This window comes from Peribacillus sp. YIM B13477, from assembly GCF_042787955.1.
In the GTDB taxonomy this organism is placed as follows: Bacteria; Bacillota; Bacilli; order Bacillales; family DSM-1321; genus Peribacillus; species Peribacillus frigoritolerans.
Genome location: NZ_JBHZPD010000010.1, coordinates 57,672 through 115,342 on the forward strand (window position 1 = coordinate 57,672; position 57,671 = coordinate 115,342).

Annotated in this window: 44 protein-coding genes (1 of these 44 only partly in view); 37 read left to right on the forward strand and 7 right to left on the reverse strand. The window is 40.4% G+C overall.

The window, feature by feature from the left end:
* Positions 1-93 precede the first annotated feature (93 nt).
* The 4 genes from ACFX4H_RS22900 to ACFX4H_RS22915 all read left to right on the forward strand — a co-directional run bounded on the left by ACFX4H_RS22900 (position 94) and on the right by ACFX4H_RS22915 (position 4,504).
* Positions 94-945, forward strand: coding sequence for an SDR family NAD(P)-dependent oxidoreductase (locus tag ACFX4H_RS22900; RefSeq protein WP_034306232.1), 852 nt, complete (start codon positions 94-96; stop codon positions 943-945).
* 511 nt (positions 946-1,456) lie between these two features.
* A complete protein-coding gene (locus ACFX4H_RS22905; RefSeq protein WP_377436319.1) occupies positions 1,457-2,371 on the forward strand; it encodes a DoxX-like family protein in 915 nt (304 codons plus the stop codon).
* Complete coding sequence (locus ACFX4H_RS22910; protein ID WP_377436320.1) at positions 2,371-2,982, forward strand: DUF4166 domain-containing protein; 612 nt, start codon at positions 2,371-2,373, stop codon at positions 2,980-2,982. Before ACFX4H_RS22905 ends, ACFX4H_RS22910 begins: the two co-directional genes overlap by 1 nt.
* Positions 2,951-4,504: a YndJ family protein gene (locus ACFX4H_RS22915; protein ID WP_377436321.1), complete on the forward strand. Its 1,554-nt coding sequence runs from the start codon at positions 2,951-2,953 to the stop codon at positions 4,502-4,504. The genes ACFX4H_RS22910 and ACFX4H_RS22915 overlap by 32 nt, the downstream gene beginning before the upstream one ends.
* Positions 4,505-4,842: 338 nt before the next feature.
* Here the strand turns inward: ACFX4H_RS22915 and ACFX4H_RS22920 are convergent, their stop codons facing one another.
* Positions 4,843-5,817: a LacI family DNA-binding transcriptional regulator gene (locus ACFX4H_RS22920; protein ID WP_063592326.1), complete on the reverse strand. Its 975-nt coding sequence runs from the start codon at positions 5,815-5,817 to the stop codon at positions 4,843-4,845.
* 429 nt (positions 5,818-6,246) lie between these two features.
* On the opposite strand from ACFX4H_RS22920, the gene ACFX4H_RS22925 reads away from it, so the two are divergent.
* The 8 genes from ACFX4H_RS22925 to ACFX4H_RS22960 all read left to right on the forward strand — a co-directional run bounded on the left by ACFX4H_RS22925 (position 6,247) and on the right by ACFX4H_RS22960 (position 15,237).
* The gene (locus ACFX4H_RS22925) at positions 6,247-7,545 is read left to right on the forward strand and encodes an ABC transporter substrate-binding protein (RefSeq protein WP_377436322.1); all 1,299 of its coding nucleotides are present in this window, start codon (positions 6,247-6,249) and stop codon (positions 7,543-7,545) included.
* Between the two features lie 11 nt (positions 7,546-7,556).
* Positions 7,557-8,501: a carbohydrate ABC transporter permease gene (locus tag ACFX4H_RS22930; protein ID WP_377436323.1), complete on the forward strand. Its 945-nt coding sequence runs from the start codon at positions 7,557-7,559 to the stop codon at positions 8,499-8,501.
* Positions 8,501-9,349 (forward strand): carbohydrate ABC transporter permease, encoded by an 849-nt coding sequence (locus ACFX4H_RS22935; protein WP_095392564.1) that lies wholly within the window; start codon positions 8,501-8,503, stop codon positions 9,347-9,349. Before ACFX4H_RS22930 ends, ACFX4H_RS22935 begins: the two co-directional genes overlap by 1 nt.
* 120 nt (positions 9,350-9,469) lie before the next feature.
* Positions 9,470-10,711 carry an MFS transporter gene (locus ACFX4H_RS22940; RefSeq protein ID WP_034306214.1) on the forward strand — a complete coding sequence of 414 codons (1,242 nt, stop codon included), beginning with the start codon at positions 9,470-9,472 and terminating at the stop codon, positions 10,709-10,711.
* Positions 10,712-10,732: 21 nt separating this feature from the next.
* A complete protein-coding gene (locus ACFX4H_RS22945) occupies positions 10,733-12,196 on the forward strand; it encodes a glycoside hydrolase family 32 protein (protein ID WP_377436339.1) in 1,464 nt (487 codons plus the stop codon).
* Between the two features lie 53 nt (positions 12,197-12,249).
* Complete coding sequence (locus ACFX4H_RS22950) at positions 12,250-13,260, forward strand: carbohydrate kinase family protein (RefSeq protein ID WP_377436324.1); 1,011 nt, start codon at positions 12,250-12,252, stop codon at positions 13,258-13,260.
* Positions 13,261-13,663: 403 nt separating this feature from the next.
* The gene (locus tag ACFX4H_RS22955; protein WP_377436325.1) at positions 13,664-14,896 is read left to right on the forward strand and encodes an MFS transporter; all 1,233 of its coding nucleotides are present in this window, start codon (positions 13,664-13,666) and stop codon (positions 14,894-14,896) included.
* Positions 14,897-15,066: 170 nt separating this feature from the next.
* Positions 15,067-15,237, forward strand: coding sequence for a DUF2834 domain-containing protein (locus tag ACFX4H_RS22960; protein WP_225989204.1), 171 nt, complete (start codon positions 15,067-15,069; stop codon positions 15,235-15,237).
* 283 nt (positions 15,238-15,520) lie between these two features.
* Here the strand turns inward: ACFX4H_RS22960 and ACFX4H_RS22965 are convergent, their stop codons facing one another.
* Positions 15,521-16,447, reverse strand: a complete 927-nt coding sequence (locus ACFX4H_RS22965; protein ID WP_377436326.1) for a cation diffusion facilitator family transporter — start codon at positions 16,445-16,447, stop codon at positions 15,521-15,523.
* 1,226 nt (positions 16,448-17,673) lie between these two features.
* On the opposite strand from ACFX4H_RS22965, the gene ACFX4H_RS22970 reads away from it, so the two are divergent.
* The 8 genes from ACFX4H_RS22970 to ACFX4H_RS23005 all read left to right on the forward strand — a co-directional run bounded on the left by ACFX4H_RS22970 (position 17,674) and on the right by ACFX4H_RS23005 (position 28,507).
* Positions 17,674-17,877: a hypothetical protein gene (locus tag ACFX4H_RS22970; protein ID WP_063574427.1), complete on the forward strand. Its 204-nt coding sequence runs from the start codon at positions 17,674-17,676 to the stop codon at positions 17,875-17,877.
* Positions 17,844-18,575 (forward strand): GntR family transcriptional regulator, encoded by a 732-nt coding sequence (locus ACFX4H_RS22975; protein ID WP_048687535.1) that lies wholly within the window; start codon positions 17,844-17,846, stop codon positions 18,573-18,575. The genes ACFX4H_RS22970 and ACFX4H_RS22975 overlap by 34 nt, the downstream gene beginning before the upstream one ends.
* Entirely contained in the window at positions 18,568-20,112 is a 1,545-nt protein-coding gene (gene gntK, locus ACFX4H_RS22980) for a gluconokinase (protein WP_377436327.1), read from the forward strand. The genes ACFX4H_RS22975 and gntK overlap by 8 nt, the downstream gene beginning before the upstream one ends.
* A gap of 18 nt (positions 20,113-20,130) precedes the next feature.
* A complete protein-coding gene (locus tag ACFX4H_RS22985) occupies positions 20,131-21,477 on the forward strand; it encodes a GntP family permease (RefSeq protein ID WP_063592314.1) in 1,347 nt (448 codons plus the stop codon).
* Between the two features lie 77 nt (positions 21,478-21,554).
* Entirely contained in the window at positions 21,555-22,958 is a 1,404-nt protein-coding gene (gnd, locus tag ACFX4H_RS22990) for a decarboxylating NADP(+)-dependent phosphogluconate dehydrogenase (RefSeq protein ID WP_377436328.1), read from the forward strand.
* 6 nt (positions 22,959-22,964) lie between these two features.
* Positions 22,965-23,087, forward strand: a complete 123-nt coding sequence (locus ACFX4H_RS22995) for a hypothetical protein (RefSeq protein ID WP_262871041.1) — start codon at positions 22,965-22,967, stop codon at positions 23,085-23,087.
* Between the two features lie 1,504 nt (positions 23,088-24,591).
* Complete coding sequence (locus tag ACFX4H_RS23000) at positions 24,592-25,284, forward strand: hypothetical protein (protein ID WP_241637658.1); 693 nt, start codon at positions 24,592-24,594, stop codon at positions 25,282-25,284.
* A gap of 37 nt (positions 25,285-25,321) precedes the next feature.
* Positions 25,322-28,507 (forward strand): biotin/lipoyl-containing protein, encoded by a 3,186-nt coding sequence (locus tag ACFX4H_RS23005; protein ID WP_377436329.1) that lies wholly within the window; start codon positions 25,322-25,324, stop codon positions 28,505-28,507.
* A 173-nt stretch (positions 28,508-28,680) separates the two neighbouring features.
* Here the strand turns inward: ACFX4H_RS23005 and ACFX4H_RS23010 are convergent, their stop codons facing one another.
* The 3 genes from ACFX4H_RS23010 to ACFX4H_RS23020 are packed head-to-tail and all read right to left on the reverse strand — an operon-like array spanning position 28,681 to position 32,583.
* Complete coding sequence (locus tag ACFX4H_RS23010; protein WP_328137424.1) at positions 28,681-29,895, reverse strand: Ger(x)C family spore germination protein; 1,215 nt, start codon at positions 29,893-29,895, stop codon at positions 28,681-28,683.
* The gene (locus ACFX4H_RS23015; RefSeq protein ID WP_241637655.1) at positions 29,879-30,985 is read right to left on the reverse strand and encodes a spore germination protein; all 1,107 of its coding nucleotides are present in this window, start codon (positions 30,983-30,985) and stop codon (positions 29,879-29,881) included. Before ACFX4H_RS23015 ends, ACFX4H_RS23010 begins: the two co-directional genes overlap by 17 nt.
* Before the next feature lie 26 nt (positions 30,986-31,011).
* Positions 31,012-32,583 carry a spore germination protein gene (locus ACFX4H_RS23020; RefSeq protein ID WP_283866983.1) on the reverse strand — a complete coding sequence of 524 codons (1,572 nt, stop codon included), beginning with the start codon at positions 32,581-32,583 and terminating at the stop codon, positions 31,012-31,014.
* Between the two features lie 672 nt (positions 32,584-33,255).
* Between ACFX4H_RS23020 and pbp4b the strand changes: the two genes are divergently transcribed.
* On the forward strand, positions 33,256-34,629 hold the full coding sequence (gene pbp4b, locus ACFX4H_RS23025; protein WP_377436340.1) for a penicillin binding protein PBP4B: 1,374 nt from the start codon (positions 33,256-33,258) through the stop codon (positions 34,627-34,629).
* 32 nt (positions 34,630-34,661) lie between these two features.
* Here the strand turns inward: pbp4b and ACFX4H_RS23030 are convergent, their stop codons facing one another.
* The gene (locus ACFX4H_RS23030) at positions 34,662-34,844 is read right to left on the reverse strand and encodes a hypothetical protein (RefSeq protein WP_377436330.1); all 183 of its coding nucleotides are present in this window, start codon (positions 34,842-34,844) and stop codon (positions 34,662-34,664) included.
* 24 nt (positions 34,845-34,868) lie between these two features.
* On the opposite strand from ACFX4H_RS23030, the gene ACFX4H_RS23035 reads away from it, so the two are divergent.
* From ACFX4H_RS23035 to ACFX4H_RS23065, 7 genes are all read left to right on the forward strand, one after another.
* Entirely contained in the window at positions 34,869-35,129 is a 261-nt protein-coding gene (locus ACFX4H_RS23035; protein WP_283866985.1) for an iron chelate uptake ABC transporter family permease subunit, read from the forward strand.
* Positions 35,130-35,236: 107 nt separating this feature from the next.
* Positions 35,237-35,314, forward strand: a complete 78-nt coding sequence (locus ACFX4H_RS23040; protein ID WP_283867875.1) for a hypothetical protein — start codon at positions 35,237-35,239, stop codon at positions 35,312-35,314.
* Positions 35,315-35,541: 227 nt separating this feature from the next.
* On the forward strand, positions 35,542-35,991 hold the full coding sequence (gene hutP / locus ACFX4H_RS23045) for a histidine utilization transcription antiterminator HutP (RefSeq protein WP_054398152.1): 450 nt from the start codon (positions 35,542-35,544) through the stop codon (positions 35,989-35,991).
* A gap of 114 nt (positions 35,992-36,105) precedes the next feature.
* A complete protein-coding gene (gene hutH, locus ACFX4H_RS23050) occupies positions 36,106-37,623 on the forward strand; it encodes a histidine ammonia-lyase (protein ID WP_377436331.1) in 1,518 nt (505 codons plus the stop codon).
* 325 nt (positions 37,624-37,948) lie between these two features.
* On the forward strand, positions 37,949-39,346 hold the full coding sequence (locus ACFX4H_RS23055) for an amino acid permease (protein ID WP_328137438.1): 1,398 nt from the start codon (positions 37,949-37,951) through the stop codon (positions 39,344-39,346).
* A gap of 992 nt (positions 39,347-40,338) precedes the next feature.
* A complete protein-coding gene (locus tag ACFX4H_RS23060; RefSeq protein WP_034306177.1) occupies positions 40,339-41,544 on the forward strand; it encodes a quaternary amine ABC transporter ATP-binding protein in 1,206 nt (401 codons plus the stop codon).
* Positions 41,545-41,548: 4 nt separating this feature from the next.
* The gene (locus ACFX4H_RS23065) at positions 41,549-43,279 is read left to right on the forward strand and encodes a glycine betaine ABC transporter substrate-binding protein (protein WP_034306175.1); all 1,731 of its coding nucleotides are present in this window, start codon (positions 41,549-41,551) and stop codon (positions 43,277-43,279) included.
* A gap of 79 nt (positions 43,280-43,358) precedes the next feature.
* On the opposite strand, the gene ACFX4H_RS23070 is transcribed toward ACFX4H_RS23065, so the two are convergent.
* Positions 43,359-43,541 carry a hypothetical protein gene (locus tag ACFX4H_RS23070; RefSeq protein ID WP_377436332.1) on the reverse strand — a complete coding sequence of 61 codons (183 nt, stop codon included), beginning with the start codon at positions 43,539-43,541 and terminating at the stop codon, positions 43,359-43,361.
* Positions 43,542-43,852: 311 nt separating this feature from the next.
* Between ACFX4H_RS23070 and ACFX4H_RS23075 the strand changes: the two genes are divergently transcribed.
* The 9 genes from ACFX4H_RS23075 to ACFX4H_RS23115 form a co-directional block, all read left to right on the forward strand.
* A complete protein-coding gene (locus ACFX4H_RS23075; RefSeq protein ID WP_377436341.1) occupies positions 43,853-44,767 on the forward strand; it encodes a nucleoside hydrolase in 915 nt (304 codons plus the stop codon).
* Between the two features lie 541 nt (positions 44,768-45,308).
* Positions 45,309-45,599, forward strand: coding sequence for a WXG100 family type VII secretion target (locus ACFX4H_RS23080; protein WP_034306171.1), 291 nt, complete (start codon positions 45,309-45,311; stop codon positions 45,597-45,599).
* Between the two features lie 95 nt (positions 45,600-45,694).
* Positions 45,695-45,934, forward strand: a complete 240-nt coding sequence (yukD, locus tag ACFX4H_RS23085; protein ID WP_053537134.1) for an ESX secretion system protein YukD — start codon at positions 45,695-45,697, stop codon at positions 45,932-45,934.
* A gap of 70 nt (positions 45,935-46,004) precedes the next feature.
* Positions 46,005-47,348: a type VII secretion protein EssB gene (gene essB / locus ACFX4H_RS23090; RefSeq protein WP_328137428.1), complete on the forward strand. Its 1,344-nt coding sequence runs from the start codon at positions 46,005-46,007 to the stop codon at positions 47,346-47,348.
* 30 nt (positions 47,349-47,378) lie between these two features.
* On the forward strand, positions 47,379-51,860 hold the full coding sequence (essC, locus tag ACFX4H_RS23095) for a type VII secretion protein EssC (protein WP_377436333.1): 4,482 nt from the start codon (positions 47,379-47,381) through the stop codon (positions 51,858-51,860).
* A complete protein-coding gene (gene esaA / locus ACFX4H_RS23100; RefSeq protein ID WP_034306166.1) occupies positions 51,853-54,780 on the forward strand; it encodes a type VII secretion protein EsaA in 2,928 nt (975 codons plus the stop codon). The genes essC and esaA overlap by 8 nt, the downstream gene beginning before the upstream one ends.
* A complete protein-coding gene (gene essA, locus ACFX4H_RS23105) occupies positions 54,767-55,249 on the forward strand; it encodes a type VII secretion protein EssA (protein WP_052137216.1) in 483 nt (160 codons plus the stop codon). The genes esaA and essA overlap by 14 nt, the downstream gene beginning before the upstream one ends.
* 817 nt (positions 55,250-56,066) lie before the next feature.
* Positions 56,067-57,023: an AAA family ATPase gene (locus ACFX4H_RS23110; protein WP_377436334.1), complete on the forward strand. Its 957-nt coding sequence runs from the start codon at positions 56,067-56,069 to the stop codon at positions 57,021-57,023.
* Between the two features lie 32 nt (positions 57,024-57,055).
* Positions 57,056-57,671 carry the 5' portion of a DUF58 domain-containing protein gene (locus ACFX4H_RS23115; protein ID WP_377436335.1) on the forward strand. It continues 545 nt past the right edge of the window, so only the first 616 of its 1,161 coding nucleotides appear in the window; it begins with the start codon at positions 57,056-57,058; the stop codon falls past the right edge of the window.

The window sequence follows — 57,671 nt, forward strand, 5'->3', positions numbered from 1 at the left end:
TAATTCTTGACTCTTATGAGAGTCAGGAATTATTTTTAAGGAAAAAGTAACACTGTTTCCTAATTATAAAAAAGTGGATAGGAGTGTTTCACAATGAACATAAAAGGAAATTGGGCGCTTGTCACGGGAGCTTCATCCGGCATCGGAGAGCAATTCGCCCGACAATTGGCCAAAGAGGGTGGGGACCTTGTACTCGTAGCCCGATCGAAAAACAAGCTGGAGAACCTGGCATCGGAGCTTAGAAAGAAATACGGCGTCAAGGTCGAGGTGATTCCTACCGATCTTGGCAAAGAGGGCGCGCCAGGCGAGTTATATCGGCAATGTCAACTTCTGAATTTAGAGATCGAATTGCTGGTCAACAACGCAGGTTTTGCCACGCACGGTTTGTTTGAACAAGTGTCAGGCGTGCGCCAGCATGAGGAAGTCATGCTCAATGTTGCCGCTGTTGTAGATATGACGCACTTGTTCTTGCCGGATATGTTGTGTAGAAACTCCGGGGCCGTTATCAATGTCGCATCGACCGCCGGATTTCAGCCCCTTCCCTTTATGGCCGTATACGGAGCAACGAAAGCCTTCGTCTTGTCGTTTACCCAAGCCTTGTGGTGGGAAAACCGCAACAGTGGAGTCCAATTTTTCACGCTTTGTCCCGGAGCGACGGACACCGGCTTCTTTAACGTCGTAGGCAAGGAAGAAGCCGCCGTCGGTAAGAAAGACACACCGGAGCGGGTAGTGGAAGTTGCGCTTCGGGCATTGAAGGACGGGAAGCTGTATGTCGTTCCGGGTACACAGAATTATATAGGTACGCAGATCGGACGGTTCATGACGAGGAAACAGGGACTTCGTCTCGTTGGCGGCATGCTTCGTCCACGTGACGGCTCCGCCAACAATAAGAAGTCGGCCGGTCCGTCCGATCTTGCAGGATGGATGATCGAGGAGGTGCACTGATGGCTAAATCGGCAAATATTTCAGCTAATGCTTCTGTCCATCAACCCATCCGGGAAAGCTGGCACATTCAATTCGAGAAGGCAGAATAAACTTTAGATACACTGAAATTGATTAAAATATTTTATAAAAATTGAACTGGAATATTCTGAATAGTAATCTATTTTGATCAATCTTTTTTCAAAATAGATTCTTTTTATTTATCGTAAAATGTGGGTTTGCGAGATATTTTTGATTAAACTTCATTTAAAAGCTACACCTCGAAAGAGGGTGGAGCTTGATTGAATTAATAGTAGGATAAAGAGGTGGAAGTACATCGAGTAACCAATTGTACGAACAGGGCAGGATAGTTAGAGAGTGCTGTTTAACCTCTGTTCAGCAATTGGGCCAGATAATTGAGCAATAAAATAAGTTCTTAGAGTGTCTTTCAAACTCTATCACTCTTACAGCGATTTCATAAATTCTAACATTGTGTATTGAAACTTATGTTACTTTATTAATGGAGGTGACATTTATGAAAAACAAACCGATCTATGTGGAAATTCCAATTCAGGCAACTATAGAAGAAGTATGGCGTATGACTCAAAAGCCTGAACTACATGAACAATGGGATTTGCGTTTTTCTTCTATTACCTATTTACCGAAAAAATCAGAAGATGATCCGCAATCCTTTTTATATGAAACGAAATTGGGATGTTGGGTAAAAGTCGCTGGCTGGGGTAAAAGTATCGGTACGCATAATAAGAAGGATGGTTCAAAGACATCTTCTCTTCACTTTGGTACCGATCAAAAAATTTCGCCAATTTGTGAAGGTAAAGGATATTGGCAGTATATTCCGGCAGATAACGGAACCACATTTCTCACCCAATATGACTATGATGTACGTTATGGTTTATTTGGACGGCTTTTAGACATCTTTTTTCGGCCAATCATGGGGTGGGCAACAGCTCTAAGCTTTGATGTGCTAAAACGCTGGATTGAAAAGGGGGAATCGCCACGATCACAGTATGTACGTTTCATTATTAACACTATAGTAACAATGCTCTTTTTCTTTGTTTGGCTTTATCATGGGCTAATACCGAAGATGATTGCCAAACATCCTGAGGAAGTATCGATGCTATCTAGTTTAACTTCCTTGGAGGGGACTGCTGCTGTAAAGGGTGTAGGGATAATAGGCTTTCTCGAGATTTTATTTGCAGTGGTATGGCTACTTTATCGTAAGAAAAGACATTTACTTGTTCTGCAGATGATTGCTTTTCCAGTATTGACCATTAGCGCCTTGATCGCTAGTCCTTCATTCTCATTACACCCGTTTAACCCTATTACATTTAATGCTAGTCTGTGGGTTCTTTCCATTATTAGCTTCTTACTCGCAACTGATTTGCCATCGGCAACAAGTTGCAAGCGTACGAGAAAGGGTGAATCATAATGACAATCTACCAGGACCTCTTAGGTGAGGATTTTCAAAGACTTCATCCTAAGCTACAAGAGCGTTATGCCCTACCAATTGATAAACCGTTTAATGGGGTCGGAATGATGTCAAAGATTGAAACGGGAGCTTTCTGGCTAAAACCCTTTTTTAAATTAGCAACACGCTGGAAATTTCTTTTTCCCGAAAACGGGAAGGATGTGCCGTTTTCAATCAAAAATACCTGTAGATCATTGCCGACTGGTGAGGCAGAAATATATTGGGAGCGTACTTTTTATTTTGAAGAGATTACTCGGCATTTTAATGCATATATGACGGTTGATACGAAGCGTGGTATTGTGAAGGATTATTTAGGGGAGCCGAGCTTATTTTATTCGGATTTAAAGTTTACGGTGACACCTGAAGGGCGCATAAACATTCGCTCTGGGCCTCAACGTATCGTTATAGGTAACCTAGAGTTTCCAATTCTTCGGTTATTAGAAGGAGTTGTGACCGTTGAGGAAGGGTATGATGATGCCCGAGAAGTATTTACGATTCAAGTCGATATACGAAACCGAATCGTAGGAAGGCTGATGGCTTATGAAGGCGAATTTAAGGAGCAGACTGTTTAGTTCAATCACCATTGCAGGTGTGTTCTTTTTCATAGCAAGCAGTATTTTGACATCTGAACCCTATTTGTTAATGCTGACAGCTGCACAGTTGATTTTCGTGCCACTTATGCTCCAGCTACTATTAGAAACAAAGAGGAAACATATTATTTTAAATTGGATTGCTATGCTCTCCATCTTTTTATTGCAAGTTATCCCAGCAAGTACAGGACAGATGGTACTCGCTTTCATTTATATGATTTTAACCTTTTTTGTGGCGTGTTATGGGCTAAAACGGTTTTTTCAGCGTGGTTTTACAAACTGGGCAGAAATATCGATTGATATCGGGATGATGTATTTATTTGTAGGCGGACTATGGTTCTTTGCTTATATTGCGGGAATTGATACAGGTTTTAGTCCACTAATCACTTGGTTAACAGCTATTCATTTTCATTACTCTGCCTTCTTATTGCCCATATCTCTTGGGTTTTTTGGACGCTTACACGATTCAACATGGTATCGATTAATTGTGCCAATTATTTTATCGGGTCCCATACTCGTCGCCATTGGCATTTCATTTTCGCCGTTACTGGAATTCATCTCTGTGTTGCTATACATATTTGCCATTTACACCTTAATCTTACTTGCATACCGAACACGCTTCCTTTCACACTTGCAGACGATATTGATACGGCTATCATTCAGTGCACTTGGCATCACAATCTTATTTTCATTGCTTTATGCAACAAATAATTCGTTTGGACTTTGGTTTGTTAGTATTGATTTCATGCTGAAATTTCATGGCTTATTTAACTGTTTGATTTTTGGCATGTTAGGCGTACTCGGTTGGGTGCTTGTGCCTCCTAAAACGAAGCAGGATGTCTGGAATTTCCCAGTGAGCCAAATTCGAGGTGCGTTAAAAGGAGCAGGCAAGCAACACCCAGGACTAGTTGATGAGCTAAGTGATTTTGTTGATATCAAAACTTTACCAAAAACAATCGTCCATTTTTATGAGAATACAGATCAGTATCGGTTATTTGCTTCTGTAAAATGGGCAACTTGGTTTAAACCGTTTGCGGTGTGCTATAAATTGATAAGTGCAAAACAACAGCAATTGAACCTGCCCATCTCAAGTAAACGTACTGAAATGACATATATAATACGTGCTGTTGATCAAACGCTAGATGGGAGGGAAAATCCACGCGCATGGATTCGCCAGGTGAAGGAGAATACCGTATTTGTGGCCATTTATTCTCAGCATAAAACGGAGGGCAGGACGTATATGAATATAGCACTTCCTCTTCCTTATTCGTCAATGATTGGTATTTTACAGCTTGACGCTATCGATGGCTCTCTTATTCTTTCGAGCGAGGGAGAAAGTGACTCTGGTATTTATTTAGCAGCTGGCAAAGCGCTTTTCAAGCTTCCATTATCCGAGCACTTTTTAATTAATGAAACAATTGCTGGAATACTCACAGCCCATCACAAAATGCGAATCTTTGGCATGCCTTTCTTACATATTGATTACACCATAAATCAAAAATGATGGTATTTAATGCTTATTTGGGGTGATTTAAAGACGTGAAATTCAATAATTGGAGGATAGTAGTTTTTCTAATTATTTATACAATCATTGATACGACTTATTCAATTATAGGGAGCGATTCTTTAATAGGGATCGCCCCTTGAGACCTAAGGGGTTTTACATATATTTTTTAAAAGTACACATTATCAGACAAAGTACGTGAACTGACTCCCCAATTAAAACAGTTTATTTTATATACCCATCTATTTAGAGCGAATCTACAATAATTTTCTATTCGTCTTTGCATTGGCAACAAAATCGGTTTTGACACCTCAAAACTATCATATAAATACAATAAATTAAGTCGTTCCACCTTCTAAAAGTTTAACAGGCAGATATGTCTCTAACGGAAAATTGTTAAATTCACCTTCAATTTGTTTTAATAAAATATCAATTGCTGACTTGGCAATTAAATCAATTGGTTGTTGTATGGTTGTCAATTCTGGCAGTAAAACTTGAACTGCTTCTGTTCCATCATAACCGACAACTTTTAATTGCGTTGGTATCTCTTTTCCTCGTTTTTTAGATTCAGCTATAACAGATGCCGCGATTAAATCATCACTTGCAAAGATCCCATCTACTTCTGGATGTTCATCAAAAAGCTTAGAGATAACTTCTTTATGAATTTGAAGGGGTGAAACTTCATATGTAATTGGAAGTCTACCCTGTTCCTTCATAACATCCTCATACGCTTTTCTTCTTAAGTTTGCTGGTGTTTGCAGCTCAATTGGTCCATTTATATGAACGATATACTGACAGCCTTTCATTATTAATAATTCTGTAGCTTTTTTCCCTCCGCTATAATTGTCAGAGCCAACAACAGGGATGTTTTTCGATAAGTAGTGGTCAATTGCCACGACAGAAAGATTCTGCTTCTCATAATTTAGTATACCTCGGTTATATGTCACAACGACTACTCCATCTACTTGATTACGTATGAGCATCTCTAAATATTTTTCTTCTTTATCTATGCGGTTTAAGCTGTTACAAAGTAACAATTTATAGCCTAATGAAGCACAGATACTTTCAATATGAAAGGTAAGTTCACCGTAAAATGGGTTACTTGAGTTTGGGATAATTAGTCCTATTAAATTAGTTCGTTTATTAAATAAAGAACGGGCTAAATCGTTTGGAAAATAATTAATCTCTTCCATCGCTTTATAAACTTTTTCTTTTGTTTTTTCACTTATGTAACCGCGGTTATTTAATACACGGGAAACTGTTGTTGATGAAACACCTGCTATTTTTGCCACATCGTGAATGTTAGGCTTCATTTCATGTCCTCCTACCTCATTAAGAAACATCCATTATTATTTAAAATGAAGTTTTCATGTTTTTGTCCATTGACTGGAAACTGAGACTTTTTGAGTTGGTTCACAGAGTTATTAAACATTGGCATCAATATTTTATAAAGAGCGAAGGTTATAAAAATGAAAATCCATAATTAACTGTTTAATAGCATATCATAAACTGTCACCTACTAGGAAAACCCTATAATAAAATAATTTCAGATTAGTCTGATCACGCACCTATTTTAGAGAAAAGCACTACTAGGTGCAAGAGTTAGAGACTTCCATGAATTTAATATCTGACTTTTCAAAAAAAAGACTGTCAACCGGTTGACATATGTAACCGGTTGACATAAACTACTGTTGAAAGCGCTTTTATAAGTTTTTAAAAGATATGAGGAGGGAGTGAAAGGTATGAAGAAATGGCTACTTGTAAGTATATCTTTATTACTGATGTTTGCTGCGGTGGGCTGCAGCAAAAGCGAAAGCGTAAATAGTGATGGTAAAAAGACGATTACGATGTGGGTGCACATATCTGATGAAAATGAAGAAGGAAAAGTGTATAAAAAACGGGTAGAAGCCTTCAATAAGAATTATGCTCCTGACAATATCAAAGCTAAAATTGAATTTATTCCACGTAGCGGAAATGGCGGTGGTTATGAAGACAAAGTAAACGCGGCCCTTACAACCAGCACGTTGCCGGATGTTATTACTTTGGACGGTCCCAATACAGCTGCTTACGCGAAATCTGGTGTCATTGCACCATTGGATGAGTATGTAAAAGATCAAGAGGATTTGCTGCCAAGTATTAAGCAACAAGGAACTTATAAAGACAAGCTGTATGCAATTGGTGTTAGTGAATCATCTGTTGGGATTTACTACAATAAAAGGATGTTACAAGAGGCGGGCGTCGATTTGAATACGCTGCCAACAGTTGATAATCCATGGACATGGGACCAATTCCTTGCTCTTTGTAAAACGTTGAAAGATAAATACGACAAACCAGCTATTGATATGCAATTACAGTCGAAAGACGAAATGTTGACGTATGCGCTAACTCCGTTTGTCTGGTCAGCTGATGGGGATATCATCTCGAAAGATGGAAAGAAGGCAGAAGGTGTCTTCAATAAAAAACCTACTGTTGAAGCGTTGACATTTATTCAAACTATGTTGAAAGAAGGTTATACGACACGAACACCAGTCAAACAAGCGTTTGAAACGGAAAAATATCCAATGAAGATTAGTGGAGTATGGACTGTAACTGATATGAAAACAAACTACCAAAATGTAGATTATGGCGTTATCCCATATCCTGTATCACCAAAAACAAAGAAACTAGTTTCTCCTTCAGGTAGTTGGCAATTTGCGATGACACAAACGTCCGAAAATAAAGAATGGGCTGCAAAATTAGTCGATTGGATGACAAACAAAGATTCGAATGTGGAACTGAGCCGTACGATTGCAGCACTGCCAGTCCGATACTCTTCTGAAAAAGTGATGGCAAAAGAGTTCTCAGATCAAATGAATGTCTTCTTGAAACAATTGAAAGAAACAGGACACGCAAGACCCGTTACACCGGCTTATCCGCAAGTAACGCGTGCTTTCCAACAAACAATCGATGACATCAGCTTCTATGATCAGAATAAAGATATCCAAAAAGTATTGGATACACATGCGAAAGAAATGCAATCAGCTATCGATAAGGCCAATTAGAAGGAGGAGCTATGAGTAAAATTGGATGGAAAGAAAATAGGAGTGTCTATACATTTCTGAGACCAGAGGAAAGAACCAAGAATAAAACTCGGTGGAAAGAAAATGTAGTAGCATATACGTTTTTGGGACCGGCGTTGTTACTTTTATCGATGTTCCTTGTTATTCCGTCTATTATGTCAGTCTATTATTCGTTTACGGATTACTATTTATTGACACCAGATATGCGTAAATTTGTCGGATTGGACAATTTCATCAATCTATTCCAAGACCCAATTTTTCTGAAAAGCTTGGTGAACACACTGGAATTTGTCGTTTGGGTGATTCCGTTACAGATAGGGGCAGCTCTTGGGCTTGCCCTCTTGTTAAATAAACAACGTAAAGCAAACACGTTTTTTAAAGTAGCTTACTTTAGTCCAGTTGTCATGTCACTTGTCGTTATCTCTGTTCTATGGTTGTATTTGTTGAATCCAAATGAAGGGATTATTAATAACCTACTCACATACTTCGGCATTTCAGCGCAACCGTTTTTGACAAGTCCCAAGCAGGCGATATTTACAATTGTCGTGGTTTCAGCTTGGCAAGGAGCTGGCTTTCAGATGCTGATTTTTCTAGCAGGACTGCAGAATATCCCCGGTGATGTTTATGAGGCGGCACAGTTAGACGGAATAAATAAATGGCAACGTTTCATGTACATTACGTTACCTTTGTTGAAACCAACTTCAATTTTTATATTTATTACCACATTAATTGGCGCATTCAAGCTGTTGGTTCAACCAATGGTTATGACGCAAGGCGGACCAGTGAATTCCACCATGACGGTTGTCTATTATATTTATCAAACTGGTTTTACGGACCGTATGGTTGGTTATGCCAGTTCAATTGCTCTCTTGTTTGGGACGATTATCGGATTGGTTACGATTACGCAGCGTAAACTGGTGAAGGAGGATGAAGATTGATGAGACGGAAATTCGGGCCTCTAACAATTTTAGAATACATATGCCTGGTTTTGCTCGCGGTGCTATTTATTTTTCCGCTGTTTTGGATGGTTGCATCCTCGATGAAACCAGAAGCGGAAATTTATAACGATATGAGTAACATTAAGGCTTTTCTGCCATCATTTCATCCATCAGACTGGTTTGTATCCTATAAGCAAGTTCTGTTACGGTTTCATTTACTAGGTTATATCGGCAACAGTTTGTTTTATGGTTTGTGTGTAGCAGTTGGTTCCATAATTATCAATGGGATGGCTGGCTATGCATTTGCTAAACTTAATTTTAGTGGAAAAAAAGTGCTGTTTGGACTTTTATTGGCTATTTTGATCGTGCCATTTGAAACCATCTTAATCTCTCAATTTACCATTATTCATAGCATTGGATTAGTGGATACACGTCTTGCGGTTATTTTGCCAGCGTTGGCAGGGGCATTCAATATCTATTTGTTCCGGAACTTTTTTATGGCTATTCCAAAAGAGATTATTGAATCGGCTAAATTGGATGGGGCAAATACATGGCAAGTGTTCTGGCGGATCATGCTGCCGATGTCCAAACCGGCCGTTGCCACTGTTGGGACATTGGCTTTTATCGGAAGTTGGAATGACTACATCTGGCCTCTGATGGTCTTGACAGACAAGTCGAAATTTCCGATCCAAGTAGCGATTACAGCAATTAATAGTACAGATCCGGTTTATACTAACCAAGTCATGGCTGTTCTGACGATATCCACCGTTCCATTGATTATTATCTATATTGTGGCTCAACGTTTTATTTTAGAGGGGATTGGTGGTTCAGGTACAGGCATTAAATAGAGAGTGTATCATCATTAACAACCATGTATGGACTTAAATTCACATTTCTGATTCTTCTTTTTCATATCGTTAACTAGTGATTCATTTCTTTTCACATGTCTAGTAAAAGGAGCAATTAAATTGGAAGTTTCAAAAATTCTGTATTGGAAGTTAAGTGCGTATTTTTTCTTTTTCTTTTTTACTTGGTCTTCAAGTTACTCTTTATTTTCCATTTGGTTAGGACAAGAAATAAATTTAAGTGGGGCAGCTACAGGTATTATCTTTTCTGTAAACGCTATCTTCGCCTTATGTATGCAGCCACTATATGGTTATATATCTGACAAAATAGGTTTAAAGAAAAAAATATTATCTTTCATTAGTTTGCTACTCGTATTTGTAGGACCATTTTATATTTTCATCTATGGACCATTATTAAAACACAATGTCTTTTGGGGCGCGATTGTTGGAGGAATCTATTTAGCCGTAGCTTTTCTAGCTGGTATTGGAGCGATTGAATCATATATTGAGAAGATTAGCCGTAAATATGATTTCGAATATGGAAAATCGAGAATGTGGGGATCTCTAGGGTGGGCGGCAGCTACATTTTTTGCAGGACAGCTGTTTAATATTAATCCAAATATCAATTTCTGGGTTGCATCTGTTTCAGCGATCATATTAGTGGCCATTATTATGTCTGTGAAAATAGAAATGACGGATCAAGAGATGAATAGAGCCGATTCTATTAAATTAAGAGACGTTGGACAACTTTTTTTATTAAAAGATTTCTGGTTTTTCATGATGTACATTATTGGGGTGACATGCGTCTACAGTGTTTATGATCAGCAATTCCCTCTTTATTACGCCTCATTATTTCCGACTGAATCGTTAGGCAATCAAGTATTCGGATATCTAAACTCGTTCCAAGTATTTTTAGAGGCCGGAATGATGTTTCTTGCTCCGTTTATCGTAAATAAGTTTGGTGTAAAGAATAGTTTAATTCTAGCAGGATTTTTAATGGCCTTCCGAATCATCGGTTCTGGCATTGTTGTTGGACCAATCGGAATTTCTTCGATGAAATTAATTCATGCCCTTGAATTGCCTATTATGCTTATTGCTATTTTTAAATATTTAGCAGCGAATTTCGATACCCGTCTATCTTCTGTGCTTTATCTAGTTGGTTTCCAATTTGCATCTCAGGTTGGTGCATCCATTCTTTCACCACTTGCAGGTGGATTATATGACAGTGTAGGATTTCGTAATACCTATCTCATCATGGGAATCATGGTGTTTTGTTTTACCATTATTTCAATTTTTACTTTAAAAGGTTCTAAAAAAAGAAAAGGCTTAAATGGCAATCTGGAAAGGTTACGAAAGATAATATAGGAGGATGTTAAGATGTTAACAATTAATAGAATTAAACAGGCTGAAGAGGCACTGAAGAATGCCAAGAAAAAAATAAATGATCGTTATCGATTAGGTTACCATATCATGGCTCCAGCTAACTGGATGAATGACCCGAACGGTTTCGTGCAGTATAAAGGGGAATATCATGCATTTTATCAATGCCATCCATATGATGCAAATTGGGGACCTATGCATTGGGGCCATGTAAAAAGTAAAGATCTCGTTCATTGGGAGCATTTGCCTGTTGCTTTAGCTCCCGGGGATGCTTGTGACACAGATGGATGTTTCTCAGGAAGTGCCGTTGATAATGATGGTGAACTAACCCTGATCTATACAGGACATCACTATACAGACAAGGAAAAAGATCTCTTCCATCAAAATCAAAATATTGCGGTCAGTACGGATGGAATATCATTTGAGAAAGTTGGAGAAAATCCTGTTATTGCTAAACCACCAGTAGATAGTGCACATCACTTCCGTGATCCAAAGGTGTGGAGGCACAATGATACCTGGTACATGGTTTTAGGAAATTCGACGAAGGAGAATGTCGGAAGAGTTATTTTATACCGTTCTTCTGATCTACTGAATTGGGAATACATTGGCGTTCTTGCACAAAATGATGGATCCCTTGGATATATGTGGGAATGCCCAGACTTCTTTGAACTAGGCGGAAAATATATTTTAATGATCTCTCCTCAAGGTATTAAATCAAATGGAGATTTATATAATAATCTATTCCAAACAGGTTATTTGGTTGGAGATTATAATTACGAAACAAACGAGTTTGTTCATGGATCATTTACTGAACTGGATAATGGACATGATTTTTATGCAGTTCAAACACTGTTAGATGATAAGGGTCGTCGAATTGCGATTGGTTGGATGGATATGTGGGAGTCAAACATGCCAACTAAAGCAGATGGATGGTGTGGAGCCTTAACATTACCACGCGAAATAACGCTAGGGTATCATAACAAGATTTTAATGAATCCTGTTGAGGAATTAATCTTATTACGAGATTCTGAACACATTGAGTGTACAAATCAATCCATTTCTGAAAGCTATTTGATAGAAACGAAAGAGGATTTACTTGAAGTGAAAGCAGTGTTTGACTTAACTAATTGTAGTGCTCAATCTGTAGGTCTAAAGATTCGTGGAGTTAACCAAGAAGAAACCGTATTAACGTATCACTTAGAAAAACAACAACTAACACTTGATTGCTCCAAGTCAGGAAAAGTGGAAGATGGTATTAGAAGCACAATGCTTGAGACAAATAAAGAGCTTTCCCTGCGTGTATTTATTGATCGATCTTCCATTGAAATCTTTGCGAACGATGGACAAACGACCATGACAAGTCGAATCTATCCGAATGAAGATAGACTAGGAATTGAGTTATTTGCTGAGAAGGGTGATGTACAAGTCAAGGAAATAACCTATTGGAACCTGCAAGATATCTGGAAATAAAATAACAAGGAACAAGTGTCTACACACTTGTTCCTTGTTTAGGGGTGAAGACATTGAAAAAGGTTTTTTGTATTGGTGAGACATTAATCGATTTTATTCCGATTCAAAAAGAAAAATCTTTAAAAGAGGTTACTGGTTTTGAACGTGTTGCCGGTGGAGCTCCTATGAACGTTGCGATTGCAATTGCAAAATACGGTGGGAATTCCGTCATGCTGACCAAGATAGCTAATGATAATTTTGGTGATTATTTAGAGGGCGTGCTTCGAGGAAATGATGTAGACACTTCCTATATTATTCGAAGTGATGAAGGTGAAACTGGATTAGCATTTGTATCTGTAGATATTTTCGGAGAAAGAAGTTTTAATTTTTACCGAAAGAATGCAGCTGATTTATTACTTTCACCAGATGAGGTGAAGTCAGAGTGGTTTAATCAAGGAGATCTTCTTCACTTTTGCTCAGTGGATTTAGTTGAAAGTCCAATGAAACAAACCCATATAAAAGTGATAGACAGATTTAATAAAATAGGTGGAATTGTAAGTTTTGACCCTAATGTCAGGCTTCCTTTATGGCCAGATGAAGAAAGCTGTCGGAGTACCATACTAAACTTCTTGCCTCTAGCGGATATTGTAAAAGTATCTGATGAAGAATTATATTTTATAACAAATATTCATACGGAAAAAGAAGCGATTGAATCCCTTTTTGTCGGTAACGTGAAAGTAGTCGTATATACAAAAGGAAGCGATGGCGCAAATATTTATTTGAAAAATGGAGAGGTATATGAAGACAAAGGATTTAAAGTAATTGTTTCGGATACAACAGGGGCAGGTGATGCATTTATCGGAGGTTTCTTATCCGAACTAGTGTCACTTGAAGTAACTAATGAAAATCTATGTGAAAGAGTGAGTGAAAATCATCAACGATTACTTACTTTTGCAAATGCAAGTGGAGCACTGACTGCTTCCGTAAAAGGGGCTATTCAGGAAGCACCCGGAAAACGCCATGTATTAAATTTTATTTCTACTCAACGGGAAACAACAAAGAGGGGGGAGAAAGAAATTTTGTAAAAAGTTTTAAAATCCCTTACTGTGTTCATTATTTATAAGGACAAGGTCTGGTTCGTCCTAGTATGATTATTAGAACTTTATGAAAGTTTCGGAAAATCGAGTGGACCTAAAAAGTAACTATCTGTGAGCATTATGAGATTGATGCATTAGCAAGTGTGGCCTCGTTTGTAGCTATCATTAACCCGCATTCCATCATTTTTTGTAACGATGAAGTTGATAAAGGAATATTAGACAAAATTGCTATAGGTAGCTCAAAATATCTCCCGTCAGAACATCTTCAATGTGTGGATTGTTTATATGGATTACAAAGTCTTGGACCTGATCTCATGATGAATGGAACAAGCAAGTAAAATAAATTGGAAAGTGCAATTGAGTACCAAATAATTAAAGGCGAGGTTTGAATATGACAACATTCCTTTTAGTCATCATTTATTTAGCTTTTATTAGCTTAGGCTTACCTGATTCATTGTTGGGGGTAGCGTGGCCTGTGATGCAGTTGGACTATGGAGCCCCGCTTGAGACTGCTGGATTACTTTTTATGACGATAGCTGGTGGTACAATTATTTCCAGTTTAGCTAGCGGAATGGTACTTAAACGGTTTGGAACTGGCAATGTCACATTTGTCAGTTGCTTACTGACTGCTGGTGCTTTGTTGGGATTTCATTTTGCTCCATCGCTTGTTTGGTTAATTGTATGTGCCATACCACTTGGATTAGGTGCAGGATCTGTTGATGCAGGATTAAACGATTATGTTGCTACACAGTATAAGGCACACCATATGAGTTGGTTACATTGTTTTTGGGGAGTCGGAGCTGCTTTTGGTCCTATCATTATGGCTCAGTTTATCTCAGAACAAAATTCTTGGAGAAATGGATATCTTGCAATCTCTGGAATTCAGTTCATGTTAACTGTAATCCTTCTCTTCACTTTGCCCTTATGGAATAGAGTGAAAAAGGAAAGCAATATAACAATAAATGAAGCGCAGGAAGATTCAAAAGGTGTATTTTATAATGAAGATGCTAAACATGTAAAACCTTTACAAATTAAAGGAGTTAAACTGGCTCTGATCTCCTTCTTGTTTTATTGTGGGGTTGAATCAACAGTGGGTCTTTGGGGAAGTAGCTTTCTGGTAAATGTCAAGGAGTTACCCGTATCGGTTGCTGCACAATGGGTTTCCTTATATTACGCAGGGATAACAATGGGGAGATTTATTACAGGCTTCATTACCTTTAAAATGAGTAACCGTACTCTCATTCGGATGGGGCAAATAATAGCATTAGCTGGTGCCACGCTTCTATTCCTACCATTGCCTTCCACTTTTTCGCTTGTAGGTTTTATTATGGTTGGACTAGGATTAGCACCGATATTTCCGTGTATGTTGCATGAAACTCCAACACGTTTCGGGAAGAAGCATTCCCAGACAATTATGGGCTATCAAATGGCTGTTGCTTATACAGGTAGTACTTTCATACCACCTCTTCTTGGCTTCATTGCATCACATTCAACAATAGGAATCTTTCCATTTTGTATTGCTGTTTTTGTTGTAGCAATGCTCCTAAGTTCAGAAAAATTAAATACCTTACTGACAAAGAATGATTTATTAACGAGGAAAGATAAAAGCTCAAAAGCATTTTAAGCATCCTCGAAATCAATCACCCTTACTTACATCGATTACCACCGAAGTAGTAGAAGCTGCACGAAATAGCTTAGTGCTTGGACGTATATAATAAAGAAACCCAGCTATTCTACTCATGTGAAGATAGCTGGGTTTTTAAAGAGGATAATGGACTTGATTTAGGTTTATAAATGGAATTATTATTCACTAACACGATATCGGCCTTTTTTGCAGTTGATTTTTTAATCTCATGTGCTGTTTTCTTGGTATTTATAAATATGGATTTGTCTTTTATCTCATATTACCGTTGGATTATCTTTAGCTCTACCTTTATCTTTGTTTTTTTGACATTCCTATATTAATAGAAAGATGGAGCATAAATTAGAAACTAAACATGTTACAGCTAAGATAAGTAAAATGTTTATTCAAGTATTTGGTGCGATTCTGTAATGCGTTAGCCGATGATTGAAGCAGTCTTTAAGGCAGCATTTTTTATGCAACTATCGGGGCAGTTAGTTGAAAAAAAGACGCGTTTTTGCTGGTGGTTACCCCTAATCCACATGAGGCCCGTGGCTCTTTAAACAAACATTCTGCCGCCGTACGAGCATATCGCCAGGCTCGCCTGCTCACTTCACTACCCTATTTTTAGTCCGCCCATTCAACATCGGTCGTGAACACAATTGTTAACCATCGATCAGTACTTTCCTCGCCGATGGCATTACCGATTTCATCACGGATTGCGTCCCACTCTTCAAGGCATTTAGCCGGCCACCCGCCAGGCACAATAAAGTATAGTTCAATTTGTTTTCCCCGGCCAACCTTTGCGACGTAAGCTCGGTAAGAAACGAAGTCGTAGCGCTTCACAAAGTCCTGTGCGACCTCGTCCACATGCTGCTTGAGTGATTGAGGGGTGATCAGCAGGACATCCGCCAAGGCCCGCTTTACCGTTGAAATCGGCAGCGGAATAATTACTAAACAGATCAGTACAAGTACTGCCGGATCAATATAGGGTGTAAGCCATTCCAAATTCGTTCCTTCAAAAGCGTATCCGATGCAAAACGCGATCAAGAGCGCAGCGGTTATGCCACCGGTCATCATCCAGGCCTTAGCGTCAAGGGCAACAAAATCCGAGCTAAGTGTCTTGTTTAAGCGTGTTTCTAAAATCGCCATGGAACAGCATGCAATCATCGTCACAACGGCATAGACGATGGCGAACCCGAACTCGAGATTGCGGCCGCCCGTCATAAGACTACCAATTGCATTAATCAATGCATAAACGGCCGCCCCCATGAGCATGACACCGTTGAGACCAAGGACGATTGGCTCCAAGTGCCAAAATCCCATTGTGAAGCGTTCACTCAATTTACCATTCTGCCTATTCGGTGCAGTGGACGAGGTAATCAACTTTGAGACAATGAGCGCCAAGACGCTCATGATTGCATCGGTCAGAGAATAGAACCCATCAAAGGTGATAGAGAACGAACCTGATAGCAGGCCGAAAATGATCCCAAAGCAAGCAACGAAGATAGTAACGCCAATGGAGGCGCGAAGTATTCTTTGTTCGGTATTCAATTTTTTTCCCCCTAGGATTGCAGCCAGAATAGCCGTAGTAGCGTTTCCTCTACTGGACGCCTACTTTAAGTGAAAACATCACCATTATCTGCTCTTTAATATAATCTCCCAACCTTTCAAGTATCATTTTTGTCTTAAGGTTCAGAGTTTATACACCCTAAAACTTTCGTGTTCTTGACTGGTTTTTGGTTTATAAAAATCGATTAGTCTAATTTGCCTCGAACAGAGATAACTTAAAACTACTTTAAATATGATAAACGATGTGCAACCATTGATTTAACAGTGATTGCCAATTTGTCATACACAAATTATTACATAAGTGGACATAGAGTGGAAGAGTTGGTTGACTAAAAGGTACATGGTATGCAAAAAGTGCCTTGGAGCATTGAATTAGCTGAGCCTATGAAATTAAAAGACGAATTAATAAAAGGAGTTAAGGTATCATGAAAGGAGTTTGATTTAACTCAAACTTCATTTAAGGATCGTCAAGATTGCAATCTTGAAGTTGGCAATGAAATTAAAATACATTTAACTAAAACTAAGTAGTCGCGTGTGTCCTTAATTCTTTAGTAAAAAGCTTCATATTACTAACTGTTCAAATTAGCGGTGCTCTACATTAATAACAGAGGTTGCATATGCAGCCTTTTTCTTTTCATATGGCAATAACGGGGCAGGTTCAAAAAAGAGATTGAATCATTGTGAATAACTATGTGGGAGTGGATGCAAAGAGTATATTCTGAGTATCAGGTTACATTTACCTGGGCAATTTTGACGATAATGCTGAAGCGATCGGGGTATTCTGCATTGTTATGAATGCTAAATTGGATTAATGCTGTGGTACAAGAGAGATTTTTCTTTTTATTTGCTATCGTTATCGGTTGGAAGGCTATGTTAATTTTTCTATTCTCCTATGTACAACGTACCTTTTAATCGGAATAAGAGGTGACAGGCATGGGGCCATCAGAAAGTAGAATGACCATATAGATAATTAATGGTGTTGTTCTGTATAATGCTGGCGGTACATCATGTAGGATATTTACCTGACGCCACCCTTAAATAAAAATAGAATTACTTTGTGTAAGTTTTTGAGAGGATAAAATAGAATGTACACCACCTTGTTAAGGAAAAGTGGTGTTTTTTTTTGTAATAGGGGGTTAATCTCTGTCTTGTTTAGTTCAGTTCAATAGTGGATTAAAAGTACACGTTTATGAACGGGGATTTTTATAATGAAAAAGGTTTTATTCCAACGTTCGCTAAAGTCAAATACTTCTAAAACGTTCGACTTTGATTATATTGGCGAAAATCCGGTTGAATTCAAAAAGCTTGCATTATTTATTATTATTATTATAAAATACTTGTATACAAGTGTACTTGAACTCTATAAGAAGGTGAATTTATGGCTGAATCAAAGGAATTTCTTTATCCTGTAAAATGGCTTTCAAAAGCTTCAGCTGGCGATCGCGTTACATCCGAGCTTAGAATGCGTATTATTTCGGGGATGATTGAAAGCGGTGCCATCCTTTCTGAAAATAAATTAGCTGCTGATTTCGGCGTAAGCCGCTCACCCGTTCGTGAAGCGTTAAAAATACTGGCCTCTGAAAATATCATCCGATTAGAAAGAATGGGTGCGGTTGTCATTGGTTTAACAGAAAAAAAGTATGCAGAAATTTATGATGTACGTATTCTCATTGAAACGTTTGTATTTGAACGTCTAGTGAGGATGAACACGAATGAATTAGTAATGGAACTTAGTAAAATATTGGAAATGATGAAAGTGTCCATAAAATACCTGGATGCGGATGAGTTTTCCTATCAGGATGTTCTATTCCACGAAACGATCATTCGCTCCATCGATCATTCCTACATCCTGATGATCTGGGATAATTTAAAACCTGTAATGGAAAGTTTGATTCTTCTATCCATGCGCAGCCGTTTTAAAGAAAAGTATGAAGACTTTACACGGATCATAAATAATCATCAGCTGTATATTGATGCGATCAAAACAAAAGATCGAGACATCATGATTAAGTCGTTACATGAAAACTTTGATGATGTTCAAGGAAAAGTTGAAGACTTATGGATGGCTCAACAGATGCTTTCAAAAGGAGTCGAACAAGAAAATGACTAGCTATATGTTAGGAGTAGACATCGGTACAACAAGTACAAAAGCTGTATTATTCACGAAAAAAGGCGATGTCATCCAGCAAGAGAATATTGGCTATCCTCTTTACACACCGGATATGACAACGGCGGAACAAGACCCTGAGGAGATTTTCCAGGCTGTTCTGAAAGCCTTTTCAAATATAACGAAGCAGCATCCAGATAAAAAACCATCATTTATTTCATTTAGCAGTGCGATGCATAGTGTTATAGCTATGGATGAAAACGACCAGCCGCTAACCGCTTGCATCACCTGGGCAGATAATCGCAGTGAAGCTTGGGCCCATAAAATAAAGGATGAATTAGATGGGCATGGAGTTTACAAGCGAACCGGAACACCGATTCACCCGATGTCACCATTATCCAAGATTACCTGGATCGTGAATGATCACCCCGAGATCGCAACCAATGTTAAAAAGTATATCGGGATTAAAGAATATATCTTTAAAAAGTTCTTTGATCAATACGTTGTCGATTATTCCCTTGCTTCATCCATGGGCATGTTGAATCTCAAAAACTTGGATTGGGATGAGGAAGCCCTAAGAATTGCTGGAGTAACGCGTGATCAATTATCTGAACTCGTACCAACAACAAAGACCTTTAACAACTGTGACGCGGATTTAGCCAAACAGATCGGGATTGACCCACAAACACCATTTGTCATTGGGGCAAGTGATGGTGTCCTTTCAAATCTAGGTGTAAACGCTATCCGGAAAGGTGAAATCGCTGTCACGATCGGGACAAGCGGTGCGATTCGGACAATTATTGACGAACCGAAAACAGACGAAAAAGGAAGAATCTTTTGCTATGCCTTAACGGAAAAGCATTGGGTGATTGGCGGGCCGGTAAACAATGGGGGGATGGTCCTTCGCTGGATTCGCGATGAATTTGCTTCTTCCGAGGTGGAAACAGCTAAAAGACTCGGAATCGACGCTTATGAAGTCTTGACCAAGATTGCCGAACGGGTAAGACCGGGCGCTGATGGATTGTTATTCCATCCATATCTTGCAGGTGAACGTGCACCATTATGGAACCCGGACGTAAGGGGTTCATTTTTCGGATTAACGCTGTCGCATAAGAAAGAACATATGATTCGAGCGGCTCTAGAGGGAGTCATTTACAATTTATACACCGTATTTTTGGCCTTAACCGAATGCATGGACGGTCCCGTGACCCGAATTCAAGCTACGGGAGGCTTCGCAAGGTCGGCTGTTTGGCGGCAAATGATGTCCGATATCTTCGAATCGGAAGTCGTGGTTCCAGAAAGCTACGAAAGTTCGTGCCTGGGTGCTTGTATATTAGGGTTATATGCAACTGGGGAAATTGATTCCTTCGAAGTGGTTTCTGAAATGATTGGCAATACCCACAAGCACACACCGAAAGCTGATTCTGTAAATGAATACAGGCAGCTGCTGCCGATTTTCATTAACCTATCAAGGGTATTGGAAAACGAATATACACAGATTGCGAATTACCAAAGAAACTTAATAAATGCTGCAAAGTAAAGACATGGGGGGATTACAATGCCATTAGTCATTGTCGCTTTAGGAATTGTCGCTTTATTAATTTTAATAATGGGCTTAAAATTAAACACCTTTATTTCCTTGATCATTGTATCGTTTGGAGTGGCTTTAGCACTTGGGATGCCGCTTGACGGAATTGTCAAAACCATTGAAGCTGGATTAGGCGGAACACTCGGCCACTTAGCGTTAATCTTTGGACTTGGGGCGATGTTAGGTAAGTTGATCGCAGATTCGGGCGGAGCGCAACGCATTGCCATGACCCTTGTTAAGAAATTCGGTGAAAAGAATATTCAATGGGCAGTCGTGGCAGCATCATTCATTATCGGTATCGCATTATTTTTTGAAGTGGGATTAGTATTATTGATTCCAATCGTATTTGCGATTTCAAGAGAATTAAAAGTTTCGATATTGTATCTTGGCATTCCAATGGTGGCGGCATTATCCGTAACACACGGTTTCTTACCGCCGCACCCAGGACCAACCGTCATCGCTGGTGAATATGGCGCAGACATTGGTCAAGTTTTACTTTACGGCTTCATCATTGCGGTTCCAACCGTTATTTTAGCTGGACCAGTATTTACGAAGATAGCGAAAAGATTAGTACCTGAATCATTTACGAAAACAGGCAGCATTGCCTCATTAGGGGAACAAAAATCTTTTAAACTTGAAGAAACACCTGGATTTGGAATCAGTGTATTTACTGCATTACTTCCGGTTATATTAATGTCAATTGCTACAATCATCACTTTGATGCAAAAAACGATGGGATTTGAAGATAATGGTTTACTGGCGGCTATCCGTTTTATTGGTGAAGCCGGTACTTCCATGTTGCTTTCCTTATTATTTGCGGTCTATTCAATGGGAGTGGCAAGAAAGATTCCAATGAAGGATATTATGGAATCTTGTACATCAGCGATCCTGCATATCGGAATGATGCTCTTGATCATTGGGGGCGGAGGAGCCTTCAAACAAGTATTGATCGATGGCGGTGTAGGTGACTATGTAGCTGAATTATTCAAAGGAACATCATTATCACCAATCCTGCTTGCCTGGATCATCGCGGCAATCCTGCGTATTTCATTGGGATCTGCTACAGTTGCTGCCTTGACGACAGCTGGTTTGGTTATTCCGATGTTAGGTCAGACGGACGTTAACCTTGCTCTGGTCGTACTTGCTACAGGAGCGGGAAGTTTAATCGCTTCACACGTTAACGATGCTGGTTTCTGGATGTTTAAAGAGTATTTTGGCTTAAGCATGAAAGAAACATTCGCAACATGGACTTTGCTTGAGACGATCATATCAGTAGCTGGATTAGGATTCATTCTATTACTAAGCTTATTTGTATAGGCTTTCCCGGCAGTAAATCCCCGACTTATGGCAGGGATTTACTGCCTATTATTCTTACATAAGAAGGAGCAGAAATAATGTTCAATACAATTGGTGTCATTGGTTTAGGGGTAATGGGCAGTAATATCGCGTTAAATATGGCTAATAAAGGAGAAAAAGTAGCTGTCTATAATTACACAAGAGATTTAACGGATCAGCTTGTTGCTGAATTGGACGGTCAGTCAATCCATCCGTATTACGAAATCCAAGATTTCGTTCAGTCTCTGGAAACGCCAAGAAAGATTTTTCTGATGGTGACAGCGGGTAAAGCGATCGACTCGGTGATCACTTCATTACTGCCTCATCTTGAATCAGGCGATATTATCATGGACGGCGGTAACTCCCATTACGAAGATACTGAACGCAGATATGATGAATTGAAATCTAAAGGATTCAGTTATGTAGGAATTGGTATTTCCGGTGGGGAAGTCGGTGCGTTAAAAGGACCTTCAATCATGCCAGGAGGAGATAAGGACGCCTATGAAAAAGTAGCTCCAATCCTGACAAAAATCGCAGCCAAAGTAAATGATGCTCCTTGCTGTACCTATATCGGTCCAAAAGGGGCAGGTCATTTTGTGAAAATGGTACATAACGGGATTGAGTATGCAGATATGCAATTAATCGCCGAAGCATATACATTTTTAAGAGAAAAATTGCATTTAGAGGTTAATGTAATTGCTGACATCTTTGAAACATGGAATCAAGGCGAACTGAAAAGTTATTTAATCGAAATCACGGCCGAAATCTTAAGGAAAAAAGATGAAGTAACGGGCTTACCATTGATCGATGTGATTCTCGATAAAGCAGGGCAAAAAGGCACAGGAAAATGGACCAGCATGCAAGCGATTGATAACGGAATACCAGCATCGATCATTACAGAGTCTTTGTTTGCGCGCTACATTTCCGCTCTAAAAGAAGAACGGGTTCATGCGGAAAACATTCTAACAGGGCCTGAGAACGTTCAGCAAAAATTAGATAAAAATGAGTGGATTGACTATATTAGGCAAGCATTATATATGGGAAAGGTTTGTGCATACGCGCAAGGTTTCACTCAATATAAAATGAGTTCTGAACTTAACGGCTGGGATTTGCCTTTGAAGGATATTGCGCTTATTTTCCGCGGCGGCTGCATCATTCGGGCAGAATTTTTAAACGTCATTAGCGAAGCCTATCAAGAGCAGCCAAATCTGGCCAATTTATTGATTTCACCATATTTCGCTGAAAAGGTAGCAAAGTACCAGGCGGGATTGCGAAAGGTAGTCTGTGAGGGAATAAATTCCGGCATCTCGTTTCCATGTTTAGGCTCTTCACTTACTTATTACGATAGTTATCGAACAGGCATCTCAAATGCTAACCTTTTGCAAGCACAACGTGATTATTTTGGTGCGCATACCTATGAACGACGTGATTTAGCAGGGGTTTTCCACACGAACTGGCAGTGATGGAAAGTGACAAAAGAAATAGTCATTTGTAATACCGTCCATGAAGTTGAAACAGGTATTTTACTTCAAAAAAGAGTTGCTTTGGCAGCTCTTTTTTCTTATGTAACAAAAGGTGCAGCTAGTGGATAAAGGAATTTAAGTCAGTGAAAAAAGATTGATTGCGTTATTTCGAACCATGGGTGAACTTCAAAATGGAAAAAGTCTTGGTGGAAAAGATTGAGGGGCAACGAATAATATTTATGGGGGAGGTTTAATACTCAGGTTGAGTGGTATATAAATGATATCGGTTTATAGCATTTAATTCTCTATTTACCTTTACAGTCGGGGTTCACAAACGTTTCTTGAATAATGTCGGCAAGTGGCACATATTCTTCTTTTGGATATTACCAAATTATTTCCGCGTGGAAAAGGAGTGATATATCATGAGGCAAATGTGTATTTACTGTTTTAAATGGGCTGACATAGATACGATGACACCAATTTTTGAACAAGGTAGAGAGTTCGTCAATTATTATTGTGAAGATTGTGTTAATGCTGTTATGGATAATTTGTTTAAACTTCCATACAAACATGCATGCGAACCATCAAGAATCCACTAGCATCAAGATGTGCGATTTAATAGTTAAGCGAGTGTGCTGGAACAGCATAACGAAAGGCCATCTCAAACGAGAAGGGCTTTTTTGTTCGGGTTTTTATTGAAAGATGAATGGGGAGCATATGTAATCATTTCAAGTTGATCTCGTTGAATAGAATGATGTTTCGAAAGCATCCTCATCACCTCAAGTTTTAATAGATCTATTTTAAATCAAAAAAGACTGTAGGCAAAAGGAGTTCTATCCAAATTTTTAAACATAGTTGATTGGAGCGGGTGTGCGAGACTCCTGCGGGAATAGCGAGTCCATGGGAGACCCCACAGGCGCAAGTGCGCCGAGGAGGCTCCCGGACCGCCCGCGGAAAGCGAGTGCCTACGTTCCAATCAACGTCTAAATTTGTACAAGCAAAAAAACTGTAGACAAACTCGATTTTCATCGAGTTTGTCTATAGTCTGAGGCCCCCCACAGTTTACTGAGGGGAGGCCTTTTCTTATCAAGGAATCCGGAGGTTTACCCTAGTCATTTCAACCCACTTAAACAACATGATCATACCGAATATTATTAAGTGGTACTCATAAGGTAGTATATCGGATTGAGGAAAAATATGAATTCGGATTAGATATAAATAATAAAAACAGTTAAAGAAACTAAGCATTTAAGGGGAAGATTAACCTGTTAAAGGAATTCTATGTTTGTTATACTCTTGACGCTGATGTTAAGTGGGAGAAAATAAAAAAAGGATTGAGCAGTAAAAAAGAGGATGTTTTACAAGAAGTCTTAAAAAGGATGGAACATTGTGAGTATTTAATAGTGAAAAGTGAAAGTAAGCATCATATTATTCATACATCTTTAATACGTTATATACGTATTTTTGATAAGAAATAAGTAATCTCACTACTGATATCTTGGTATATAAGTTATGGTTGTATTCTCCTAACAGTCTATCTGGGAGGGGATTTTTCTATGGCGAAAAAAGGGAACTTTTTCATGCATATACAGAGCGAGTATGGTTGGTTAACACTTTTGAAAGGAGTGTAAAGATGAATAAGGAATGGGATGATGGTTTTATTGAGGCATTAATGGTTTCCCTACAAGACGAAAGAGTCATTGAAAAGATACAAGCAATAGCAGAAGCGGGCTCGTATAGTCAATCGGGGGAGCATAAGGAACTGCTGAAAGAAAAAGAAAATGAAATAGCAAAACTTCAACAAGAGCTTGCCTCGAAAAAAGCAGAAATTAGTGAGTACCAAATAATGATCCACCATCTGAATGAGAAAATGGAATCCTATTATAATGAATTGCAAAAGAGAAGAGCGGACTATCGGGAAGCAGAAAAACTTTACGAAGCTGTTCAACAATTATCCGAAACCACTAAAAGTTCCTTGAAAGGAATCTTCAAGGGCGGTTCCGTGCAGGAATTTATAGTCTGTGGCGTACAATATGAAAACATTTCATCTTTGTGGGATTTTATCAAAAACGAGATTATGGAAGGACGGGAGCAGGAAAGAGAGACTTTGCTCGCCCTTTTTCTGTATTTCTTTCAAGAGTACAGTAAAACATACGATACCCCTTTATATAAAATACAGGAAGTGAAAATGAATGAGGTCTTCAGGGAGGACTTGTACATAAGGGCCCTCAATAGCAAAATATCCGGGAACATCATGGAAGTCCTGCTGCCAGGATATATAAGCATTAATGGTAAAACCATTAAAAAATCCGTTGTGAGAATCTAGCAGGCGAAACAGAGAATGATAGTAAAGGAGAAATACAATGACATCGATTATTATCCCAGAGATTGAAGAAGGCATTGAAAAAATCCTTCTTGTGCAATGGTATAAACAGCCAGGCGATTATATTACGGTGGGCGAAAGCTTAGCCAAATTCAGCTGTGAGGGCATCGAATTTGACCTCTTTTCAGAAAAAGAAGGTACCCTTAAAGAATTGAACGTAGCGGAGGACACTATAGTCAAGATTGGTGACCTGATATGTTATTTGGATTCTGGTGATGCAATTTCTGAAGAATTATTAAAAGAAGTTGAAAAACAAGAAACGAAGGAAGATAAAGAGTCGATTGAGAACGTAACAAGCTTAGCTGAAAAAAATAACATAGACAGTTCCATATACTTAATGAATAAGAACGAAGAGCAGGTTCTATTCTCAACGGATTCCCAAACCGTTCCGGTCTCTGCCATTTCAATGAATTATAAAGAAGTGAGATCGTTGATCAGCCATTTATATCAGAGTGCAGAAGAAACATTCTTCAAGGATGAAGCGAGCTTCTTTCAAGACATTAAAAAGATGCTCCATTCCAGATGGGTTTACATGAATAATGGGAATATTATATATGATCACAACATCGCAGCGGTATTTCCTTATAGAAAATACTATGAATTAATGGACGAGGATTTTGACTACAAAAAGCATCTGGACGTTTCCGGTTTTAAAGGTGATGCCATGACGAGGGAAGAGGCTGCGAAGAGTTTCAATACAACCGATCACCCTGTATATAAGAGAATATTAACTTTAGACGATTATTCCGCGAATAAAAATCCTTCCATTTCAAGGATATTTGCCAATCAAACGGCAAACTCTTCTAAATCGATAGCGTTTAAATCCAACGGGTACGACATTCAAAGCTACGATGTAGTAAATCAAAAAAACAATTTGCTGGGAAAAGGATTTTTCGTTCCCGTCTTCCGTTTAAATGGGGAAAATGCTTTTGAAATCAATGACCGAAAGGCTCTCCATCTTTGGCTGGAAAACCGGTTAGTTCCAAGCGGATTAAGCGCAAAACGCCAGAAGGAGTATGACTATTTGCTGGAATTGTATCAATTAAAGGAATTAGATCATGAAAGTTTTCTTAAAGAATTGCCATCGATCGCTATCGATTCCAACACGTTTTATGAGAAGCTTTTAAACTCTGAAAAAGTAAGGGCTGATATTGATACATATGATGAAAAGATGCTAACAGATCCAAACCGGGGACATTGGGATTTATGGCCTGTCACCGCTGATGAAAAACCTTTAACGATAAAGCTGAACGAAGAAATAATGGCCAGAAACCCTAAAATGGATATTAGGGAGGACGGCATAGTCGGCATTGATTTTGGAACGAAAAGTACAGTTGTCGTTCATCAAGAAGAAAGTGATGTTACTCTTCCCATGCGTATTGGGGTTGGCTACCTAAACACGGAAGTACAAGACTGGCATTATGAAAATCCAACCGTGATTGAATTTATTGATTTAGAACATTTCCTGGAGCTATATCAAGAAAAAGAAGGAAGACCGGATACAAGGTGGCAGGATGTGACGGTTTCCCACAATGCACTTAACAACTTGATGAATGGAAAGAGTGACCATTATTATTCCATATTGAATAATCTAAAGCAGTGGGCTGGAAAAAAGAATAACGAACTCCGATTAAAAGACAAGAGGGGATATGCCGTTGTACTGCGTTCCTTTTTGGACTTAACCGATCAGGAAATCAACCCAATCGAGTTGTACGCCTATTACCTCGGTTTGTATATCAATAACCAGAACAATGGAATTTACCTCGATTACACCTTATCTTTCCCGGTGACGTATGAAAAAGAGGTAAGGGAAAAAATTCTAACGTGTTTTGAACGTGGTTTAAAAAAGACACTTCCTATGCCGATTCAGCAGGATGAAGAATTAATGAAAAAGTTTCGTGTCACCGCTGGGGCGAGTGAACCTGCTGCCTATGCCGTTTGTGCGTTACAGGAATACGGATTTGAACCGGAAGAGGGTGAAAAAACGTACTACGGTGTGTTTGACTTTGGTGGAGGAACGACAGATTTTGATTTTGGGATTTGGCGTGAAGCGGGCTTGAAAGAAAGCAGATACGATTATGTCATTGAGCATTTTGCAGCGGGCGGGGACCGGTATTTAGGCGGTGAGAACATGCTGGAGCTTTTGGCGTTCCAAGTGTTTAAAAACAACCAAAGAACAATGCGTGAGCTAAACATTCCTTTTACCCTCCCAGCGGAATGTGTGAAATTTCCCGGAAGTGAAACATTGATTAATGAGTCACAAGAATCCTATTTAAATACGAAACAATTGGTGGAAAAATTAAGGCCGCTTTGGGAAAGACATGAACGGTATGAAGAACAGTTTGGAAAAGGCATGATCCGGGCAGATTTATTTGACAAAGCCGGCCGCGCAAAACTCAATGTGGAACTATTGATCGATCAAGATGAAATGGAACAGTTGATTGAGGAAAGAATCGACAAAGGCATCAAAAATTTCTTTGAGTCTCTACGGCGCGCTTTTGCCCGGTCAGAACATAGTAAAATTAATAAAGTGAATATACTGCTTGCGGGTAATTCAAGTAAATCCCCGGTTGTCATGAGTCTATTTAATAAATGGATTGAAAGGGAAGTGCAGAACACTCAAAACTGGGGAGAAGTGTCTAGTGACCTTTTTGAGATTCTCCCGCCACTGGGGACAGAAGGCGCTTATTTAAAGCAAGAAGAGAGAAACAGAGTGGTTAACCGGGATATAATAACAGCCCCTACAGGAAAAACAGGCGTTGCCTTTGGGCTTGTACAAAGCAGAAAAGGCGGAAGTATAAAAGTTATTGACCGCGATATGGTGAATGGGGAATCAAAGTTCAAGTATTTTCTTGGCATCGGGAGAAAAGGGAAATTAAAAACAATGATTGATCAAGAAGAAGAGTATAACATATGGCATCTTTTCATTGATGCGTCAGAAGAAGATTTTGAGATTTATTACACAAGCCTGCCGGAAGCTAGTACCAACCAGCTTGATATTAAGCAGGCACAGAGGAAAAAGCTTCGGATTGAGCATGTGGATGATTCAGCTTTTGTTTATATTCGGACCATAAGCCCGACTGTCATCGAATATGTTGTGGCAGATGAAGGCTCGATTATAAGTGGGGATTATTTAAGTGAAATTACTAAAGTAGAATTAAGCTGATCTCTCTCTTGGAAAATCAAAAGGCATCCCACAGTTTACTGTGGGAGGTCTTTTCATGCTCATCGATATTGTACTTCCATGGTCGCCGTTTAATAGCTTCCCGTGGTGCTTGCAATGAAGAAGTTTTCATTTTCAACATTTATCCTAGATACTCTTGGTGTTATCCTCAGGTTTTACCTCTTTGCTCCTCCTGAAGCCCCATAATCATTAATCGTTAATTTTACATCGTAGTTTATTGGAGTTTCACTAAATGTTTGGTCCCAATCCTTTTTAACCTTCTTCCATACTTTGGGGTGCTCAATTCTCAATCGATTTCCAAAACCAGCGACGTCCGCTTTATATTCTTTTTGCATTTTTTTCAATACATTCCCCACCAACCGCTTCACTTCTTTTTCAGATAATTTTTCTGCCTTTTTAAGAAATTCATTATTAAAAGAATCCCCTGAAACTACCCAGTTTTCAGACAGTCTACCCACTGACTCAATGTTTACATCAAAAGAGATGCTGCCTCCTTTAACTCGAGGTACGATACTGCTTTTCATGGACTCTATTTCATATACAATCGGCTGACCGGTTTCTTTATCAAAGCTTTTCACTACACCGCCTTTCCCCTTACCTGTTATCCATGTTACGCCCTCCAGTTCCTCTTCGTTTAAAGTACCTGTCATTTTGTGTGTCTTTCCAGCAATTACGGCAGCTCCGGCAAACTTGACTTGCCCATCCACTGATAGAACTTTTTGAATAAGGAAACTAGATCCTGATTTAATCTTGCTTTCTACTTTAATATGTGACATGGGGGGTAAAATCCTCGTTGTTCGATAGGCATTTTCTACAATGCCAGCCAGACGGAATGCTGGAATTTCTCCTGCTTTTTTTGTTTCCAGTGTCTTGCTTGCTCTCCCTTTACTGATGAAAACAAGACAGCTTGGTCTAAGCTCACTTTCTCGTAAGTTTTGATCAATTAATTGTCCCAACTTATACGATCTTGCAAGATCTTCGCTGATAACAACCACTTTCATATGGTGAGCGGTTACGGGTTGTTCACTTCTCAATGATATTTCACGAACCATTTGGTGTAAGGAATCCCCAGTTTCGGAAACATTAACATAAGATTTTTTTTGTGGTCCGGATTGATTCGTTGTCGAACTCGCTACTTGTGGAGTGATGAATTGATAGGTTGCAGTAATTAGGTTCCTTTTTGAATAACCCTCCCCTTGTTCGTTTAACTTTTTCTCGATTGCGGACTGCTTGGCTTTATCGAATGCCAACCCTATACCTAAACTTTGCTCTTCAATTTCATGACTGCTCCAGCATCCTGTTAGGGATAAGAACAAAAGAATGGAGAGGGAGATGAAGAGGGGGCGTGTATTGCTATGTGATTGTTTCATATTTTTTCCCTCCCTTTATTCTTGAGATGATAAGCAGTAGAAGGGGGAGTAAACCAAATAAAAACATGGCGATATTGCCGACGAAATCTCCTTGCTTAAATAGGTCATTGATATTTTTCGGAATCATGGCAAGGATGTAGAGAATCGGAAGCAAGCCAAACATGAATGGGTGAATGCTTTTTTTCGTAATTTGAGCTAGTCCTAAAGCGGCTGCAAAAAATGTGATCGTAAATGTGGCGAATATTTGCATGATCCAAACTACGAGCAATAAAGATTCAAACCGTTCAAAGATCAACCCGGCGACTTCAAAACTTCGGATAAGATCAAGTGTTGGCCATGTTCTCATGACCACTCCATCAACAGATAATGCCCCGATAACCATTACGACCGTTATCACGTAAAAAATCAATGGAATGGAAACTCCAACAAGCAGGGCTTTTCCTGCTTTTTTGGGTGAATTCATAAATGGAATAAGCAGTAGCATGATTTCAGGCCCTGAAAAAGCGAGAGCTGTTGTTTTTACTCCTTTTAATACAGGGACGATTCCTTCTCCTAATACCGGACGCAGATTATCGATCTCGAATATTTTAAAGCTCATGAAGGTAACGACCAAAAAGAGGATAACTGTCAAAGGTAAGATAATTTCAAAAAGACGGGCGATCGGGTTAATGCCGCCGATGATGAGATAAAGACTTACCCACATGAAAATCATAATAATTGCCCAAGTAGGCGTACCTTCCAGAAGTAAATACCTTATCACTTCCGCCATTGCACGGAGCTGAAAACTGGAAGTTATAAGAAAATAACAGATTACAACTATACTTAGTAACCCGCCCAGCCATTTTCCTAAAATTTCATCGATGTATTGATAGAAGGTCTTTTCGGGGAACTGTTGGCTTAATTTGACCATGATCAGCCCCGCGGTTATAGTGATAACTCCGCCTAAAATAACGCTTATCCATACATCTGGTGTTTGTACCTTCTCCGTAGATGATCTGGGTAGGGTGAGCAATCCTGTACCGAGTATGAAGTTGATGACAATGACAGCTGCTTGAGGAGTTGTAATTTTGTCTTTCGGACTGATAATCATTCTATAACCACCCTTTCACCGATAGGTTATCCTTTACGTATGGGGTTTTTTGTATGCAACATCTTTGGACGGCGTTTCATCATCATAAGTGGCATGCGGACCATCAGGTCTTTCCACTCACTTAAGCGATAAGGAACGGCTGGACTCAAGTAAGGCACACCAAAGCTTTTTAATTTCACTAAATGGCTGGTCATTAAAAGGAAAAAGAGAATGACCCCGTATAATCCAAAAGTGGCAGCACATATCATAGCGGGAAAACGAAGCATCCGTAATGTAATCCCAATACTATAGTGCGGAATGGAAAATGATGAAATGGCGGTTAACGCTACCACAATCACCAAAACAGGACTAACGATCCCTGCCTGAACAGCAGCTTCCCCAATGATTAAACCGCCGACAATTCCCATTGCTGGACCGATTGGCTTAGGCAATCGCAGTCCTGCTTCCCTCAAAATTTCGATGGCTATTTCCATGAATAATGCTTCGATAAGTGCCGGAAACGGAACACCGGACTTGGTTCCGATAATGGAGATGGCCAGTTTGGTCGGAATCAATCCTGAATGAAATGAGATGAAAGCTATATACAACGACGGTGTAAAAAGGGCCAGAATAGCTGCGAGGTAACGAAGCATACGGATGAATGTTCCCGGAATCCACCTTTCATAATAATCTTCCGGTGATTGTAACATCATGCTTAAGGTAACAGGAACGATCAAAGCGAAAGGGGTCCCATCTAACAAGATGGCCACTCGCCCTTCCATCAAAGCAGCGACCACGCGATCAGGACGCTCTGTATTCTGTACCTGCGGAAAAGGACTAAGGTAATTATCTTCAATAAGCTGCTCTACATAACCTGATTCAGGGACACTATCAATATCAATTTTCTTAATTCGATTTTCCACCTCTTGAACTAATTCGGGATCAACAATATCCTTTATGTATGCGACAACCAAATCCTTTTTTGAACGCTTTCCTACTTGGAATTTTACTAACGATAAATTCTCGATTTCACCACTGCACCTTAAAAAAGATGTATTATCACTCAATGATTCAGTGAAACCGACACGGGGACCTCTGACTAGTGCCTCTGATACCGGCTCTTCAATTGCCCTTGTTTTATGTTTGGCAGTTCCAAGGAGCAACGCATCCAAAGACCCATCAATTAAAAGGGCGGTAGAACCTGTTAGTACTTTAGAGGCTAATTCTTTAATGGAGCGAACAGCTTCTATTTCACTAATGGATAACACTTCATTTTTTATGAATTCTTTTGAAATGCTCCCTTTGAGGTAGGGAAGGTTCTGTTTATATTCTGCTGAAAAATCAACCATCAATGATGGCATAATATGCTTATCAATGAGATCTTTATCCGATAGTCCATCCACAAAAATGATAACCGAGCGTATACCGGTACGCCCTAGATTAAATTCCCGAAAATGGACATCCCAATTATGGCCGATTTCTTGCTTAAGACATTCAAGATTAAAATGAAGATTATCTGTAAACGGACACGTTGTATCTTGTGAGGCAGGTGCTTGTTTGTCTTTTTCGGTACCTTTTCCTTTATTGCCAATCTTTGATAGCCACTCTTTCATCATCATCACTCATCCTTTGAGGTGCGAAGCACTTTAAACAATTTGCTGATTAGATACGGAATTACAAACACAATGAAAGCCTGTATAAAAACCTGCCATTCTGGTAGGTAGGAAACAATCGTTTGCCACATTTTCATCACCCTATACTTGTCTCAGATAGCAGCTGGAATTCCTTTATTTCTCAAATAGTATTAATATCTTCTGTGTTTCTTATGCAATGAACTTAAAAGCCATTAGCCGAATTTAGCATCAATTCATACTTCACATTAGCCTTGTGGGAAAAGTGATTTTGAATCTGGTAGAGGTAAAATCGATGTCTGGGACTTATCCGAATGACTCATTGATTATAGTAGTGAGCTTTAATGAACATAGGTTTTACTTCTTTGAACGGGGGATGACTTAAGCTCAAGATTTGAAATATAATTTTAAAAATATCAAGATCAAATTGAAATGATGTTCGAAATAACATATACTGAAAATTGAGAATTATTTGTAAATATCACCCGCTTTTGGGAAATTTCTGCATTAATCGACTTGGAATAAAAGATCCAAATCACAACCCGGAACATATTATCGAATTGTAAAGCCTCGTGAAAAAAGGACGGAATGAATGAGAATATTATCTTTCAGTTAAGTTGTTCTTTATTTTTTAAAGTGATTTCAAAGGAGTGGAAAATGATGAATATATGGACAAGCTGCACACTGAGTTCAATTCTTGCACTTTCCTTATTAGCACCTTCCGTGTCTTTTGCTAATGAAAACTCAAATCATGAAGCCGCTGTGAGTAAGGAGACTGCCAGTCAGTATCCAATATTAAAGAAAGTAAATAAACCGGAAGGAGCGGGATTTTCGTCTGAAAAGCTGGAAAAAGTGGATCAGCTCATTGAAATGGAAGTGGCGGCCGGTTTCCCCGGTGCTGCCTTGATTGTCATAAAGGACGGAAAGATCGTTAAAAATGAAAGCTATGGGTACAAACAGAAGTTTAATGAACATACACCTCTTAAGAAGTTCCGAAAAATGGAAAATGACACGTTATTTGACCTTGCTTCAAACACGAAGATGTATGCAACCAATTTTGCCATTCAGAAATTAGTCAGCGAAGGTAAGCTGGATATCCAGGCAAGAGTGCAGCAATACATTCCTGAATTCAAAGACACGGAGGAGGATGTCATCAAAGGAAAGGACAATCTGAGGGTTATTGATGTTCTGCATCATACTGCAGGGTTTAGACCCGATCCGCAATACCATAATCCAAAGGTTTCGAAAGAACTTTATTCCCAGGAGCGGGATAAAACCATCGAGTTCATTTCCAAGACACCGCTCACATATGTACCTGGAACACAGAATGTCTACAGTGATGTCGATTATATGCTGCTTGGTGCCATTGTTGAAGAAATAACGGGTCAGCAGCTTGATGTCTATGTTGAAAATGAATTGTACAAGCCGCTTGGGTTGAAAAATACTAAGTTCAATCCTCTGCGAAAGGGCTTTAAGCCAAAGGATTTTGCCGCAACCGAATTGCTTGGCAACACCCGGGATGGCGTGATAGATTTCCCTAACATTCGCACATATACACTTCAAGGGGAAGTGCATGATGAAAAAGCCTTTTATTCGATGGGGGGCGTTTCAGGGCATGCCGGCCTTTTCTCCAATACGAAAGATATGGCCGTCCTTCTGCAGGTGATGCTGAATGGCGGGGGATACGGTAAACATACGTTGTTTGATCAAAAAACAATCGATGAATTCGTCGCACCTTCCGAGATGAATCCTACATATGGTCTTGGGTGGAGACGGAATGGCGATGCTAGCATGGAGTGGATGTTCAGTCCTCTTGCAAGCGACAGTGCCTATGGTCATACTGGATGGACCGGGACGGTCACGATCATTGATCCGGAAATGGATTTAGGGATCGTTTTACTTACTAATAAAAAGCACTCTCCGCTCGTCAATCCAGTAGCCAATTCCAATCAGTTTTTTGGCGACCTCTTCAAAACAGGAAGCTATGGAAGTGTTATAACTGCGATTTATGAAGCATTGGAAACGAATGAATAAACGGATATCTCCATAAAGTTTAAGACCTCCCATTAATGTCGGGAGGCCTTTTTTCTTGTTCCATCAGAATGTCTGGAAGCTTTATTCCATACAGTTTGGGCAAGGATCAGGTTTTTATATGCGCCGTCTTGATGGAGCGAATCATCATGGGCACCTTGTTCGATGATTTCCCCATTTTGTACAACGATGATGCGATCGGCATGTTTAATTGTCACTAATCTATGGAACCGAACAATTTCATGAAGGCATTAATCTGGTTATCCGGGACGATCTGGGGGACAAATTGGACCTTTGTATGGGCGTTATTGCCGTGGTTGGTCGTATCGATTACTTTAGCGATTTATAAATCCAAAGTATTGGATGTTTTGCGCTTGGGTGACCCGATTGCCATTGGAGTTGGTGTACAGATAGAAAAGGAACGCAGGCTTTTATTGCTGATTTCAGTCGCATTGGCAGGTGTATGCGTTTCGGTGGGCGGAGGCATTACGTTCTTAGGCTGATCGCCCCGCATATAGCCAGTAGTTAGTGGGGGTGAGACATGCGAACCAATCTTAGGTTCCTTATTGCTGTTATCTGCCAATACATTAGGAAGAGCCATCTGGCACCGATGGAATTTCCGGTGGGGATTATCCTTTCGAAAATAGGCGCGCCGTATTTTATCTACTTACTCGTGAAAAACATGTAATCAGAAAAAAGCCCATTTTCAAGGACACTAGTGAAGATCGGCTTTTTTGCAGACATGGTCGTTATCTAGAAAGGATATAGATGATGGTTGTTCGACTGCTTTCGGGAGTGATGAATCATCCCCCTAAAAGAACTATTTTAAAAAATATATTGACCGAACAGCCTGTATCCGCTTACAATAATATTTAGTTATTAGTGTATTTAGAAAATTGTAAAAGAGGTACCTGCATGACAAAGGAATTCGACAGAAGAATTGGGCGCCATGCAATCATGTACGCATTTGCGGACGAAGAGGAAGAAGTCATATTGACGAATGAACTTAAGCGGATGGATTGGCTTTATGGAAAAGGTAAAGTGGGTTCAATGGAGCTGCAGAAAATAGTTGCGGCCATTGAGACATCTGCGAAAAGACTTGGATTGGTCAATCCCGATATGTATCGTGAAATGCATGCGCTGTATCATGCGATCATCGAAGCACTCCAAGGAGTGACACGCGGCCAAGTCGAGCTTGGCGGTCTTTTGAGGACTGCGGGCCTTCGGTTTGCAATCGTTCGGGGCAGGCCGTTTAAAAACGGGGCCGAAGGTGAATGGATTGCTGTCGCCGTGTATGGAACGATTGGAGCACCGGTTCGGGGATTTGAACATGAAGCCGTCGGTTTGGGAATTAACCACATTTAAATAATTAAAAGCCTATAGTTATTTAGTGAAATAGGGGGCTGTATTGATAGACTGGATAAGTCTGTCAATATGGCCTCCTTTTGTGTGTTTAAAAAAAGAATAGGGGTGCAGGAAATGATTATGTTAACGGGCCAAACTTTAACGATTGAAGAAGCGAAAAAAGTATTGTATGGAGAAGCATTTGTCTCTGCTTCAGCCGAGAGTGTAAAGAAAGTGGAAAAAAGCCGCGAAGCGGTTGAAAATATCGTGAAACAAAAGAAAGTCGTCTATGGAATCACAACAGGTTTTGGAAAGTTCAGCGATGTTTTGATTGATGCAGAGGACGCTGAGCAGCTACAGTGGAATTTGATTCATTCCCATGCGTGCGGAGTCGGGGAACCATTTCCAGAGGTGGTTTCGAGAGCTATGGTCCTTCTCCGTGCCAACGCGCTATTAAAAGGGTTCTCCGGCGTCCGTCCTATCGTCATTGAACGTTTGATCGATCTTTTGAATGCTCATATCCACCCGGTCATCCCTCAGCAAGGTTCTCTTGGGGCAAGCGGGGACTTGGCGCCGCTTTCGCATTTGGCGCTAGTATTGATGGGAGAAGGGGAAGTGTTTTATAAAGGAGAGCGAATGGAGGCCATCGCAGCTTTATCGAAAGAAGGCATTCTTCCAGTGACACTTAAAGCAAAAGAAGGTCTTGCATTAATTAACGGAACACAGGCCATGACGGGGATGGGCCTCGTAAATTACATTGAAGCCGAACAGCTGGCCCATCAAACTGAAGCGATTGCTTCACTGACTTTAGAGGGATTACGCGGCATTGAAGATGCCTTTGATCCGGATGTTCATCTAGCACGCGGTTACCGCCAGCAAACAGAGGTCGCTGAACGGATTAGCCGCATGATCAGCGGCAGCCAGCTCATCACCAAGCAAGGAGAACTGCGGGTTCAGGATGCTTATTCCCTTCGCTGCATCCCGCAAGTGCATGGGGCATCATGGCAAACTCTTGATTATGTAAAAGAAAAATTGGAAATTGAAATGAATGCAGCGACGGATAATCCGCTTATTTTTGACGATGGGGAAAAGGTTATTTCAGGAGGGAACTTCCATGGACAGCCGATTGCATTTGCGATGGACTTCATGAAAATCGCTGTTGCAGAGCTTGCAAATATTTCAGAGCGCCGGATTGAGCGACTCGTCAATCCTCAGCTGAATGATTTACCGCCATTCTTGAGCCCTTCACCTGGCTTGCAGTCGGGAGCGATGATCATGCAATATTGTGCAGCTTCCCTAGTCTCTGAGAATAAAACACTCGCACATCCTGCAAGTGTTGATTCCATTCCATCTTCAGCGAACCAGGAAGATCATGTAAGCATGGGAACGATTGGCTCCCGGCACGCACATCAAATCATCCAAAACGTTCGCCGTGTTTTGGCGATTGAGCTCATTTGTGCCTTACAAGCGGTTGAATACCGTGGAATAGAGAAGATGGCCCCGTTTACAAAAGAGTTTTATACGGAATCAAGAAAGCTCATTCCAAGCATTACACAAGATCGTATCTTTTCAAAGGATATTGAAGCAACGGCAAGCTGGTTACTGCAAATTGACTGGAATTCATTTATTCATAGGAGTTTACCTACAACATAATATGAAGCTCGGAATATCCGAATGAACGTTAGGCTTATAGCCCTTTGACTTGGGCTTTAAGCCTAACACCTTTATGTAAATGCTACAAAGATCCCAGAAATCCAAAAAAGGTCTAAGCATTAGAGAAAATGACCTTGAAATAGTAATAAATGCAGGAAATGACTATTGATGGAATGATCGACTTTACCTATTCGTGCTAGATTAAACATGCATTTTTGGAGGGGAATCTAATTTGGAAAATCGGCAATTGCAACCACCTGTCATAAATGAAAAAAACCAGCCGTCAAATACTTTACAAAGGAAGCTAAAAGCACGCCACCTTACGATGATTTCGCTGGGCGGTGCAATTGGAACAGGGTTGTTTCTCGGAAGCGGGCCAGCCATTCACTCTGCGGGGCCTGGCGGTGCTTTGGTCGCTTACACCGTAATTGGCATAATGGTTTATTTTATTATGACAAGCCTTGGAGAACTGGCGTCATTTATGCCGGTCAGCGGCGCTTTCAGTACCTATGCTTCGCGTTTCATCGACCCAGCATTAGGGTTTGCACTTGGTTGGAACTATTGGTTCACTTGGGCAATGACTCTTGCTGCGGAACTATCTGCCGCAACGATGGTTATGAAGTTTTGGTTTCCTGACAGCTCGTCTTTTTTATGGAGTTCATTGTTTTTAGTTTTGATATTCTTATTGAATTACGTATCCGTTAAAGGGTATGGCGAAGGGGAGTATTGGTTCTCCCTCATCAAAGTGGCGACCATCATCATTTTCATAGTTGTCGGAATATTGATGATATTCGGGATCATGAACGGAGAGGCGATTGGTTTTAAAAACTTCACAGTTGGTGACGCTCCGTTTGCCGGTGGTTTTTTGGCAACATTGGGTATTTTCATTGCTGCTGGATTTTCTTTTCAAGGTACAGAAATTGTCGGTGTTGCAGCCGGTGAAAGTGAAGACCCGGCAAAAAATGTACCGCGTGCAGTTCGCAGCATTTTTTGGAGAATCTTCCTCTTTTATATCCTGGCCATATTGGTTATCGGATTGATCGTTCCTTATACGAATGGCAGTCTGCAGGGACACACGATCATGGTTAGCCCATTTACGATGGTGTTTGAAAAAGTGGGACTGGCATTCGCTGCTTCCGTGATGAATGCCATCATTTTGACAGCCGTATTATCCGCAGGTAATTCGAGTCTTTACGTGACAAGCCGAATGTTATACTCCATGGCAAAAGAAGGGCTGGCACCGCGCATTTTTGGCAAACTTAACAAACGCGGCGTTCCCATTTGGGGATTGGTTGTCACTTCACTTGTAGGGATGTTGGCCTTTTTTGCTTCCATTTTCGGTGATGGAGTCATTTATATTTGGCTTATGAATGCGGTTGGAGTCACTGGATTTATATTTTGGCTCGGTATAGCGGCAAGCCATTACCGCTTTAGAAAAGCTTATATTGCTCAAGGGTATTCACTGGACGATCTCCCCTATAAATCCAAATGGTTTCCTTTCGGCCCGATATTTTCCTTTGCTCTTTGTTTCTTCGTATTATTGGCGCAAAACTATCAAGCCTTTATTGGCGATGACATTAACTGGGCCAGTGTGTTCGCTGCCTATCTTGGCATCCCATTCTTTCTGGTGATGTGGCTTGGTTATAAATTCATAAAGAAAACGAAAGTAACTCCGCTAGAGGAATGCCAAATTGATTTTGATGAACATAGGGATGCTAAATAGTTTGTATCGATAATATCCATGAACCTTGAAATGAAATGTTTGTTTCAAGGTTTTTCTCTGTATATATGACACATTTCCTTATATGGCTGCATAAAACATAACCATTAAAAAAGATGTGTGAAATCCCAATCTTGCCATGTGATTTTTAAGCGGAAAATCACCTTTCCCAATTTTTGGATGATTTTAGAATTAAAAAAACTGAAAAAAAATTGTGGCCGATGTTGGGAGTTTATGATTATAGGAAGCCGAAGTGTTGGTATATCAAGGTTTTTGGTGTCTTCCATAACCTTTAGAATCGATGGCGTAAATGGGCTTTTTAGGCAAGAATTCCGTCCCGCATCATTTGAACTTATATTCATTCTTTGTTAAGGTAATGAGGTACTTTAGGGATACAGGTTCATTCCAAGTGTTGGGACTGAACAAAACCCTAAAATAAAAAACCATAATATTTCAGTTGGTATATGCTGTGTGCCTGTTAGTTTCCTCAGTTGTATTGCACCTCTTTTCCCTGCAAAGCTTTAAAATAGACCATTGGGAATCCCATAATCATATTTCTATGCGTTTTGGTGTTATACTGCACTGCAAGTATCATTCCACCTGGTAAAGGAAATGAAGTACTTTAGAGGGTAGTCGTAAGTCCATCATCAGGACAAAACTCTAAGTGGAAATCGTTTATATTACAGTTGGTATATGTTGTGCCTGCTAGTTTCCTCAGTTGTGATTGCACCTCTTTTTTTCTACTTGAAATGCTCAATTTATCACACAAAATATAATCCAAGTAAAGAATTGCTTCTTGGGAATAATAAATATAGATTATTTTTCTATACACGTATGCCCCGTGCCACTAAATAAGTGTCACTTCCGCTTTTTTGAAGGGGTAGAATTTCGGTTATTTCAAGATACTTGTGCATTAATAATCATCACTCGCATAAAACGGGGGAATTCAGCAAAACTGAATATCATATGGGCAACTATTAGAATGAGGTGACTTGATGAAGCCGTATGTAGAAGTCAGAAATGTCTCGAAAATTTTTGGCAAATCTCCAAAAGCAGCAACAGACTTATTGAAGCAAGGCAAAACGAAAAAGGAAATCTTGAAAGAAACGGGACAAACGGTCGGAGTGAATAATGTTAATTTCGAGATTTATCCTGGCGAGATTTTTGTCATCATGGGCCTATCCGGAAGCGGGAAATCAACTTTGATCCGCATGTTCAATCGTTTGATCGATCCCACTTTGGGTGAAATCTTAATTGATGACGAGGATATCGTGAAGATGAACGCTGCCCGGTTAAGGGAAGTCAGACAAAAGAAAATAAGCATGGTATTTCAGAACTTTGCTTTATTCCCGCATAAAACGATATTGGAAAACGCTGAATTCGGGCTCGAAATTCAAAAAGTAGATCCAGCGAAACGTCATGAAAATGCGATGAAGGCTCTTGAGGCCGTTGGATTGAAAGGCTACGAAAATCAGCTGCCATCACAGCTTAGCGGCGGTATGCAGCAGAGGGTTGGGTTAGCACGGGCACTCGCCAGTGATACGGATATCCTACTGATGGATGAAGCCTTCAGTGCCCTTGATCCATTGATTCGTAAGGATATGCAGGATGAACTGATTCAAATCCAAGATCAGTACAAAAAAACGATCATTTTCATTACCCATGATCTTGATGAAGCATTAAGAATCGGGGATAGAATTGCCCTTATGAAAGATGGAAGCGTCATTCAATTGGGTACCCCTGAACAAATCATGATGAATCCAGCCAATGAATTCGTCGAGAAGTTTGTGGAAGATGTTGATCTGTCAAAAGTATTGACAGCGTCTCATGTGATGATACGCCCAGAGAAGATTGCGGTGGACAGAGGCCCGAGGGTTGCCTTGGAAATCATGCGCAAACAAGGGTATTCCAGCATTTTCGTTGTGGATAGGAAGCAGAAGTTATTGGGGGCCGTGACTGCTGAACAGGCACGGCAGGCAATGAGCAATGATCAATCGATTTCTGAAGTGATGACAACTGATATCCCAACTGTAAAAGAGGATGAATTACTTGGAAACCTCATGGATGTGATGGCGACTTCAAGCTTGCCGATCTCAGTGATCGATGATCAGAACAGAATTAAAGGAATTCTTCTTCGCGGTGCCGTCATCGGTGCTTTGGCCGGAAATAAAGATTCCTTGAATGAAATGGAGAGTGAATAATTCAATGAATATGCCGAAAATCCCACTAGGAGCATGGGTCGATTCTTTAGTGGATTGGATTACCATTGTATTTGCTGGATTATTTACACTTATTACGAATGTGATCGAGGGACTACTGGATATCCTGGTCGATGTAATGAGTGCAGGACCTTCGATCATTTTAATCATCGTCCTGACCCTTTTGGTTACCTATACAAGCAAATGGACATTGGGATTATTTACATTAATCAGCTTACTATTGATTGATAATCTTGGTTATTGGGAATCAAGCATCCAAACACTGGCGATCGTTATTTTGTCAGGATTCCTCACCATATTGATCGGGATACCAATCGGAATATGGTGTGCCCAAAATAAAACCGTGCGCAATATCGTTACCCCGATCTTGGATTTCATGCAAACGATGCCTGCCTTCGTTTATTTGATTCCTTCGATTTTATTCTTTGGAATAGGGGTAGTGCCTGGAATCATCGCGTCATTCATTTTCGCGATTGCACCGACAATCCGTATGACCAATCTTGGGATTCAGGAAGTGCCTAATGATTTGATCGAAGCATCGGATGCTTTTGGTTCAACCACCAGCCAAAAGTTATTCAAGGTACAAATACCGTTGGCTACTCCAACGATTATGGCAGGAGTTAACCAAAGCATCATGCTGGCACTATCCATGGTAGTTACAGCTTCATTGGTTGGAGCACCCGGACTTGGGGCGGATGTCTACAGGGCAGTCAGCCAAATTAATGTGGGGCAAGGATTTGAAGCAGGATTATCCATCGTAATCATTGCAATCATACTCGATCGTATCACTCAAAACCTTCGTAAACCAGCTTACGAGCATATCGTTAGCAGGAAAATCATTTTTACAATATTGGCCTTACTAGTTGTGGGTACTGCGCTATTCGGTACTTTTACAAAAGAAAAAGCAGAAAATGGGGATGAAAACAGTTTTGCTGCCAAAGCCAATTTTGAAATCATCGGAATTGAACCTGGAGCAGGAATAATGAAGCTGACTAAATCGGCTATAGATGATTATAAGCTGGATGATTGGAACGTGGTTGAAGGGTCATCGGCAGCGATGGTTGCAGAATTGAAAAAAGCAATTGATAAAAAAGAACCAATCGTCGTTACTGGCTGGTCACCGCATTGGATGTTCTCGACATATGACTTGAAATATCTCGAAGATCCGAATGGATCCTTCGGCAAGGCTGAAAACATCAATTCCATTGCCAGAAAAGGACTTGAACAGGATGCGCCAGGTGCCTATAAAATTCTTGATCAATTCTACTGGGAAACAAAAGATATGGAAGATGTAATGGTCAAGGTTGCTGATGGGATGTCTCCTTCAGAAGCAGCAGAAGAATGGATAAAGAAAAATCAGGACAAAGTGTCCAAATGGACCCAAGGAGCACAATCAGGAAATGGTGAAAAGATCAAACTGGTTTATGTTGCCTGGGACACTGAAATTGCCAGTACAAATGTGATTAGCAAGGTACTGGAGCAGAATGGCTATGATGTAACATTAAGCCAGGTTGAAGTGGGGCCAATGTTTGCTGGCGTTGCAAACGGAAGTGCGGACGCTATGGTGGCTGCATGGCTTCCGGGAACACATCTTGAATACTATAATAAGTATAAAGATGACATGGTTGACCTTGGACCAAACTTAAAAGGAACAAAACTTGGTCTGGTCGTACCGGATTACGTCGATATTGATTCAATTGAAGATTTAAAACAATAAGAAAAAACGAGGGAATTTCTGAAATGAAATTCCCTCGTTTTTAATTTTGATGGGGTGCTGAGCTTTATAATACTAAACATCAATGGATGGTAACGAATTTACTCCTCAATTCCTCTTCCGTTACTTCGATCTTTCCTTTTAAATCTTCTGCCAGTAATACATAACTTTTCACGCCAATGAATTCAGAATGCGATATTAAAAAGAATTTTGTCCCTTTTTTATACGCAGATGGAACATCTTCAATCAACTTAAATATTTTCATCCTTTTTCCACCTTGGATATCATAAATTCGTAACGCATGTATTCATAACTAATTCGTGGCGCAACTTCTTCTTTTCACTTTTTATATCATTGATATTTATGGGCGGTCAACTATTTTTACTGGTAGATACAAGTTCCGACTGTACTTGTCATTTGTTTGTGAATTATGAGTATTCCTAAATTTCTGTGGAACTGGGCTATCGTTGAATGTTAAAATTCAGTTGGAAAACAGTGTTTCTTTATACATAAGGAAGAGATAAGAGAAGCAATGAGTTGTTAAAGCAAAAAGTGATTTTGGAAGGTGTGGAAATATTGAAACCAATCATATTTGATGTAGATACGGGGATAGATGATGCCATGGCGATGGCATATGCTTTAAATTCCCCTGAATTGGAAGTGCTGGGATTCACCACTTGCTTTGGTAACGTGCCCGTTGTTGATTCGACCCGTAATACACTTGCCGTCTTGGAGAAATTAAATAGGCGCATACCGGTATATGAAGGTGCTGACCAAACTTTGGTGCGCGGAAGGAAGAAGCGGTATCCCAAGCATGTTCATGGGGAAGACGGCTTAGGAAATACCCTTCGGTTTAAACCAACCATCAAAGCATCACAAGGAAATGCAGCAGATTTCATTATCGATCAAGTGCAAAGCCGACCGCATGAAATTACGATCATTGCAGTTGGGCCACTGACTAACATCGCATTGGCGATCAATAAAGCGCCGATGATCATGTCGCTTGTAAAAGAGGTCGTAATTATGGGCGGTGCCGTAAACGTACCAGGGAATGTAACACCTTATGCTGAAGCGAACATAATATCAGATCCTGAAGCGGCACATCAGGTATTGACTTCAGGACTGCCGATCACCCTAGTGGGACTTGATGTGACGCTGCAAACATACCTACTGAAATCGAAGCTTGATGATTGGCGTGCCACTGGTGAGGAAAGCGCCGAATTTTTAGCGGAAATGACCGATTATTATATGAAAGCATATGAAAACTCCCATCCAGGTTTGGGTGGTTGCGCCCTTCATGATCCACTTGCAGTCGGGGTTGCGATTGATTCAAGTTTTGTCAGGACAGAATGGATGAACGTCAAGGTGGTGACCGAGGGTGAAGAAGCAGGCAGGACAATCGGTCAAAAGGATGGCGAACCTAGAATCCGTGTCTGTACGAATGTAGAAAGTGAGCGGTTTTTGAAACACTTTTTGGAACGGGTTATATGATTAAGCAACGTAATTGAATCATGAATGTAACATAAAGGATATTCCAAAAAAATCATTGGCAAGAGCTGGCCTGTTTCTGTTGGATATATCGATTCCCGCTATATGACAAGGATACCTGTCCAAATAAAGTTGAAAGTAGCATGGTAAAAAAGGTCCTCCATTCATTATGTTTTGTAAATGGTTTATATTCAATCAATCATAAAAATTGCTTTTCAGACTTTAATCAAACGTTTGATTAATTTCGTAGAAAAGAAAGTTGAAAGTCACTATTATTATGGTGAAAACCATATTAATGGATAATGGTTCAGAAGTATTGGGTATAAAGTACTTTTTTTACCATAAAAAAGTAAAATATTAAAATTTAATTAAAAAATGGGTTTAAAGGTTTGGGAAAACAGGTACATAGACTTTCATAATGCCATATTTAGGTTTTTTTGCATAATTATAATTTACCATTTTTCGACTTTGCGCTTATTTATATGGCAGAAAATGTATGGTTCTATTAAAATGTACTATATAAGATAAAAGGAGGATTTTTTCTATGTCACAAATTCGCGTAACACCTTCGGAACTGAAAGATGTAGCTAGACAATATGATAATGAGAGCCAACAAGTAACGGATATGATTGGTCGTTTAGATAGAATGAGAGATCATTTAACTGGTATTTGGGAAGGTTCCTCCAGTGAGGCTTTCGTAGGTCAGTACGAAGAATTAAAGCCTTCATTCATGGATATGGCTCGCTTGTTGAATGAAGTTTCTCAACAATTGAATAAATCAGCTCAAATCCTTGAAGACACAGATAATCAGATTGCTAGTCAAATTCGCGGATAATCATTAGGTAAATGAGAAAAAGAATTTCTAGGAAAAAGCGCCGCGACTCTTTTTGAAGATCGTGGTGCTTTTTTGCTTTAAAAGAGGTGGATTCCATATATATTCAACTAACGATCGATTTAAACAGGTATACAGGGGAAGTATTTGATTTGCAAGTGTCAAATTACCGCTCCATCAAGAAGGTTGTGGAGATAATATGGCAGGTAAAAGATATTGCCAGTGCACCTAAAGAAGGCTATTGGGTGCGGGTCCAGAATAAAGAGTTCGTATGTTCAGGTTATGAAACCCTGCTTGATAGCGGAATTACGACGGGGGACCGCCTTGAGATCCTCTAATGGATAGGTGTGGACTCTTTATAGGAAAAAAGTCTAAAGCCCTTTAGCAGGGGTAAAGGAGTTACATAAAATGGATGAGAAACCATATCTGGAGAAAAAAACAGAAGCTGCAATGATGAAGGATGATAAGGGGCATTCGTTCGTTTTCCAACGGGCAAAACTATCGATGCAGGACCCACTGGAATTACAGCTTATTCATGAAGCGGATGATGCTCTCCAGAAACATATAGAGGTGACAGAGGACGAGGTGAAGATCAGAGTAAATCCACCAGCCTCTTTTTTTGTTTTTTCCAAAGCTAAAGATAAAAATCCATTGAGTAAATGGTTATCGTCTTATCAAATCCAAAAGAAAATAAGGAATCATGAATTGAATCGCCTGCAACTAGTCGTTTGTCCGGAAAATATCGTTTTTGATTCAAGCTTGACCCCATATTTCCTGCATTATGGCGTAAAAGACAGTTTGCCTCCTTATGAGCATAATCAAGATGAGTTATTTAAAGAAACGAAGGCAACGATTTCGGCGCTTGTGGATGGGCAGCATACATTCGAAGAGTATCTGCTTTACCATAAAACACTGAAACTATCGAACGAATCACAAAGTATATTGTCATCGGGGAGCTGGGATGAACTTTCCACGGTCATTCAAAACCGGATAGAAGCTCTAGAGAAGGAAGAAAAAGCATTTGTACATATCCCTGAAAAGAAATGGAAAACGGGCCGTTATACGCTTTGGGGTACGGTGATCGTTCTCGTGCCACTGCTATTGTTTGCGATTTACACACTATTCTTCTCCCAACCTAAGCAGGATGCATATGTAGAAAGCGGTGAAAGCTTCTTAAAACAAAAATACAGTGAAGTCATTGACCGTTTGGAAAACTACGATCCGAAAAAGATGCCATATGTCGTTCAATATGAACTGGCGAAGTCCTACGTCACTTATGAACCGTTGGAGGGCGTAGCTAGGAAAAATGTGGAAAATGCAATCTCATTGCAAACGGATAGTCAGTATCTCCTATATTGGATTTATATAGGCAGGGGCATGAGCGAGGAAGCGATCGATTTGGCGAGAATCATGGAGGATCGCGAATTGATTATGTACGGGCTGGTAAACCAGAAAGAACAGATTAAGTTGGACGATAGCCTATCTGGGGAAGAAAAGGAAACGCAAATTAAAGAAGTCGATACCGAGCTGTCCCAATATGAAAAGGAAAAAAAGGAATTGGATAAGCAAATGGAGGAACAGCAAGATCAGAACCCTGCTGCAACAGACCCGAATATAGAGGATAAAGGCGCAGCGGAAGCAAAACCTGCTGTAAAAGATGAAGCGGAAAACGAACCTGCTTCTGGGGGAAAAGAAGAAAGTAAGGATTCCTCCAAAAAATCAACTGAAGAAAAAGAGAAAAGCAAAGAGTGAGCAATGGGCCTTTTGCGGAGGTGAGATTTAATGAGTTTATTATGGATTTATTCTAGTGGGACCTACCAATCCTTTACGATCAAGGATAATCATAACGGTCCAATTTCGATTGGGCCATCAAAACAGGATACGATCACCGTTTATTCCATTCCTTTTGAACAAGGTCCTATCAAGCTGAAAAAACATGAGGGACTTGATGAATATGAGGTGTTTAGAGAGGCCAAGAAGCTTGGCGATGTAAAGCCATTCCATAGCTTCACCTTTCAAGAAGGAGAAGAAACGGTCGAGATTTTTTATACGTCGGGGGAATTGGAAGAAAGCCTCTATTATATAGGCAACTTGAAAGAAATCACTTTATCGGACAAGGCGGGAGCGACCATTCGTAAAGAAGGACCCGTTTCCGGCAATGACTTTTCCCTTGTGCTGCATAAAGGGCAGTGGCACCTCATGCCAGTGGGGAATGGCAGGATATTCCTGAATGGTGAAAGGGTAACGAAGGCTGTTCCCATCCAAAATGGTGATCTGGTTTGCTGGCCGCATATGGTGCTGAGGTTGATTGAAGGCGACTTATTGATGATTCATAGCGCCGAAAGTTATGAAACATCATTAGCTAAAATGAAGAAGCCAATCTCTGAAATGAAAAAAAACTATCCACAGTATCGCCGGACACCAAGGATGATCTACGAATTGCCGGATGAGAAAGTGACGATATCTTTTCCGAGCCAAGAAGCGGAAGATAATAATAGAGGGTTATGGTTAATCCTTATGCCGCCCTTAATGATGCTGATCGTCATGGGGGTCATCACGGTCATTCAGCCGCGGGGCATTTTCATCATCATATCTATTGTGATGTTCACGACGACTTTAGTTACCTCGACGGTACAATACTTTAAAGACAAAAAGAAGCAAAAATTCAGAGAAGAAAAACGCCAACGTGTATATACCAGGTATCTAGAGCAGAAGAGGGAAGAACTTCAAGAGCTGTCTGAAAAACAAAAGAATGTGCTGTTCTATCATTACCCCTCCTTTGAAAAGATGAAGCTTCTAACTGATAGTATTAGCGATCGTATATGGGAACGAACTCTGGAAAGTGAAGATGCCCTGCACTTTAAGATCGGAACGGCGACCATACCCTCAAGTTATCAGGTGTCGGTAAATAGTAGCGATATGTCCAATCGGGATATAGATGATTTACTTGAGCAGTCGCAGGAACTTGTGGATGTGTACAAAAACTTGGAAGATCTTCCATTATCGATCGATTTATCAAACGGATCGATGGGCCTGGTCGGAAAGGAATCGATTGTTAAACGGGAGCTGCAGCAATTGATTGGGCAACTGGCCTTTTTTCATAGTTATCATGATGTTCGATTTGTCGCCATCTTTCCGGAAAAGGATTATCAGGAATGGGAATGGATGAAATGGCTCCCTCATTTTCAATTGCCGCATGCCTATGCAAAAGGATTCATATATAATGAGCAATCACGTGACCAGCTCCTGACCTCGATTTATCAGCTATTGAGGGAAAGAGATTTGGATGAGAACAAAGGGAAAGTGAGATTCACTCCCCACTTTGTCTTTATTGTCACGGATCGTAATTTAATTGCTGAGCATGTCATATTGGAATATTTAGAAGGCAAAACGGACGATTTAGGCATCTCGACGATTTTTGCAGCGGATGCAAAAGAAAGTTTGACGGAAAATGTCCATACGCTTGTTAAGTACATCAATGATTTTGAGGGTGAGATTCTCATCCAGCAAACGAAGGCCGTTCATACTCCCTTTAAACTTGACGCACATTCAAAAGAAGGAAATGAGCGTTATGCACGTACGCTCCGTTCATTAGATCATCAAAAAGGCATGAACAATTCCATACCAGAAACCGTTTCATTCCTTGAATTATTGAAAGCTCGTGAAGTGGAAGATCTGCCTATCAGCCAAAACTGGCGGACCAATCTGTCTTCCAAATCCTTGGCAGTTCCGATTGGATTGAAAGGGAAAACGGATAGGGTTGAATTGAACTTGCATGAAAAGGCGCATGGCCCCCATGGATTGGTTGCCGGAACGACAGGATCGGGGAAAAGTGAATTACTGCAAACCTATATCCTATCATTAGCCGTTCATTATCATCCGCATGAAGTTGCCTTTTTGCTCATTGATTATAAAGGCGGGGGAATGGCACAGCCATTCAGGCAGATTCCGCATCTGCTGGGAGTCATTACGAATATTGAGGGAAGCAAGAACTTCAGTGCCAGGGCACTAGCATCCATCAATAGTGAATTGAAGAAGCGCCAGCGCATGTTTGATCGATACGAAGTCAATCATATCAACGATTACACGGACCTATACAAAGAAGGCAAAGCGGATGAACCGTTACCGCACCTATTTTTGATATCAGATGAGTTTGCGGAACTTAAAAATGAAGAACCCGATTTCATCCGCGAATTAGTGAGTACGGCGCGAATTGGACGGAGCTTGGGAGTACATTTAATTCTTGCTACACAAAAGCCGGGCGGTGTAATTGATAACCAGATTTGGAGCAATGCCCGTTTTAAAATTTCCTTGAAAGTGCAGGATGCCAGTGATAGTAAGGAAATTCTTAAAAATAGCGATGCAGCAAATATTACTGTCACTGGACGGGGATATTTGCAGGTTGGAAATAACGAGGTTTATGAATTGTTCCAGTCTGCATGGAGCGGTGCCCCATATTTAGAGGATACGGTTGGATCTGAGGATGAAGTGGCACTTGTCACAGACCTCGGTCTTGTTCAAATCTCAAATGTATCGGAACAGGTCACTAATAAGAGGAAAGAAAAGATTAGTGAAATTGAAGCCGTGGCGGATCGAATTGTGGCGATACAGGAAGAAATGGAGATTAAGAAGTTGGCAAGCCCATGGCTGCCGCCTCTTTCAGATCGTTTATCAAGAAACCCTGAAAGAAGCCTGACGATGAATCAATTCCACCTGGGAATGAAGGATGAGCCCGAATTGCAAAGCCAGACCAATTATGTCTATAACTGGATTGATGATGGGAATATAGGGGTTTTTGGTTCTTCCGGGTACGGCAAGTCAACCACCGTTTTGACACTTCTCTTTAGTTTTGCAGATCAATTCAGTCCTGAAGAACTGCATTATTATATTTTCGACTTCGGGAATAGCGCTTTACTGCCAATGCGCCAGCTGCCTCATACTGGGGAATACTTTAGGTTCGATGAGTTAAGGAAAATCGAAAAATTCATGTTATTCATGAAGGCGGAAATGGAAAGGCGTAAACAGCTTTTTTCAGAAAAGGAGCTTAGTAATATAAAGCTTTATAATGCATTGGTGGAAGATAAATTGCCGATTATTTATATCGTGGTCGACAATTTTGACATAGTGAAGGATGAGATGCAGGATCAGGAAGCCCAATTCGTTCAGTTTGCACGTGATGGACAATCACTTGGAATCTTCATCATTTTAACGGCAACGAGAATCAATGCGATTCGCCAGCCGTTAATGAATAGCCTTAAGACGAAGGTCGTCCATTACTTAATGGACAGTTCGGAAAAATATTCAGTTTTGGGGAGAACCCCTTATGAAAATGAACCTGTTCCTGGCAGGGCATTGGTGAAAAAGGACCAAACCTATCTCACCCAGATTTACTTACCAGCCGATGGAGCGGATGATATAGCCGTTTTGGAAGAAATGAAACAAGCTGTGGCAGAACATAAGGTTAAATATAAGGAAATGGACAAACCGCCGGCGATTCGGATGTTACCGGCACGACTTGATTCCAGCAGTTTCAAGAGTTACTGCTCACAAACCATTAAGAAGGATACCATTCCAATCGGGCTTTCAGAGGAAAGCGTTACACCTGTATTCGTGGAGTTGAATGCCAATCCATTCCTGCTTGTCGTAGGACAGTCACGTAAAGGGAAAACGAATGTCCTTAAAGTGCTGCTGGAATCGTTGCTTACACAGGCAGTCGGCGAAATTGGATTATTTGACGGAGTGGATCGAGGCCTATCTTCTTATGCTTTTGAGGAGAAGGTGAGCTATGTGGAAACAAAAGAGCGGATAACCGAATGGCTCGATCATATCACTGGAATATTTGAAGAACGTGAGCAAAGTTATCTTGCTGCATTGGAATTGAAACCGATGAAGCAACTGGAATTCCCACCGGTCATATTTGTCATAGATAGCATTTCAAGGATCCAACAAACGATAGACGGCAGGATTCAGGATAGGATCAGCAGTTTGATGAAACAATACAGCCATCTCGGGTTTAGTCTGATTGTCGCTGGAAATGCCAACGACTTCACGAAGGGGTATGATTCGTTGACAACCGAACTGAAACAAGTCAGACAGGCTGTTTTGCTTCTTAAAAAATCGGACCAAAGCTTGTACACCCTCTCCTATTCCAGAAAAGAAGAAGAAATACAGCCGGGTTACGGATACTTTGTGCTGAATGGCCAGGAGTGTAAAATCCAAATTCCGCTAAGTGAAGAACGAAGGAGAGTGCAAGAGAGTGTCTGAAAAAATAAAACCGATGCTGTTAATCGGTAAAATACTGGTGATCTTAGCGCTGCCAATCTTGTTTTTTTCTTATATTGGCCAAAATCCAATGAAAAAGACGGAAACGGCTTCTCGCGAAATCGCCATTGTAAATGAAGATAATGGGACAGAATTTAACAATAACCCCATTTACATGGGCTCAGAGCTTGTTACTACACTGGACAAGGATTCTGAATATGAGTGGTTTGTGGTAAATAGAAGTACGGCGGAAAGTGGACTTGCAAATGAAAAGTATGATGCAGTCATATATTTTCCATCCGATTTTTCAGAGAATATTTATACGTTCGATGATGAACAGCCTGTCAAGGCGGGGATAAAGTACAAGGTACAACCCAGTTTGAATGCAGAGAACATGGAAAAGGTACAAAAGGAATTAGAGAAAACAAAGAGCAAAATGAATAAGCATATTTCAACACAGTATTGGAGCTATGTTTCCCAATCAGTCGAGGACATCCGTAAGAAGTTCGATAATGTCCTTGCTAAAGAAATCGCTTTTCAAAACACGATGTATGAGTTTTATACTCCAAGCTCGGAAAGTCTTGCAGGCGAAATCAAGCAGCATAAGGACATGCTTGAAGGAGTTTTTGCCGAGACGAAAGATGCTGGCAAAACAAGTACTGAAACAATTGATGAAATAGGGAACACGAAGACTCAAATGGCTTCATTTGTGAAAGATGTTGTTTCTTTTGAGGAATATCAAAAAGCTCAAAGTATCCTTTTTGAGAAGGCCTCTGCCCAAAATCAGCAGCTTGTCATGGAGAGTGTGCAGTCATACGACAAGGTGCTGAATGAGGGGAATCAATCTATACCAGAGATTCAGCAAGGGATGAATACGAAATACAGCCTTAATGATCAAGGCATTAGAGAAAATGTTGGAATCATGCAGCAGAAACTTGATTCCAGCAGTAATGAATTGGAACAATTTTCAACAAGCATGAAAGACAAACAAGTAGAACAAATTACGAAAATCACCCAAGATCAACAAAGCTCGATTGAACAATTGAAACAATCGGAAGAGGCGGGTCTTGATAACCTTCAGTCAACCTTGCTTATGCAAAGAGGAAATCTTGCAAGCAGCTCTGGTGATGGGGAGGATATAGGTGAAGGAACGACGCCTATAGAGGATATTGAAACGGAAACGGGAAAAGGTGAATCAGCTGCTGCACCTGACAAGAAGGACCCGATTGATGAACTGTCTCTGCAGGTACTGCTGGATCAAATCAATGGGATCAACACGGCACTTGAAAGTATGGTGCCGGCAGAAGGAAGTGAAGAAGCTGCTGAGCAAGTCAATATCCTTACAGCGGAACTCCAAACGGAAATCAATAATCTCAGCGGAACGGTAAGCGACAGAACGGGGAATTATAACCAAGTGATAACGGAGTTTAATACACTGGTAGATTCATATAATGACCTGCTGGCGCAGTTTACGGAATTACAAGCTGATTATAATGAACTCGGCACGAATTATAAGGATTTAGGTGACCAATGGAAAAAGTCACAGGAAGATATTCAAAAATTACAGGACATCCAGAGTATGACAATCGAAGAGGCCATCGCAGAAATCAAGACTCTCGAACAGTCACTTCTGGAAAAAGTGGGGGGTGAAAGGCGAGCGGTGCTTGTGAAGGCCTTCGAGAATCCTATCACCAATCGGGATTCAACTACCCTCCTTGCCTATTACGGTTCACTCTCATCTTATGGTGAATTGGCTGAAAGAGTCACCGAAGCAAATGTAGATAAGATATTTGCAGCCAATATAAAAGAATTGGAAAACTTGAAAAATGGGGTTTCCGGAAATGTAGATGAAGAAGCGAAACTCGTTAAAGCCAGTTTAGCAGGAGTCAATGAGAACTTCGGGATGTTCTCGGAATCCATTATGGGTTATATGGAAGAATATGATGCTAACGTCGAAACGGGGCAGAAAGCCACTTTAGCTGAATTGGCGGCAATTACTGGCAAGGCTCAAGAAGTGTCTGCCAATTTGTCGGATGATATGGAAGTTCCTGAGATGGAGGCCGAACCGCCAGTTAACCTTGATGGAGAAATGTTTGTATCACTTCAAGACAATACGGCAACAACTGTCGGCTTCATTTCCGAGCTTGTCAATTCTGTAGCGGAAAGACAGGAAACGGTCACGAAGGATACAGCAGACCTGCAAGCAAAAGTGGGGTCCGTACAGGAAAGGGCCGATCAGCTTAATGATAATTGGTCCCAAAATGTTGACTCAACCGAAAAAATCAAGACGGATGTATATAGCGTCTTGAACAATACTCTAGTCGATGATCAGGAGAACGGGTATGTGTACGAATATTTAGCGAATCCCGTACAAATCAGCGGGGAAGTCCTTCATCAGGAAAAGGTTAATATCCCACCGATCGTCATGTTGGTGATCATACTCATTTCTGGGATATTGATCGGTTTCTTCCTGCATCATTATGAAGCCATTCCAATGATGGTCCATGCGGCCTTGTTTACCTTATTGAATCTGATCGTAGGTTTAATCATCAGCATGTATGGCTTGAAGATCTATCCACTGGGAGATATGCAGGAGATTAAATGGACCGTCTTCACCGTCCTGCTTTTATTCTTCTGTTCAGCGTTTACCAGACTTGCCTTCTCGATTGGGCCGTTTGTCGGTGCTATCCTGGTGATTGGTTTGATCAGTTTCTTTACCATTCCATTATTGGATTTAATCATGCCTAATTTCAATGTAGACCACCCTGTTGCGGACGTATACATGTCCATTCAATTCGGTAATCAGTCGGCATTCATTCCGGCTAGTATCATCTTGATTGTACTGACGCTTATCGCAACGGTCATTCCATATATAATGAAGCGTCTTGCAGAAAGAAGAGCAATGGCCCATGAAGTGGAATAAATACGTAATGCCTGTCTTGCTCATCCTGTTTTTTAGCCATGCACCTCATGGCGGGGCGGAAGAGGAACCGATGGTGGAGCCCAATGAATATCAAGAAAACGATATTGATATTCAAACGGAGTATTTCCATGAAGAAGGATTGTTGGAACAGAAGCGGAAACTGCCTGAAGAACAAAAAGACCTCACTTTTGAAAGAGGGAAATATGATGCCATTGACTCGGTGAAGGACTCACTGTTTCAGTCTCCTGTAATGGAGAATCAAAATAATACCATCGCTTCAAAATCAGAACAGCTTGGATTATTCTCGGAGGTCCGCATTCCAACGAGAAACGAAGAAGAAACAGAGCCTTCGCTTAATTTTGACCTGACGATATTGCTCGGCATCGTTTTGGCACTTTTGGTCGTTTGTTTGTTTTTTATCCTTATCCCGAAAATGGGGAAGCTGAATGGAGAGGTTAAACGAAAATGAAAACAGCCCGATTCCCCTCAGGAATCGGGCTATTTTCACTACATATCCATAACGGTTTTAATAAGCCCTAAAAGTAGGGCGGCTGCGAAGATCAAAATGAAGAATTTTTTATACATGATCAGTACCTCTTATATCTTAGGAGTGGATTGCATTCATTTTAGCATAAACAAGATAGAAAAGAAGTGTACTCAGAATATACAGATCGGAAGGGCGTGGCTTCATTGCCCTGATGACAGGAGCGGGAAATTATGAAAAGGTGGACGATTTATTGGAGTTTGCCTGCCGTTTATTTATGGCTTGTACAATTTGGACGTTGATCTCCGCTCCAGGCACTCGCTTTCCGCGGGCGGTCCGCCCTCGGCTTGCGCCTGCGGGGTCTTCCTGAATGCGCTTTTCCGGGCCCAATTCTCTTAACTGCCAAAATTGGAATTTCAAAAGGGTTTCGGAATTTTTTAATTCCGAAACCTTTTTGTCTACAAACTGCGATGTGCAGATTTATTGGCGCATCCTATCAGTTATTTGAACAAGTCAGGATGTACAGTCTGCGAGTTCAACAGCTTCCCCAATCCTTGGTCCATGGCGTGACAGGACATTTTCATTAAACAAATGGATGGCATCATTGGTATATTCACTTAGTAAACAGTTAACCCTGCCTTTTTCAGTAAGCCACTATAATATTTTTAGAACAAATTCGTTTATGGTTTTCCGGTTATCTAGTAAACTTACAATGTAAGGTTCAATTGGGTCTTAATGTAAAATGCGTGATATAGAGAAGACATGAAATAATAGTGATAATGTGAATCCCGGGAGGTAGAGAATGAATTATAAGCAGGTCAATCAAAAACTGGAAATGGTTCTGGGGAATATCGAAAAGGTGATTATCGGAAAACGGGATATAGCAGAACTAAGCATCGTAGCACTCCTTTCCGGCGGACATGTCTTATTGGAGGATGTTCCGGGTGTGGGAAAGACAGTCATGGTAAGGGCATTGGCAAAATCAATAGGTGCAAGCTTCAAGCGAATTCAATTCACGCCCGATTTACTTCCTTCGGATGTTACTGGCGTTTCGATCTTCAATCCTAAGGAACAAGAATTCATCTTTAGGCCAGGTCCGATAATGGGCCATATTATTTTAGCCGATGAAATAAACCGGACCTCGCCGAAAACCCAGTCTGCATTGCTTGAAGCGATGGAAGAGGCAAGTGTGACGATTGATGGTGTCACAAGAGGATTGGAGAAGCCCTTTTTTGTAATGGCGACACAAAATCCAATCGAGTACGAGGGAACATATCCGCTGCCGGAGGCTCAATTGGATAGATTCCTATTAAAAATGAAAATGGGCTATCCAGGTATGGAAGAAGAGATAGAGGTTCTTCATAGGGCTCAATACACGGCACCGCTAGAGGAATTGGAATCCGTCATCACCTTGGATGAATTGATAGAATTACACGCTGAGGTAAAAGCGGTGATAGTGGATGACACAATAAAACGATACATTGTTGAATTGGCGAATCAAACACGTTCACATGAAGGGGTCTATTTAGGGGTGAGCCCTCGTGGATCGATAGCATTGATGAAGGCAGCCCAGGCTTACGCGCTGATCCAGGGCAGGGACTATGTCCTGCCTGACGATGTTCAATATTTAGTGCCATTCGTATTTTCCCATCGGCTTATTTTGAAGCCGGAAGCGAATTATGAGGGCTTCGATGCAGGAATGGTGATACATGAAATTGTCGCGACAACAAAAGTGCCTGTGAAGCGGGCTGTAACCTAATGCGAAGATTCATCAACATTCTAAGGGGAAATATGAGTGTGATCGGACTTGTATTACTCATGATCGTTTCCTTTTGCTATGCAATGTTTCAAGGCGGTTTTGTCAGTTGGTTCATTTTTTATTCATTTTTGCCGTTTTCTGTGTACGCTTTGATCCTGCTGTTTTATCCGCTGCATGATTTTACCGTTGAGAGAAAGGTCAATAAAAGGGAATGCCAAGCTGGTGAATCCGTTGAGATAGCATTGACGTTTACGCGTAAAAACCGGCTGCCCCTATTATTTATGGTGGTAGAGGAGGAATTGCCTCAGGAGATGGAAGATAGGGGACTACAAAGGAAAGTAATTATCTTTCCGGGATTCAAGCGTACCTTCAGCATGTCATATACCTTGGAAAACTTGCAGCGGGGAGAGCATTCGTTTCAATCGATCCGCTTTTGGATTGGGGACTTTTTCGGGCTGGTCGAAAAGGAAGCGATTTATAGCTCCCCTTTGAAAATAACCGTTTTTCCTCGTTATCACGAGCTTGCCTATAGTGATCTTGATCGAGTGTTCAATCAGGGGGCAGTGGTTTCAACAAAGAAAACACAACGGGAACATTCAGTGGTCTCCGGTGTAAGGGAATATCAGCCAGGTGATCAATTGTCTTGGA

Excerpts from the sequence above, each read along its gene's own strand:
- ACFX4H_RS22925 (WP_377436322.1), top strand. The coding sequence starts at position 6,247 with ATGAAGAAATGGCTACTTGTAAGTATATCTTTATTACTGATGTTTGCT.
- ACFX4H_RS22915 (WP_377436321.1), top strand. The coding sequence starts at position 2,951 with ATGAAGGCGAATTTAAGGAGCAGACTGTTTAGTTCAATCACCATTGCA.
- ACFX4H_RS22985 (WP_063592314.1), top strand. The coding sequence starts at position 20,131 with ATGCCATTAGTCATTGTCGCTTTAGGAATTGTCGCTTTATTAATTTTA.
- hutH (WP_377436331.1), top strand. The coding sequence starts at position 36,106 with ATGATTATGTTAACGGGCCAAACTTTAACGATTGAAGAAGCGAAAAAA.
- ACFX4H_RS23065 (WP_034306175.1), top strand. The coding sequence starts at position 41,549 with ATGAATATGCCGAAAATCCCACTAGGAGCATGGGTCGATTCTTTAGTG.
- ACFX4H_RS22975 (WP_048687535.1), top strand. The coding sequence starts at position 17,844 with ATGGCTGAATCAAAGGAATTTCTTTATCCTGTAAAATGGCTTTCAAAA.
- ACFX4H_RS22970 (WP_063574427.1), top strand. The coding sequence starts at position 17,674 with ATGAAAAAGGTTTTATTCCAACGTTCGCTAAAGTCAAATACTTCTAAA.
- essA (WP_052137216.1), top strand. The coding sequence starts at position 54,767 with ATGAAGTGGAATAAATACGTAATGCCTGTCTTGCTCATCCTGTTTTTT.
- ACFX4H_RS23080 (WP_034306171.1), top strand. The coding sequence starts at position 45,309 with ATGTCACAAATTCGCGTAACACCTTCGGAACTGAAAGATGTAGCTAGA.
- ACFX4H_RS23005 (WP_377436329.1), top strand. The coding sequence starts at position 25,322 with ATGACATCGATTATTATCCCAGAGATTGAAGAAGGCATTGAAAAAATC.
- ACFX4H_RS23015 (WP_241637655.1), bottom strand. The coding sequence starts at position 30,985 with ATGATTATCAGTCCGAAAGACAAAATTACAACTCCTCAAGCAGCTGTC.
- ACFX4H_RS23000 (WP_241637658.1), top strand. The coding sequence starts at position 24,592 with ATGAATAAGGAATGGGATGATGGTTTTATTGAGGCATTAATGGTTTCC.
- ACFX4H_RS22920 (WP_063592326.1), bottom strand. The coding sequence starts at position 5,817 with ATGAAGCCTAACATTCACGATGTGGCAAAAATAGCAGGTGTTTCATCA.
- essB (WP_328137428.1), top strand. The coding sequence starts at position 46,005 with ATGGATGAGAAACCATATCTGGAGAAAAAAACAGAAGCTGCAATGATG.
- gntK (WP_377436327.1), top strand. The coding sequence starts at position 18,568 with ATGACTAGCTATATGTTAGGAGTAGACATCGGTACAACAAGTACAAAA.
- ACFX4H_RS23010 (WP_328137424.1), bottom strand. The coding sequence starts at position 29,895 with ATGAAACAATCACATAGCAATACACGCCCCCTCTTCATCTCCCTCTCC.
- ACFX4H_RS23070 (WP_377436332.1), bottom strand. The coding sequence starts at position 43,541 with ATGAAAATATTTAAGTTGATTGAAGATGTTCCATCTGCGTATAAAAAA.
- pbp4b (WP_377436340.1), top strand. The coding sequence starts at position 33,256 with ATGAATATATGGACAAGCTGCACACTGAGTTCAATTCTTGCACTTTCC.
- gnd (WP_377436328.1), top strand. The coding sequence starts at position 21,555 with ATGTTCAATACAATTGGTGTCATTGGTTTAGGGGTAATGGGCAGTAAT.
- ACFX4H_RS23020 (WP_283866983.1), bottom strand. The coding sequence starts at position 32,583 with ATGATGATGAAAGAGTGGCTATCAAAGATTGGCAATAAAGGAAAAGGT.
- ACFX4H_RS22900 (WP_034306232.1), top strand. The coding sequence starts at position 94 with ATGAACATAAAAGGAAATTGGGCGCTTGTCACGGGAGCTTCATCCGGC.
- ACFX4H_RS23110 (WP_377436334.1), top strand. The coding sequence starts at position 56,067 with ATGAATTATAAGCAGGTCAATCAAAAACTGGAAATGGTTCTGGGGAAT.
- ACFX4H_RS23040 (WP_283867875.1), top strand. The coding sequence starts at position 35,237 with ATGGAATTTCCGGTGGGGATTATCCTTTCGAAAATAGGCGCGCCGTAT.
- ACFX4H_RS23055 (WP_328137438.1), top strand. The coding sequence starts at position 37,949 with ATGATTTCGCTGGGCGGTGCAATTGGAACAGGGTTGTTTCTCGGAAGC.
- ACFX4H_RS22935 (WP_095392564.1), top strand. The coding sequence starts at position 8,501 with ATGAGACGGAAATTCGGGCCTCTAACAATTTTAGAATACATATGCCTG.
- hutP (WP_054398152.1), top strand. The coding sequence starts at position 35,542 with ATGACAAAGGAATTCGACAGAAGAATTGGGCGCCATGCAATCATGTAC.
- ACFX4H_RS22910 (WP_377436320.1), top strand. The coding sequence starts at position 2,371 with ATGACAATCTACCAGGACCTCTTAGGTGAGGATTTTCAAAGACTTCAT.
- ACFX4H_RS23035 (WP_283866985.1), top strand. The coding sequence starts at position 34,869 with ATGAAGGCATTAATCTGGTTATCCGGGACGATCTGGGGGACAAATTGG.
- ACFX4H_RS23060 (WP_034306177.1), top strand. The coding sequence starts at position 40,339 with ATGAAGCCGTATGTAGAAGTCAGAAATGTCTCGAAAATTTTTGGCAAA.
- ACFX4H_RS22905 (WP_377436319.1), top strand. The coding sequence starts at position 1,457 with ATGAAAAACAAACCGATCTATGTGGAAATTCCAATTCAGGCAACTATA.
- essC (WP_377436333.1), top strand. The coding sequence starts at position 47,379 with ATGAGTTTATTATGGATTTATTCTAGTGGGACCTACCAATCCTTTACG.
- ACFX4H_RS22930 (WP_377436323.1), top strand. The coding sequence starts at position 7,557 with ATGAGTAAAATTGGATGGAAAGAAAATAGGAGTGTCTATACATTTCTG.
- ACFX4H_RS22960 (WP_225989204.1), top strand. The coding sequence starts at position 15,067 with ATGGAATTATTATTCACTAACACGATATCGGCCTTTTTTGCAGTTGAT.
- ACFX4H_RS22955 (WP_377436325.1), top strand. The coding sequence starts at position 13,664 with ATGACAACATTCCTTTTAGTCATCATTTATTTAGCTTTTATTAGCTTA.